We start from the raw sequence: 57,671 nt of genomic DNA on the forward strand, positions 1-57,671 counted from the left end.
AGCAGCCAGAGCATACGAGCGCCATCGTTTTCCTGCGCGATCGGAAATAGTGCGAATGGGAGAAATTATGGTGCGAATCACTTGGTTTAAATCCACACCATCCATGAGATGAGCATTTTCTTCTGAGGCGATTAAATCAAGCATGGCTTTGTAATCGGGTACCAAGGGTAAAAGCTGTTCTATTTCTTTAGATACCGCATCGCTCACGGATGAAAAAAAATCGTCTATAACTCTTACTGGTTTTAGATTGGTTTGTTCAACGTAAGCCAGTCCGGTAACCCACTGCGATTGATGGGTTCCTTTTACGGTACAGCGGCCTTCCCAAAAACAGGGGTAGGCGATCAGTGTAATAAATTCCTGGTCCTCAAATTCTGCGATGATTTCAAGTGTTAATTCCAGCTCAGGTATCTGTAACTTCCAGGAATTCCCATATTCACTGAACGTGCGCATGCTGTTCCATGTGCTTAATACATGAAGTTGAGTCGTGTCATAGAATTTTTGATTTCCTGAGGGATCGATTACGGTACAGAACAGACTGTGAGGTGTTTGAGTGTCTGTATCATAAAGTGAATATAATGAAATGTCATAATTGTTATTTAAATGAATTGACATCCAGGTCCAACTGATTTTAGCGTTTATTTGCTCGGCTGGATTATCGCAGGTTTCAATACCGAATTCGTGATCAAACCAGCCTTCTCCATGAGTTATTTCAAGGCTTTGGTTTGCAAATTGAATCTCTCCTTGCACTGTACATTTAGGAATAAAATAATAAAACATGTGTTCTTTATTTGGGCCGCTTATTACCCCATTTTTTCCCTGACGAACAGCTTCCATTTGAGGTTCGAACAGGAGTGTGCAGCTGATCTGATCTTGTTTGTTATGCGCATTTAAAAGATAAGAGCCATCCATCTGTTTTATTAATGAGAGATCGCCAAAATTCAAGTGAAGAGGATTAGTCGAAACAGTAATGGGTGACGAAATTAATGCATCATCGGTTGGAATTTTTTCTTTATTAAGTACGTCCATCAGAGCCAGTTTAAGACTGGGATCATCCGGATTATAGGTTTCAAGTTTTGCAAGACATATGCTGGGTGTGTCTTTATCAATGAATGAAGCTGTATGGTATTTTTGATTGTTTAAATCACTTAAAGCCCAGAGCGACGAGTAGGTATATTCCTCTATTGAAAACGGATTTCTTTTCATAAAAAAACAGGCAAATATACTGAAATCTTGACCATTTGATGCGGTTATATGGGTGTTAAAATACCACCATTCGGTATCTGATGATTGATGGGGATTATCGTGAGTTAATAAATCAATTGTGCCTTCCAGAGGCCAATCCTTTGGTATTTGATGCATTCATTAACTCCTTATTGTCCTTTCTGTTCATTATTCCATTGCGTTGTATTAAACCCGGTCTCCAGGTTCTGAAGAAGTAACTGACACATTGAATTCGCTAATAAATAAATATAAGGTCTGATTCAACTTATTACCAGTACAATCATTTGATTACTTTAGGTGGTGTTGAGGTAATTTTATAATCAGTCCAGCTCTACTCTTCGAATTTCCACGCCAAGTGTATAGCAGCGGTACATAGGTAACACGTGTAACGGGACATGGGTAACAATTTTAATTATAAAAAAGTGCAGTAAAATTTTCTGCACACTTTCACCTGGTTTAACTTTTTTATTCGTCATCCTCGCGAAGGCGGGGATCCATTTTGAGCATGAGCACAATGCCAGTTATTGCCTGGATCCCCGCCTTCGCGAGGATGACGATCTTATAAAAAATTGGAAATTAAGATTAACTAATGTGCGTTTTAAAAAGTGAGGAGCTCTCAGGGTCTTGCTTCGGGAAGTCGGTTGAAAGGTGATCAAGAGACAGCGCTGTGTTCAAGATGACGAAATTCTCGGGTAATTGAGATGTTATCGTTTGCATGTTAACGTGATTTGGCAGGAATGGTTTTAATCATGTTATACACTACAGGCAATACAAAAAGGGTAAATAAAGTACCAAAACATAAACCACCGATTAACACGGTACCAATTGCATGGCGAGATTCAGATCCGGCATCATGGGACAATACCAGAGGGATTGCGCCAAAAACCATGGCTCCGGTAGTCATTAAAATGGGTCTTAATCGTAAAATGGCTGCTTTTTGAATTGAATCTGCGTATGAATTGCCCTCTTGATGTAGCTTGTTAGCAAATTCCACCATTAAAATTCCGTGCTTACTGATTAATCCAATTAACGTGATCAAGCCTACCTGAGTATAAATATTCAGTGATTGACCAAACAGATAAGTACATAATAAAGCCCCTGAGCAGGCTAAAGGAACAGTAAACAGAATGATCAAAGGGTCGATGAAATTTTGAAATTGAGTCGATAAGATGGCGTAGATAAAGGCCAGGGATAAAAAGAGTAAAAACAGCATGGCATTGGATGACTCAAAAAAGGTCTTGGCAGCTCCTGTCCAGGTGAGCTTGTAATGTTGAGGCAATTGATCTTTGGCTATATGCCATACCTGATTAATACTGTTGGCCATTGAGTCTTTTTTATGTAATTGAATATGCAGGGTTGTTGAGCGCATCTGTTGATAATGATCCAAAGTAGCTGGCTGCGCTTTGGGTTTCATTTGAGTGATAGCGCCAAGAGAAATACGTTTTCCTTCACCAGTAGTCAGATAGAGCTCATTAAGGGTCCAGGGGGAGGAGCTGCCTTTAATCGTCAGATTATAGAGCACCCCATTTTTTTCAAAATTCAAAGATTTGTCGCCACTAAAAAAGACTTCAATAGTTTTGGCAACCTGATTGGGTGTGAGTCCCAGTTTGGCTATTTGATTGTGATCCAATTCAATAGAATACCCCATAGTATCCAGGCGAAGATCATAACGAGTCGATTCAAATTTTTTACTGGCGTCCAACGCTGCTTTCAATTGTTCAACATGGTTAAACAACTCTCTATAACTGTCCTGGCTTGAAATAACCATGGCCAATTCCGTTCCGCTTCCTGCGTTATCAATACCCGGTAAACCGGTATCCCAACTCCATACATGAGGATCGATGGATGGGAAGTGGTTAAAGGCAGGCTTGAGTTCATCAACAATTTGATTTGCGGAACGTTTCCTTTGTGAATGAGGTTTTAACGGAAGGATTACACTGGCTCCCCAATCACCAATAAAGGTCAGTTTGTTATCGGATTCGGGTATTTTATTAATGGTTTTTTCTATGTTGATTATTTTCTTATCCAGTTCATTAATATCTTCTCCGGAGACGGGCGCTGTATAAACACCAATCAGTCCACGATCCTCTTTAGGAGCGGTTTCATGGCTAATGATCTGATACAAACCAATGCTTGCAAGAATAGAGAATAGTGCGGCTGAGAGCGTGAGTTTCTGATGATCAAAAACACACTTAAGTGTTTTGGCATAATTATGAGCCAGTTGTTCAAGAGCATGATCCACTTGGGGAAACCAGTTTTTGGAGTCGCTTTTTAAAAACTGCGCGCACATCAGGGGAGATAGGGTCAGAGCAACGATCCCTGAGATAAATACACTACCTGCCAGAGCTACAGCAAATTCAATAAAAAGTTGTCCCAACATTCCTTGAATAAAAGCAATAGGCAGATACACACTGGCTAAAGTGCAGGTCATTGCAACGATTGCAAATCCTATTTCTTTTGCGCCTTTTAAGGCTGCTTCAACAGGCGATAATCCTTTTTCAATATGTCGCCAGATATTTTCTAAAACGATAATGGCATCATCAACGACCAAACCAATAGCCAGCACCATAGCCAGCAAAGTCATCAGATTAATCGAGAAGCCAAATAGTTTGAGGAAGAGTAACGAACCAAGCAACGAAATCGGAATAGTCACCAGAGGAATAATTGTTGCACGTATATTACGTAAAAATAAAAAGACGATGACCAGCACCAGAATTATTGCTTCAGTGATGGACGAACGGATATTTTTGATTGATGCATTAATAAAATCGGATTGATCAATGATTACATGTACTTTGAGATCATTGGGTAATCCTTGTTGTAATTCGCTAATGGATTGACGAATGTCTTTGGAAACTTCAATAGGGTTTGCATCATTTGCTCTGTTGATGGACAGTACCAAGCCTGTATGTCCATTAACACGAACCCGCATCTGAGTATTATCTGTTTCAAGTGCTACCTTAGCAATGGATTTTAAAAATATGGGGTGTTGATTCGTCGTTTTTATCAGCAGGTTTTCATACTCTTCCTTGCTTTTGGGTTCTGACTGCAAGGTGCTGGGAATTTTATTTTTATAATTTCCTGCAGGCAATGAAATACGACTTTTTGCCAGTGAGTTGACTACTTCATCAACATTGACGCCAAAGGAGTACAGTTTATCGGGTGCCAGGCTAATGTTATAGGTATAAGGTTGTCCCCAGACCTCAACTGATGCGACTCCTGGTACGCTTCGAAATACGTTTTTGAGATTGAGATTTGCATAATGAGTCAGTTCGCCAAATCCGCGGGTGGAGGATTCTAAGGAGATGCCAATAAAAGGTAAACCTGTGGATTTTCTTTGGCGCTCTACATAAGGAGGTTTTACTTCAGAGGGCAATAGCGCTTTAGCGAGGCCTACGGCATCCTGAGTGGCGCTCAAGGCCCTGTCCATAGAGGTTCCTGCTCGGAACATCAAGGTAATCTGAGCACTTCCCGCAAAAGATTGGGATGTGATGGTTTCCAGTCCCTCAATGCCTGCCAGTCTGTCTTCAAGGATATTGGTTACGGAAGTTTCAACCAGATCAGGGCTGGCATTAGGGTATGAAGCATAAACGGTAATTGTTGGAAAACTGATGTCAGGATATTCTCTGATGGATAAATTGAATAAACACAGGATTCCTATAATAACAATCATACTGTTCAGGATGATTGCAGAAACGGGATGTTTTATGAAATAGCCGGTTAATTTCATGGGATTTCAGCCGTTGTGTGCATCAGCAGAGGGATGATGGATCTCTACGGTCATCTCGGGATAGAGACGATCTTGCCCTTTAATAATCAGTTGTTGTCCGGTTTTTAAACCCTCAGTAATTTCAATTTTGTTTTCTTGTTCCAGGCCAGTTTTTACAGGTAACAGGACCACTTTATCTTTTTCTACTATATAGACAAAGGGCTCACTGTTTCTAAGAAACAGTGCTTGAGTTGGGATGACAATGGTGTTGTCTTTTTCTGCTACAATCAAATCAACATTTATTGTGGCGCCTACGAGACAATTGTCACATTGAATATCAACGTCGGCAGGACACATATGCGTGGTTTCATCAACCATTTTTTGGAAGTGGGATAAAGGATATTCTTTGCCCAGTACCCGCACAGGTTGTCCTTCATTAATCTCTGTCAGATTACTGCAGGGGATATCAAAATCCACAATAAGGGAACTGGGATCATAAATTGAAACTACAGCTTCCCCAATAGTGACTTCTGAGCCCTCCCGTTTTTTATATGCACCTATGATGCCATCGAAAGGGGCATAGAAACGCAGATTATCCAGTTCAATTTTAGCTTTGGATAATTCTTTTTGAGCATCCAGCCAGGCCTGTTTTTTTTCTTCAACTTCCTTGGGACTGACAAAACCAGTCTTAAGTAAGGGATTAAACCGATCGAATTGTGTTTTAGCCAAGGTTTCAGTGCTGATTGAAAGTTGTAAATTCTTTTCGACGTCGGGATTATCAATTTTGGCGATTAACGTCCCTTTTTTAATTTTTTGGCCGGTAGGGATAAGCTCATCGAGCATACCGTTGCCCTTTGAAACCAGTACTGTAGTATGTTTGGGATGTATGGTTCCCAATAGACGAATGCTTTGTTGTAGTATTTGTGATGTGACGGTTTCAACTTCAACACGTTTATTCGGGGATTCGGGTATTTGCTCCGCAGAATGAAAGAATATTCTGCCTGTAAAAATAATGGCACAAGAGACAATCAGGGTTACTAATACAATTTTCCAATGATATTTTGATTGCCATTTACTTATATTAAATATGTTGTTCAACACTTTATTTGCCATTAATTGAAAATGAACTTGTTGTGAATTGAGCACAATACCATAAATTTGGTTCTGGATTAACCACTATTTGACGTTTTATGCTAGAAACACAGCCATTTTCTCTGTTGGGTGTAGAGTGTATAATTTTTCTAGTCTTGAGGATTTATATTGGCTGTCATTTATTCAACGGGAATTCCTGGTTACTGGTATATGCAACAGAATGATAATGTGAAACTATATATATTAGTTGGAGATGTGTCATCTCGATCTGGAATCGTCATCCCGAATGTGGCACTTTGCCTATGTCCGGAGATCCTTCACTACGTTCAGGATGACGATTTTCGTTCGAGATGACGATTCTCGTTCGAGATGACGTCTCCAGGAATTATTGAGAAATTACCTGGTTAAGTCAGTTATGTGATCTGATGGGTTCATGGTAAAGGACAGGGAATGCAGATTTTTTTATATGTCATGATGATTTCATTAAGTCTGATGGTTCAGAGCATTCAAGCGAATACGACTTTGACCTTTAAACAAGCATTGACCCTTGCCTATCAAAATAATCCAGAATTACAAGCGGAACTGGATAAAGCCAATGCAATGAAAGGGCGATTTATTCAAAGTAAGCTGTATCCTAATCCGCAATTGGCGTTTACTTCTGAAAATATGGGTGGGTCAGGCCAATATTCAGGTTATGAGTCAGCAGAAACAACATTATCAATAACGCAACCTGTTCCATTAGGTCATCGTTTACAGTACTTGCAAAAACTGACTTATGCGGATTACCTTGCGTCACTTGCACGCATCAAACTCAATAAATCCCAACTTTTTACCGCTGTTGGAAATGCCTACATTGATGCTTTATATGCCGAACAATGGTATTTGGTTACCAAAAAGTTAATCCAGGTGAATGTTGATATTGTATCCGCCATTCAACGACGTGTAGAGGCAGGGGCGGGCGCAGTGCTTGATTTGCGTTTGGCGCAGGTGCGTTTAGGGGAAGCACGTATTCAAAAAATGAAAGCAGGTCGGGATGCATTAATGCAGCGTGCTCGATTGGCTCGGTATTTAGGGAATGAGTTACGAGTGGATAAAAAACTGACGGATGAGGGATTACAACATACTCATTGGACTTGGCCTCAACTGGTAAATAAAATGCCGCAGAGTCCTCAGTTACTTGAAAAGCAACTTCTTCTTAAAGCAAGACGTGCCGCAATTCAATCCGTTAAAAAAGATGTATGGCCTGATCTAAATATTCAATTGGGTGGACGTCATTTTTCAGATGATGGGAGCAACGCCGCCGTTGTTTCAGCGTACTCGCAGCTCCCGATTCATAACCGGAATCAAGGTAAAATTCTTGCTGCTGAAGCCGAATTTACTCAAGCCGTACATGATCTGAAAGGAACACAACTTGAGTTAAGACAAAATGTGTATACAGCCTATTTACGCGCAGAACAGGGGCTTTTTGAGGCCAATCTGGTGACTGATTCACTGTTACCATTGGCTCGAAAATCTCTGCAAGTAGCGAGGGAAGGTTATCAAATGGGACGCTACACCTATATTGAGTTAAGCACGGCACTGAATGCACTGTTTGATGAAGAGCGTCATTACCAACAGGCTCATGCAGACTATCATAAAGCATTATTGACTATAGGCGGCCTTTTAGGCATTGATGGTTACTAAGGAGAACACTTGAACTTATCATCATCCAAAATGCAATGGATTAAATCAGCTATTTTACTATTGACGCTGGTTTTCAGTCCCTCATGGGCTGATGAAGCAGGGCTTCAGACTCAGGATTCGGTCAAGGGTCAGCACGGAGGCCGTTTATTGGAGCACGATCAACTTGCATTGGAGTTAACCCTTTTTGAACAAGGGATGTCGCCACATTTTCGAGCCTATATTTATCAAAATGGAGTCCTTGTTTCTCCAGACCAGAGTCAATTGGAAGTTCAATTGAAACGCTTTAATCATGGATTTGAAACCGTTAGTTTTAAACCGATTGATGATTTTTTACAGAGCGAACAAATTATTCGTGAGCCACATTCATTTGATGTAATGGTCGTTTTGAACTATCAGGGCAAGAAATACAGTTGGCATTATTCCAATTATGAAGGACGAATCAAAATTGTTCCTGCACTACTTAACGCAGCAAAAATTAAAATTGCACAAGCCGCAAGTGTAACCATAGAAAAACAATTGAAGGTTGTTGGTAAAATAATGCCTAATCGCGACACAATGGCGCCTGTATACCCGCGTTATTCAGGCCTTATTAAATTGCTCACGAAAAATCTGGGTGATGAAGTCACTAAAGGTGAATTATTAGTGACCATTGAAAGTAATGAAAGTTTACAAAATTACTCCATTCCCGCTCCAATTTCAGGAACTGTAGTTCAAAAATATGCAACTACAGGTGAATTGGCCAAGGGAGATAAACCCATTTATGAAATTGCTAACTTGGCTAATGTATGGGCTGACTTAACTTTGTACCGAAAAGATGCTCCTTTGGTCAGGCAAGGAATGAGCGTGATTGTTACCGGCGATGAAGGAAAACCACAATCTCGCAGCATCATTAATTACATCTCCCCTTTAGGTATTGAAGACAGTCAAACGATTCTAGCCAGAGCCATATTACCTAACGCAGGGCGTATCTGGTTACCTGGAATGTATGTTAATGCGGTCATCACGATAGAGAAAAAAACAGTTCCGGTTGCCGTACCACATACGGCATTACAACGGATGCAGGATAAAGATGTGGTTTTTGTTCAGCAGGGCGATTTTTTTGAAGCGACTCCAGTAATTCTTGGTGAGGAAGATGCGCAATGGGTAGAAATCAAATCCGGTCTTGAACCCGGAGAATACTATGTCAGTGACAACAGTTTCTTTCTCAAGGCGGAAATCGGAAAAGAAGGCGCTATACACGACCATTAAGGAGCCAGAATGCTTGAACGCATCATTCGTTTTTCCCTGAAGCACCGATGGTTTGTTTTGTTGTTTACTTTAATAATCGCCGGAATGGGAGTGTATAATTTTCAGCATCTTCCCATTGATGCGGTTCCTGATATTACAAACGTTCAGGTACAAATAAATACTGAGGCCATAGGTTTTACCCCAATGGAAGTGGAGCAGCGGATTACTTTTCCTATTGAAATTGCCATGAGCGGAATCCCGAATCTTGATTACACGCGATCTTTATCGCGTTACGGTCTTTCACAAGTCACCGTCGTTTTTAAAGAGGGTACTGATATTTATTTTGCCCGTCAGCTGATCTATGAACGATTACAGGAAGTCAAAAATAAGTTACCCCCTGAAGCAGAAACCAAATTAGGTCCTATTTCTACTGGATTAGGTGAGATTTTCATGTATACCGTGAATAACAAGCCTGGAACGCCAGTCAGTCAACAATACAGTACTACTGAACTGCGAACCATTCAGGATTGGATCATTAAGCCTCAATTGAGAAATGTTCCGGGTGTTGCCGAGGTGAATACAGTCGGTGGTTTTACAAAACAGATTCACATCACTCCTGATCCAGGAAAACTGGTGCGCTATCATTTGAGTTTTAAAGATGTGATTACTGCTTTGGAACGGAATAATGCCAATATTGGCGCAGGGTATATTGAACGAAATGGGGAGCAGTATCTTATTCGAGTCCCTGGTCAGGTTCAAAGTCTCGATGATATAAATAATATAGTGATAGCGAGTTTTGAAGGTACTCCTGTTCGTATATTGAATGTCGCAGAAGTAAAGCCGGGCATGGAACTACGAACCGGGGCTGCAACAGAACATTCTAAAGAGGTGGTTCTCGGTACAGTGTTTATGCTGATGGGGGAAAACAGCAGAACAGTAGCCCAACGTGTGGCAAAGCAATTAGCATTTATTAACATCGCCTTGCCTGATGGAGTAGAAGCCCTCCCTGTTTATAATCGCACGACGCTCGTAAACGCAACGATTAATACAGTTAAAAATAATTTGCTTGAAGGTGCATTGCTGGTTTGTATCGTTTTATTTCTCTTTTTGGGTAATATCCGAGCTGCTTTGATTACGGCGATGGTTATTCCTTTATCCATGTTATTAACCATCAGCGGAATGGTCAGTAGTAAAATCAGCGCCAATTTGATGAGTCTTGGCGCTCTTGATTTTGGTTTGATCGTTGATGGGGCGGTGATTATTGTTGAGAACTGCATCAAGCATTTAGGTCGTGTTCAGGAAGAACTTCAACGGACTCTTAACCTGGAAGAACGCTTAAAAGTGATTTCCGAGGCAACCACTGAAGTCATTCGCCCCAGTATTTTTGGTGTTTTTATTATTACTGTAGTGTACCTGCCTATTCTTACCTTGACTGGTGTTGAAGGTAAAATGTTTTTACCTATGGCTGAAACAGTGATTATCGCGCTTTTGGCTTCAATGCTGTTTGCACTGACTTTTGTTCCAGCAGCTATTGCTATTTTTCTTAGGGGTCGGGTACGGGAAAAAGACAATATTTTGGTACATTATTTAACACTTGGATATGAAAAAATTTTAGCTGTCTGTATTCGTGAACGAGTTAAGGTACTTATTTCAGCGTTCATTTTGGTGATCGTGAGTCTGCTGGTGACCTTTCATTTAGGCGGCGAATTTATTCCAAGCCTGGACGAAGGAGATATTGCAATGCATGCCATGCGTATTCCTGGAACAAGCTTGACACAGGCAATTACCATGCAACATCTTGTTGAAGAGAAAATCAGTCAGTTTCCTGAGGTAAAACGTGTATTCTCCAAGATAGGAACCGCTGAAATCGCTACTGATCCCATGCCGCCCAGTGTTGCGGATACTTTTATCATTATGAAATCTCGTACTCAATGGCCCAACCCTAAAAAAACCAAGCAGCAACTGGTGCATGAAATAGAAGAGGCCGTGAAGCAAATACCGGGTAATAATTATGAGTTTACCCAACCCATCCAAATGCGTTTTAATGAACTGATTTCTGGAGTACGCAGTGATGTTGCGGTAAAGATTTTTGGCGATGATATGAATATTTTAACTGCGATTGCTGATGCCATTAGTGGGCAATTAAAACAAATCCCTGGATCTGCGGATATAAAAGTGGAACAGGTGGAGGGATTGCCTCTTTTTACAGTGGAGATCAATCGAAATGCTTTATCGCGATACGGATTGCAGATTGCTGATGTGCAGGATGCTATTACTATCGCGATTGGGGGTAAAAAAGGCGGTGAACTGTTTGAGGGAGACAAAAGATTTGATTTAATTGTTCGTCTCCCGGAAGAATTACGAACAGATCCTCATGTATTGCGCTGGATACTCATTCCATTGCCTCTTGCCAAGGATGGAGAGCGGCATTTTATTCCGCTTAGCGAAGTGGCTGCATTAATTCGCAGTGAGAGTCCTAATCAGATAAGTCGTGAAAATGGCAAGCGCCGAGTGGTTGTCAGCGTTAATGTGCGGGATAGGGATTTAAGTTCTTTTGTTAATGAGGCTAAATCGAGTGTGGAACAGAACATCAAAATACCGAGTGGTTATTGGGTCGTTTGGGGAGGTCAATTTGAACAGATGAAATCAGCATCTCAACGCCTTGCTCTGGTGATCCCTGTCACTTTGCTGGTCATTTACCTTTTGTTATTTATGAGTTTTGGCAGTGTACGGGATGCTCTATTGGTTTATTCCGGTATTCCTCTGGCACTAACTGGCGGTGTGTTGGCTCTGTTATTAAGAGGAATTCCCTTGTCGATCTCAGCTGGTGTTGGTTTTATTGCTCTTTCAGGTGTGGCGGTATTAAACGGTCAGGTCATGATTGCATTTATTAATAAACTACGTGACCAAAACCATCTGGGTTTGCAGTCTGCAATAATACAAGGTTCAATTGCCCGATTGCGACCTGTATTGATGACAGCTCTGGTTGCTTCTCTAGGATTTGTTCCTATGGCTTTAGCCACTGGAACGGGAGCGGAAGTCCAAAGACCACTGGCAACTGTGGTTATTGGTGGAATTATTTCTTCGACTTTTCTTACTTTGTTGGTTTTACCGGGATTGTATTATTTATTTCATCAATACGATAAAGAATAGGCAGCGTGGTTGCCCTGAGTGAGAGATCTAAGGTTTTGATTCTCTAGGGATAGGTTGTGTTGACCATTCTGATTTCGACGTCCCGCGACTAGTTCGCGGGATCCAGTTTGATCTTGATGAATATATTATGTTCGTTATTGATTCTGAATTTCTGGATCCCGCGAACTAGTCGCGGGACGTTGGGAAACGTATGATGCGATGTTGGGAATCGTATGATGTGACGTTGGGAATATTTTGATGAATTGTCATCACACCCTAATATTTTACTACTATTCATTCGGATAATTGCTCCGTATTGTGATTTAATTGAGCAGCGGGGCGGCTAAGGAAGGATTTATTATTTAATTGCCAATAAAGCCTCTGAGCCTTAAAAGGCATGAGTAGCAAATTAATAATTTTGTTGTCGGATTGCTGCAAGTAAGCAGGGACACCTATAGTAATGGAACTCTGAACTACATTCAGTTTTATTGTCCGATGCAGCTTATCCCAAAATGAAAATACCACACCATAATTTCGATTCGTTTCGTCCATGAAGTTTGAATGATGGATGCCATGCATTCTTGGCGTGACTATTATTTTATTCAGCATTTGTTCTAAACGTAGAGGGAGGCGTATATTGCTGTGTTGAAAAAAGGTACTGGCCTGAAAAATAAATTCATAACAAATGAATATCAAGGGATTGATACCCAATACCGCTAACTGAACCAATCGAAACACACTGGAGTAGGCAATTTCAACTACATGAAAACGCATGGAAGTGGTTACGTCCAAATCGGGATCGGCATGATGAACATTATGAAATCGCCATAAAAGCGGGACTTCATGATTGAGTCTATGCCAATAATAAAACGTTAAATCCATGAGCATGAAACCTGAAAAAAAGTGAACTAGGCTATTCGATTGAACTAGGGACAACAGTCCAACGCCATGAGATTGGGTAAGGTCAACAGTGAATTGGGCTACAGGAACTATAAATATCTTGGCGCTAAAATAAACCAGAATGGTGAAGCTAAGATTAACAATCCATCGTTCCATGAGTTGTCTGACAGGTTTTCTTAATGGTTTTTTATATTCAAGAAATAACAAAGCAAGATAAATAATGGCCAGTGACAGTGCGATAATAAAATGTATTTGGGTAAAGTCACTTGATGTCATTATGTCAAAATCCTAATGCTATTGTAGCGATCGAAGTGTTGTATTATGAGTTATTTAACTCATTTTGTTTATTAGAGAAAAAGCTGGAGACACTAATTCCTTTTCTTTCCCGGTTAAATCGGGAAAAAATTCCAGTTTCCAACCAACCTTGGGGGGTGTTGTTATTAATTGATTGAATGCTTTGATTAATTGTTCATCGGTTTTTTCATGATTATCAATGGTTGGGTAGGACTCCGCGTCTTTACGGTGTGGTTCGAAAGCAATAATCAGTTGTTTAAAATAGGAGACGGTAACGAAATCATCGCGCTGTGCAATTCGTAAACTGGTTTGTTCCTGTTCGCAGCGTACGTAAATAAACTGGAGATCATCGAATTCAGCACGGAACAATTGCCTGTCCGATTCACGTAACATGGCTTGTGAGACTATGATAAACGGGTTATTTTTCTTTAGTTCTTTTATTTTATTAATGATTGTTGAACTCAGTTCAGTTGTCATTTGGCGTGTAAAGGGTCGTTCATCGCGAACGGCCAGCTTCATTTCTTCAGTGAGAGCCTCGTCACCATCCCAATAACAGGCTCCTGACTTTTGTTCCATGAGTCGTCCAATGTAGGTTTTACCGACTCCTGGTAAGCCAAATAAAAAAACTATCATAGACTTCCTTTTTCTAGTCGCATCCATGCCCTACAGTGTAGGGACGCAAGTAAAAATCCTATTCCTCACTCAGGGAAAAGTAAAGAGTGTTCGGTTATAAAAATTACACGGTTATTTTGCAATACCTCTTGAACCTTGGATACATAATAAGTTATTAATCAATCTGAGCTCGAAAGAAGCGAAATACCAAATAAATAGATTGGCGATCAAATAAAGGACTAATGATATGTATAATGACAAACTGATCGAAGGAAATCCAAAGAAACCCCCAACATCCAATGCCTTGCCCAGTCGGGCTTTAGCAACTCACTTTGTAATGGATGCTGAGGCTGATAGAACTTATTACCTCAGAAGTACTGTTCAAGGAATCGGGAATTTTATCTCGACCCGGGCATCAGAACTTTATAATACTCTGGCGATGACTTTTTCGTTAGACTCTATGGATTTCACCAATTTCAAAAAATACATCTGGCCTGTTATTACATCGGGAGCGGCTTTAGCCATAGGCGATTATGTCATGGGAGGAATCAGTGAATTTCAAACTGGTGTTCCTGAATATGATTTTATTTACAAATTCTTTTTTGGTGCAGCAATATTAGGCTATTGCGCGATGCACCGCATTACAGAAACCGAGTTTAAAACAACGGCTGGACTTTCCGCTGCTGTTGCAAGTGAAGTGGTGGCAATTACTTATTTGTACAGTTCGATTTTCAGTGGTACCCGTTTGATGATAGGTGATTCTTTATCCGATGGTTATGCCTTTGTTGCCAGTTTAGGTAGCAGTGCTCTGGTCGTACCAAGCAGTGTTGCTTTTTTAACTCAAAAGTTGCAGGATTTATTGGTCAGATACCAATACAGTAGAGGAGCACAACGATCTGATACTGCAGTGATAAGCAGTGGATTGACGCCATTATCCAATTTGTATTTTCAGTTGAATCATTTTCTTGTCTCTGAATTGATGTCCAGTTCGCGCATGTTTCAGTTAGGATTAATTTCACATAATATTCTTAATGCGGAACGTATAGTTCAGAAATTCAGAAATCTTCCTGCCTTGCTTGCCGATTTAACCCCTGAAACGATTAGAAAACTACTGGATCAGCAAAAAAAACTCAAACAGGATTATGAATATAATAATACCTTGCACAAGGTACTCCGATTTACTCCACAAGGATCGGTATTTGTAGAAATTCCGAGATACCGTCTGCGGACAGGGGATTTAGTCTATTGTGACGAGCGGGTAGATTTGTCTTCAGTCCCTTTATCAGGAGAAATTGTCGCGTTACAGCGAAATAAAGAGGGCCAATTTATAGAAAGTCCAGAGCAACGAAAATTCAGTGTCAATCTGCGCGCTCAAAATGGAGAAGACGTGTGGATAGAACATTTATCCAAACCTGACTTTTCCAGTAAGTACAGTAAGGTTGATTTACATGCCATTCATGATGGAAAGCAGGCTGGTGTACTGGTTGGCGATAAATTGAATCTGTATGGGAACGATAATATGTTCATACAGATTAAGCCGGAAAAAGAGCTATTATTAAGTGGTGGTTATGAGAAAAAATCGGTTATTAATCAGATCGTTGCAGAACGCAAACAAAGAAGTGTTTTGCACTCGATTCTTGCATCCATCATTATGGCTGGTTTTTTACAAAGAGACATCATCACCTTGCCAGCTGAATCTTTACGTTTAATGTTCACTTTATTTCAAACGATGATTCCTTTTTCGGAGGCATTTTTGCGTGATGCAGTAAATAGCCGATTAATGAAAAAACTGAATAAAAACATGGAAGGTAAACCATTTGAAACGATTGATGCGCTAAGAGTTGTGGATTTATGCAATGCCTTGGGAGGTTATTATCATGATCGTTTTCCTAATGGGGTAGCGATAATTTCTGATAAAACCGGAACTTTGACTACTACTAAAATGGATGTTCTCGGTTTGTGGTCCATGGGGATGCCTGAAGACGTTCAACACGTATTAAAAGAAAAAAAGGAATTGCTATTGCCAGATGAGCGTTTGCAAATGGAATCGTTTGAGGTCTTTGCCAGCGCGTATACCAACAATAAAAAAGAGTTGGAACCTGAAGAGCATGCGATTTTGGAATTATTCAAGGCATTAGTAGACAATGAGCACTGCTTGCAGGTCAGTATTCTGGGAAATAACCACTTTAAGAAAACCATTACTGTTGAAGACAAGGCAAAGGAAATTGAAAGCTTTCATTTAGGTTTATACCGTACTTTTGGTGGACGTTTCACTTTGGTAGATGAAGGTAATAATAAATATTTGGTATTTTGTGGTGTGCCGAAGCAAGAGGTATTTAATAACACCACTTTAATGCAACATTATGCCGCAATGCAAAGCAGGAAAGGAGTATTATCTCGAGACTGGTGCATAGCCCGTACACCAATTTCAGAACAGGAATCGATTAGTTTAAAGCAATTATTTGATGAGGATAATAAAAAGGGAATTGAAGCTTTTATTCTGAATCACCCTGAAATGATAAACAACATGCAGCATTATGTTACTTTTATTATTGATAACCCGGTAAAAAAAGGTGCGGAACACTTTATTGGACAATGCCGGGAAATTCATGTTCCTGTTTTCGTTGCTACTGGAGATACGACCAAGGCTGCGGAAAATATAGCCAGAGTTTTATGTCCTGCCTATGCGAAAAATATTCTGTCAATTCGCGCTGATAAAGTGGAGACTCTGGAGCTTGATGCTCTGGATGAAGAGGCTATTCCTTCTGATTCAACGGTTATCTATTCTGGCATCAACTCTGTTGTCCTTTCTCATTTCAAACAGTTGTTAGCCAGAGAGAAAGCGATGCGTCCTGTAATTATTTTTGCTGAAATGAGCACGGAAGGAAAAGGCATATTAGCCCGATTTCTCAAAGACAATCAGTTCTTTGTAGTTGCTAATGGGGATGGTACTAACGATGTCATGATGATGAAAAATTCAGATGTTGTGATTGCTCATTATTCTGATGATAATACGTTTGCACCAGGTGTTGATTCTTTATCCAATATCAGTGACGAACAATTACGTCATCTTTTTGGATCGAAACAATCATTTTATGAATTATTTGATATTCATCTTCCCGATAGCCTGTTCAGGCAGCAATTTACTCCTCTTGCTAATTCTCAGGAAAAACCCAGTCTGGCTTTAGCATTGAAAAGTGGAAAAATGAGTTTTGATTTGGTTCATGCTGTTGGGGTGACCGATGTTAAAGAAATGTATCAGCAACATTGGTTCAGCGTTGCTTTTGATTTGATGTGGTTGTGGATTGCATTCTACGAAATCAATCAAAGTACCGATTTACCTATGGACAATCAAAATATCAGCGCATCTCGTTTCATTACTCAATCGATGGGGATAGTCATGCTGATCGCTGTTTTTCAATCGCTGGCTAATTATGCCCTGGCAGGAGAGTCTACCAATTTGACGACCATGCTTCTTATGTTATCGATGCTACCTATTGTCCTTAAAAGTATATTTTCTGGATTTAGAATGGTGCAGGAGAGGCTATATCCAGCTCCTGAACTGCATGAAAGTGAAGAGGATGAGGAGCCTCAAACTCGTTCACGTGGGGGTATTATGGGTTATCTGGGTACTCTATTCAGATCAGGACGGCAGAGTCCGAGTCAGGTTCAATCCATAAAGGATGCACCGCAGTTAAAAGAGGCGCCAGAATTCAAATAATTACTGTTGGCTTGAAATTAAAGAATTGGACAACGAGCTTATAGCTGTTTATTCAAAGTAATTTCAATAGTTAGCGAGATCTCGATAACTTTTGAATTTAAAAATTGAACATTTTGTCAAGAAAAACTTAAGGCATCATTGGAAGCGGTTCACTCGCGATGACGGTTGTTTTACTCGAGTCTTGTTACGTCATCCTGAACGCAGTGAAGGATCTCCTTCAAAGTGGCGGAATAACTGCCTAGTTGCCACAATCAGGAGATCCCTCGTTTCACTCGGGATGACGGTAAGGCTTCGGAGTCTGATCAAGACAGATTTTGCTTCGCAAAAACGTTCATGGCTTCTATTAAAAATACGGCCAAATCGGGATGATATTGGGTATAAAACTCGCGAAAATCCTGATGCTCAAGATACACCTGACCCAAGCCAATGTAAGTGTCCTGATTGGGGGTCCAAAAAGTTTTTACCCAAGTATAATGTGTTCGAATTAGTTTCTGTACCTCATCGGATTCCGGTTTTAAATGATGGGTTAAGGCGTTGACCAACGCTTTATTTAAGTCATCTCCTGCTTGTTTAAACTGTTCCCAGTCATTCTTTTTCCAATCCTTTACTTTATTCCAACTCTCATCAATCTCTTTTTGCGTTATCGTACCCTTATCCAGCAGGTATTGCTCATGTTCCTTTTGCTTTGCAGGATCAAAGCCATCATACAGTTCTTTATCACGCATGGTTAATTTACCTCTTATATGTGAAATGGTTTTATCAATCGTCCTGATGAGTTTATCTGTTCGTTCAAGACTGGATTGCAGTATGGATTTATGAGTTTTTAATGACTCGATTTTATCGAAATCATCACTACTGATAATCCGTTGTATGTCGTTCAGAGGAAAACCCAATTCACGGAAAAATAATATTTGCTGAAGCATCAACAATTGCTCTTCTTCATAATAACGATACTGATTTTCGCCATAAAAAGCAGGCTTGAGCAGACCAATTTCGTCATAGAACCGAAGAGTGCGCGCGCTAACGCCTGAAAGCTCCGCTAATTTTTTTACTGTGTAGTGCATTTTTAACTCCTCTTACCGACCAGACACACGATAAGGGATTACGTAACGTTAAGGTCAATAGTTAATTTACAGTTCTATTCTAATTTATTTTAGTTTGTTTTTTGCACAATCGCTCTTCAATTTTAAACGGCTTATCAATCGGCCATTTTTTTTAAAAGCGTCTATAATCAGTACGAGTTACAATAATAAATAGGGAATACATCATGTATAAAAAATTTCTATGGATGGCAGCACTTGTTTGTTCTTTGGTACTGAGTCAATCCTCATTTTCAGATTCATGGGGGTGTGGGGAAGGGATGAAATCCATGTTGCAAACTTTGAAGCTTGATGATGAACAAAAGGCTAAAATCAAAACTATATTTGATCAACAACAAGCTTCAATGAAGGATTTTGGGACTCAAATGAGTGTGTTGGATACCCAAATCGATCAACAGATAAATGCAACCAAATTGGATCAGTCTGCACTGGATGATTTGGTTGATAAAAAAGCAAAACTGATTGGTTCTATGATCAAATCTAAAATTATGACCAAAATGCAGATTTATGCCGTTCTTAGTGCCGATCAAAAAACTGATCTTCAAAATATGATGAAAAAGCTGGAAGATAAAATTGCTGCAAAATTTAAAAGTTGTCATCAGAACGATTAATCCGGGCATGCAAGTTCATGGTTTATGTTCAGGCACCTGAATGTTTTTTGGGTGCCGATTTCCTGTAATAATTAATTGATTATTCAGTATATCTCCCAGATAATAAAATTCTTGATAATGTCTCTTGTATAATGTGGAGTATCTATGACTAAAAAATCCCATATTCTTTTAGCCTGGGTGCCGCATTTATTTTTATTTTATAAGGAAAAAGTATTTAAAAAACTAATGCCAATTATGTTGGTGTTGACTGTTTATGCCATTGTAATTGGTATTTGGTTTAGAAACACTTCAGGTTATGATCTGGGACAATTTCATCTTATTTTCAGTTTTATTTTAACGATTATTATTAGTTTTAGAGTAAACAGCAGTTATGGTCGCTGGTGGGAAGGGCGTACTCTTTGGGGCTCCATTGTAAATAACAGCCGTAATCTGGGATTAAAGTTTGATACCTTTTTTGGATTGAATCAGCATCCTGATTTTTACCTCTTGCTGAAGAAGTTGCCTGTTATTATCAAGGCCAATTTGCGCAACAATACTAAACTGTTAAAAGATGAGTTGGGCGAGTTAGGCATAACAGAATTTAAATCCCAACAACCAGTACTTCTGGTAGTCCAACCAATGTATCGTATCATTAATTCTTTACGTAACGGAACTCGGGACAGAGCAGAACAATGTACTCAATTGGAAAATCATTTGGCTGCTTTAATTGACATGTCTGGAGGTTGTGAGCGTATAGCCAATACTCGTGTTCCTCCTGCTTATGCATTTTTTGTGAAGCAGGCATTATTGTTTTATTCGTTAATGTTTCCTTTTGGATGGGTACAAACCTTCGGCGTGTTGATTATTCCCATGATGGTCATGATCGTTTATGTTTTATTAGGTTTGGAAATTCTCTCTGAGGAATTGGAGGATCCATTTAAAGTTTGTGATAATGGACTGAATCTTGATGTGATTTCTCGTAAGATTGAACTGAATATAGTACAAATTGCTGGAAATGAGCATGATTGATGTTCCAAAACCATTAAATTTCATGACCAAAATCAAAGAAAAAAACAGTACAAAAACGCACTCTGATACTCCTGAACTTATCAAAAAGCAATCCAATTTTTATTTATTAACAGGTGGTCCTGGTGCTGGAAAAACCACTGTATTGAACGAATTGGCGCGACAGAGATTTCAAGTAGTGCCCGAGGTTGCCCGCGCTATTATCAAACATCAAAATGCTATAGGGGGAAATGCTACTCATAACGGTGATCGGATTGCCTACTGCAATTTAATGCTTAAAGAATCCATAGATGATTTTATCGCTAAATCTGCCATTCAAGATGTTGTATTTTTTGATAGAGGGATACCTGATTTATACAGTTATTCCAAGCGATTCTGCGGGGGAGTCAATGACACTGTTACACAGTATGTTGATCAATTCCGATATAATGCATTGGCTTTTCTCTTCCCGCCATGGTCCGATATTTATTGCCATGATACAGAAAGAAAGCAGGATTTCCAGGAAGCAATAGATACCTACAATGCTGTAAAAGAAGGATATAGTGCCTGTGGTTATCAATTAGTTGAAGTACCTAAATGCTCCATTGCAGAACGAATCGAATTTATTTTAAATGCTATGAGACAACAGTAATATTTTACAAGCACTTGCATTAAGTGATATTGTTTTAAACCATGATTTATAATCCGAATTGAATGCGCTAAGGAAGGAGGAAATGATGAAGGTAGGATTCAAGTTGATTTCAGCAACGATATTGTTTGCAACCGCATCGGTGACTTTACAGGCCGCATCAGAGCAACCTATACAAACAGATCTATCCACAACACTTGCATCAGAACAAATCAGCAAAGATTCGAAAATTCAACAGTTTTTACAGAAAGAAACGCCTAATTTATCTAAGGATTTCCCCTATCGTATCAATATATTTACCCAAGGCCAGATTGACAAAAATAAAGCCGGGTTAAGGATTGCTGAAACAGCCAATCAATTTCAGAATGATACATCAGGTCTGCTTTTTTATTATGAATTAGTCAATAATGCAATGCGAGTACCTCACTGGCATGCTAATGCTACCGAAATAGGTACGGTATTAAACGGTAAAATGCGGGTGACCATTTGGGAAGGTACTGGTGTGACCAAAGTTTATACGGTTGAAAAACACGGTACCTGGATTATCCCTAAAGCCAAACTTCATGCTCTTGAAAATGTGGGAGACGAGGATATGAAGTTTTTAGTTGCTTATGATTCACCTATTGCAGCTGATCGGGATTTTCTAACCGCCTGGGCCTCATTGCCTGATGCTGTGTTGGCTCGTGCTGTAGGACTCACTGAAAGTGATATAGCAGGTATTAAAAAAACTACGGTAAATAAATTAAGCAGTTATGATCCTTCTGCCGGACCAGAGAAAGTGGATGAGTTCAGCCCTTTATCAAATAATTTCCGCAGAGTAAAACCATTGTATCAGACAGAAACAGGTTCAATTACCCGAATCGATTCCAAAATCAATCCTCATATGTACAGAATGGCTTTACAAAGAACCATTATGAAACCTGGCGCATTACGTATACCTCATTGGTATACATCTGGAGATGTTCTTTTATATGTTCACTCTGGAAATGGCTTTTTTAGCTTGATGAATAATGATGGCAAGGTTTATCATGCCTTGATTAAGCGTGGTGATTTAATTTCAATCCCGGTAGGAAATTTTAATTCCTTTTTGAATATTGGAACGGACGATTTGGAAATTTATGAAGCGTTCAATCGTGCTCATGACATCAATGAAATTACTTTAATGAATGGTGTTCAACATTTCAGTGTAGGAATGATTGAAGGGGCAACCGGTTTGAGTAAGGAAACCGTCAGAACAATTGCCAAACATAAAGAAGAGCCTTATATCGTTCCTTTTTAGGCGAGGCTTATTAATAGAGTCCAGGGAGTCTTAATTGACGTTGTAACCGCAATGAAGACTCCCTGGACTTTGTTCTATAGAGCGAGCCTTTCTCTTGAGTAATCCCATAATCATTTTAACAAAGATAATGATCAACTTTTCAGCTTAAACGTCCGTCTTTGCGAACGAAGAGAAGCAATCCAGAGCACAACTCTAATGAGGCTCTGTAGTGGATTGCTTCGCGATGCTCGCAATGACGGGTATTTCTAGTAGCATTGGGACTTAAGCAAATATATTTTTGGAGTTATATATTATAAGGGGATTCCTCTGCTTCTTTCGCTAATCCAATTGCTCTTGAGTAATCCCATAATCATTTTAACGAAGATAATGATCCACTTTTCAGCTTAAACGTCCGTCTTTGCGAACGAAGTGAAGCAATCCAGAGCATAACTCTAATGAGGCTCTGTAGTGGATTGCTTCGCGATGCTCGCAATGACGGGTATTTCTATTCCATTAATAAATGCTTTATCACTTTCCTGACCACCAGAAAAAGAAAAGGCAATGGTCTTCTCCAAAACCAATTCATCGTTGTTGATTGCGGCTACTCTAGTATGTAAGGTGCTCTGGTAAGGATCTATCCAAAATGTTTTTTCCATATTAAGCTCCAGAAAGAGAGTCCAGATCAACAGATTTGGTGACCATTCGATTTTTAACCTGAACATGAATCAGATAGATTAGCAGGCTGCCAAAGAGTGCGCAGACAGGTATTACAGTTAATGCATGTTGAAAACATTCAACACTGTATTGCCTCATCCCTTCAGGGTTGAAAGAACCTTCCCAGTACCAATCCATTACCTTTCCAATAAGTGTGTGAAAGAAGGAACCGCCTAACATATTGATGCAGTTTAAGAACGCTACGGTGATTCCTAACTGTTTATAGGAAACCAGAGTAGAACCGGCAGCAAATACGATAACCTGATAGCAGCACATAAGACCAATAGTAAAAAATAACAGGCTTAATAACCAACTGTTCATCATGCTATTGGATATCAGCAGCATAAAAGCCAGCGCTAAGCCAACGCCACACATTCCTATAACAGAATAATTACCTATCTTTTTACTCAAAAATGCGAGTACAGGTCCACCAAATATCATGCCTATATAAATAAATGAGACTAATGAGGCCGCTTCCGCTTTATCAAAATTATAGGCTGTCATGAGATAGGGAACCCCCCAAACATCAGCAAAGCCTTCCAGGGCTCCTACCATTAATAAGTTTGCAAACGCTAGAGTCCAGATTATCCAGGAGGAGAATAACGCAGACAGATGACTCAGTTGGAGTTCCTGGGCAGGTTTTTTTGTCTGAACCCTGGGACTACGGACAACCCAATAAGTACAAAGACCTATGGTCATAGCAATCAATGCAAGGGCGAAACCAACCTGTTGACCATTATAAGTCTGTATCCATTGTGTGAGTGGTTTGCCGCCATAGACTGCGCCCATAAGTCCCACACTAAAGGAAAATCCAATCATTTTGGCGTAATTCTCACTACTAAACCATTCTGATACGACTTTGGAAATCCCCAGAAATCCAACAGCTGAACCCGCTCCAATCATCAGTCTGCTTAATAGTGCCAGATAAAAATTGTCGGTATAACTAAACATAAGGGCACCCATGCCGCAGAGCAATGCGAAGGTGAACACTACAGTTCTGGCTCCAAATTTTTCGAGAAGAAAGGCCATAGGAATTTGCATTCCTGCATATCCATAATAATAAAACGCTGCAAGCAGGCCAAAACTGCCTGCGTCGATCGCAAAATGGGTCATTATTTCTTGCATCATCAAACCGGGCCAAAGGCGCAGCATGAATTGAAACGCAAAAAAAGATAAGGGAAAAAACCACATCAGGAACGGTAGGTATTTTTTGGGGGAGTAGATCATTTTAAACCTCTTTTAAAATCAGTTAGTGCACATTTCCGCTCAACCTCCCTAGAGAGGTACGGTAATTGGCAATAGCTGACCGCTCTAGGGTAAAGAGGGCAAGATAATAATTACTGAATGGTTTGTGTTGGATAATACAGCACAGCATGATACGACAAGCGCAGAGGAGCCTGCAGAAAAAATCGTATTTATTTGAGTACTGTACCGATTCATAAGGGTATTAATCTGATTAAATTATTACGTCCGATTAATTAAAATACCAAACTGCGCATTGATTTGTCAATATCACAGTGTGTTTTCATAAAGCTCCAGAAGTCTTTGGGTGAGTACTAAAATCGGGTGAGTTGCTTCTGGCCTGGATGCTTCATTGATAGTGGCTAAATATAGGAATAATTCCCAAATCCCCAGTGTTTTTGCATCCAATGGTCAGTTTTATATCCAATAACTGGCTGATTGTGTTCTGATTATTGATCAAAGCTTTTAGCGTGTGGTCAGTTGCTTGATCAGCCAGTCTCTGAGTATTAATTTAAAGAAAAAATGCATCAAAAAATACGGTTTTTCTCTTGAAAAGTCCTCTTTAACCTATCGTTCATTTTGGGAGATGAATCTATATTAGTCCAGATGAATTTTAAGCGGGTTTTGCAACAAATCCTCCAGGAACAGATTCATCGAATGACTCGTTCATCAGCTGACTTAGATGAGTTAAATCATGTGATATTCCCTCTTTTGATAGTTCATTTTTCGAAACTGGACGAGCGTTCATGGCTCCTGTCGAAAACATACCCAATCCAATTAAGGCCAGTCCAATACCTGGTGCCAGGGAGGTACCACAAGAACTCACAGTAATCAGTATACCCGCGGCACATAATGCGATGCCCAGTAGCATCAGTGATAGATTCAGGGCATGCCACAGTGACGAAGAATTTCCTTTTTCTTTGGTAGCTATATCCATCAGGTTCTCAATATTGCTCTTGGTTGGATTATCTATGATTAACTGGGTTTCTTTAATGTATCTTTGTACTTTAGGTAAGTCTTCTTCAGCCTGGATTAAGTCTGCAAAGTGCGTAAGCACAGTATTCATTTGATTCATTAGCGTATCATTTTTGCGAAACGTATCATTATTCTGAATTGATTTTTTTAGTTGCTTGAGGTACTTATTTGCCATCAGTTTATCAAAGTCAGCTTGCGAGAGTTGGTTTGCCTGTTTATATGTTTTAATAAATCGATTTTTTTCTTGTTCCGTAATAAAGGTGACCTGAACAAATTCCTTGAGTATCTGTGTTAATTTGTTTTCATCAATGACTTCTACAAATTCGACATGAGTATGCCAGTTTTCTCTGGTGAAATTATCCTGGTGTAATTGTCCATGTTTCGGATGATTATGATGAATACAATATTTGCTCCCTAAACGAGGCCATGCTTCATTGAGCTCTCGATTAGCTGTATCCGCGCGAGGATCAAATACTCCAAGAGTAACCCCATTTAATTTAGGGTAGATCGTTAATGTGTTACCGAACAGACTGAAGTTAGCTTTTGCGCATAATTGAGTAAATACTGGAACGGTAGTCCTCTTACTCTTATCAGTTGAATGTGTACCAGACATTATTTCACCTCAGACATATTACTTTAAATCAGTGCATCGCATTGTACATATTAATGTACATGTGGTCAAATTTTACTCGTTACGAGTGTTGGGATTTACCTTATTGAAGGGTGTTTACAGTGATGAGTGTGTCTAATTTACTTCATTATCCATATATGTTAGAACATTGTTGCTCCGGACGAGACGCGCCGTACCCGGTTATGACAAGACGACGCCTTTTTAATGAACTAAAGAGGAGATGAGATGTTATTAGCATGGGTTAACTTATTGATTGCAGGACTTCTTGAGGTCTGTTGGGCTACAGGTTTAAAATATTCGCAGGGGTTTACAAAGTTAGTTCCCAGTCTTTTTACAGTAATCACTCTGGCTGGTAGCATGTTGCTGTTAGCAAAAGCCATACAAATAATTCCAATAGGTACAGGATATGCGATTTGGGTTGGAATTGGTGCTTTGGGAACAGCTGTGCTGGGGATTTTATTATTTCATGAGCCCCTAACCGTGATCAGATTTTTATTTCTCACCTTGTTGCTTGTATCCATCATTGGCTTAAAATATACCGCTTGACGCAGAGCTCGTTCAATTAATTATGGTGCAGTCTCATACTATGCGTTTTCATCAGATGTGCTGTTCTTCATGGGGGTCGATAAATGAAAGTTGTAATTAAAGTAGGTACACAAAGTATATTATCTTCTGATGGAACGCCCAATGAACCGGTTATGTTGCATTTGGTAGAACAAATAGTTAGCTTGCAAAAAGCCGGACACCATATAGTGCTGGTCAGTTCAGGTGCGGTAGGTTTTGGCAGGAAAGCCGCGCATCAACTGCTTGGCCGCGAGTTTGGTACTTCCCTGGGGGAAAAGCAGGTGCTGGCATCTCTTGGCCAGCATGAATTAATTCATGTTTATTCGGCTATGTTTAAAGCCCATAACATCCTTGCTTCACAATTATTATTAACCAAACAGGACTTTCAAACCCGACATCATTATTTAAATATTGCCCGATTGCTCAGGGTCATTCTTGATCATAAAAACATAGTTCCCATTATCAATGAAAATGACAGCGTGGCAGTTGAAGAGCTGATGTTTACCGATAATGATGAGTTGGCTGGTCTAATCGCTGCTCAAATGAACGCGGATAAATTAATTATTTTGAGCAATGTAGAAGGTGTCTATACAGGGCATCCGAATGAACCTGGCTCTGAACTTATTTCTTTGATTAATCCTGAAGAGAGCTGGCCAGAAGTTTCAGCAGAAAAAAGCGCACACGGTCGCGGCGGGATGCTCAGTAAATTGGGAACAGCGCGTAAAATGTCCGTTTTGGGGATCACAACTCATATTGCCAGCATTGATCAAACGAACATAATAAAGCGTATTATGGATAGAGAGTTGGTGGGTACCTGCATTGTACCCAGTAAGAAAAAATCGAATATTAAACGCTGGATGGCTTATAATAGTGATAAAAAAATGGGTTCGATCGAAGTGAATACCTGTTTGCATGACATTTTAAAAGAAGGTAAACGTGCGATCAGTATATTGCCAGTAGGTATTGTTGCCTGTATTGGTGATTTTAAAAAAAGTGATTTGGTCGAAATTATTTCTCCCGATGGTACGAAAATAGGTATTGGTATTGCTAAATATGATGCAAGTAAATTACTGACCTTCCTGGGGCAGAAAGATAAACCGGAATTTATTCATTACGATCATTTGCATCTTTTTTAGGAGTTGCGCCAAATGAACACAGTCATCACGCACATCAAGGCAGCCAAAAAAGCCAGTTATGATTTGGCTTCTTTAAACGATGAACAACGTCAACGTGTATTGTTGAGTCTTGCTGAATTGATACGGCAATCGGTTGTTCAAATAATTCAGGAAAACAGCAAGGATCTCGCCTTGATGGCAAAAGAAGATCCTAAATATGATCGATTGATGCTAACTGAGAAACAAATCAACGCAATTGCAGATGATGTGGCGCTTGTTTCCTCCTTGCCACAACCTGTTGGTCGGATTCTTGAAGAAAAAATACTGCCAAATGGGCTACACATCAATAAACTCTCTGTTCCTCTTGGCGTGGTTGCAGTGATTTATGAGTCAAGACCCAACGTGACCATTGATGTATTTACCTTATGTTTTAAAGCAGGGAATGCATGTATTCTCAAGGGTGGTAAAGAAGCCGAACACAGTAATCGTTTTCTTCTGTCCTTAATCCATCAGGCTTTGAAATTACATGGTATTGATAGCAATTGCGTCTATTTATTGCCCCCTGAACGGGAGGCTACTCATCAATTGCTTGGCGCAGTCAATCTAATTGATGTCTGTATTCCCAGGGGCAGTCAGGACTTAATCAATTTCGTTCGGGAACACGCTAAAATTCCCGTAATTGAAACAGGCGCAGGCATTGTGCATACCTATTTTGATTTAAGCGGATCTTTAGAGAAAGGGCGCTTAATTATTAATAATGCGAAAACCAGACGGGTCAGTGTCTGTAATGCCCTGGATACTTTAATCGTTCATCAACAATGCCTGGATAAACTGTATTTTTTAGTTGAATTATTGGCAGATAATCATGTCGAACTTTTTGCTGATGAGCGAAGTTATCAAGCTCTGAATGGTTCTTATCCGTCTGATTTGTTGCATCAGGCGAAACAGGGTGATTTTGGCATCGAGTTTTTATCCTATAAAATGTCCATCAAAACTGTAGATTCCATTGCTGAAGCGGTTCAGCATATCATGCAGTACACTTCTGGCCATAGTGAAGCAATTATTGCGGAGGATAAGGCAGCCATTCAGTATTTCATGACTCATGTTGATGCAGCAGCGCTTTATGCCAATGCTTCGACCGCATTTACTGATGGCGGGCAGTTTGGTATGGGAGCTGAAATCGGTATCAGTACCCAAAAACTGCATGCCCGTGGCCCTATGGGGCTGGAGGCATTGACGAGTTATAAGTGGATCGTTTATGGTGACGGGCAAATCAGAGGGTGAGTAAGAAGTGAGCAAAATAGTGCAGCAACGTCGTAATATCCTGGCTTGTATTATGGGTAATATTCTTGAGTGGTATGAATTTAGCTTATTTGCTTATTTGTCTCCTGTGATTGCAGAGTTATTTTTTCCAAATGAGAATGAAATAGTCAGTTTATTATCGACTTTACTGGTTTTTGCCGCAGGATTTGTGGTGCGGCCATTAGGTTCTATAATTTTAGGCCATTTAGGAGATAGATTTGGCCGGGCAAAAACGCTTAAAACAACTATTTTTTTGATGTCGATTTCTTCTGTACTCACTGGATTTATCCCGACCTATCAGCACATAGGTGTTGCCGCTCCTGTGTTACTTGTTTTATGCCGTTTATTACAAGGATTTTGTATCGGGGGCGAATTTGCAGGATCAATGATATATCTGTCCGAAACAGCTCATGGATCACATCGTGCCCTGATTAGTAGTATGGCCAATAATGGTTCCAATATTGGTGTATTAATCGCGGTACTGTCATGCACTATGATGAGCAGTGTTCTTGATAGTACAGCGGTATCGGTCTATGGCTGGCGAATATTGTTTATTTCAGGAGGGGTATTAGGGATTATTGGTCTGTGGCTAAGACGGGATCTGGCAGAGTCTGAAACCTTTATCAATCTGCAAAAAAATATCAAGGTACCTTATTTTCCTCTTCAGTATGTGTTTCAACATCAACGGGCACGGATGGTACAGGTCATTCTGCTGTTATTTATCAGTGCTTGCGGCAGTTATACCTTAATGGGTTATATATCCACTTATTTGCATGAATTTTTGGGAGTGCCTCTGAACCAGGCATACCGGATGCAAACTTTATTTATCATTTTATCCCTGCTCATGCTGCCTTTTTTTGCGCATTTATCCGATAAAATCGGCAGAAAAAAAGTATTGTTGTTTTCAACGGCAGGTTATCTAGTGTGTTCCCTTCCCAGCTTTTGGCTGCTTCAATCCATACAAGCATGGTGGGTCTTATTACCCCTGGTTATTTTTTATAGTGCGGAGCAGGCAGTAACTCCTGCCGTAATAGTTGAGATGTTCCCGGGTAAAGGTAGATATACAGGTATTTCAATGGGTTATAATATAAGTATGGCGTTGGTTGGTGGTTTCTCTCCAGCAGTTAATACCTATTTGATACATCATTTTAACAATAATTTGATGGTGGCTTATTATGTTATACTTTGTGCCGCTGTTTCGTTCTATGTTGTGTTAAAAAATGTCCCCCGGGAATATGGATTGCAGAATAGTTTAACTGTTGCCTAACTCATTTCCAGTGTCCATCGGCTGGATTTGCGGCGTGAAAAGTGATTAATTAAAAAATATCATAGTGCTACAGAGGCAATTGCGCAGATAATACTTGATTTATCCATTTTATTTGCTTTCAATGGAAAATGGGGGCTTTAACTATATTTAATACTCCTATAAAGGATAAATAATCATGTACGTTAAATTTTCATTTCTTGAAACAGAAGTCAAAATTCCAGGTTGTTGGGGTGGTTTGATTGTTAACGTTGTGGGTACTCCTTCTATAGTAGTGGATCTTCCCAAGGATGTGAGTGCAAATACTTATATAGTGAATAAACCATGCCCTGAGTCCGAAGTGGATGATCTTATAATAGCAGCAAAGGCTGAACGAGACGCTAAAGCTGTAGATTCAAAACAATCACAGACCTCTGATTATTCGTTTGCTGAAAAAATACGCCAGTCAATAAAGAACGAACAATATTTGCTGAACCAATACATAAAAGCAATGAACAATAAGGAATTAAATGTTGAGTCTGGTGGCTATGTTGGTAAATTCAACAGTTCTAATGAAGACAATGTGCTCATAGTTAAGGATTATTATTATGATTGCGGCTCCGTTTCAAAAAAAGACGTGGAGCGTTCTCTTAATATACTCACTTTGTTATTTAATAATTTTAATGCATCAGAATGCAGTTCTGGAAAGGGAATAGTTATTGTGGCAACTGGTTTATACCCCAAATTTAACCCAATTCTGGAGGTTTTTGATAAAACAATCAGCTGTGTGAACGCCGCGTTACCTGAACATTGTGGGACTATACTTGCCACGATTGGTTTGAATCGTATCCGAGAACGAGTTAGACCACGAGGTATTATCCAGGAATCGCAGGATGAAACATCATTCACTGCACCTATTCCTCCTGTACGAAGAGCTAATTGAAGCAGGGGAGGTGGTTGACTATGATGTATTTAAAATTGAATCATCATTGGAGGTACTTTTGAATATAGTCGTTGTAGGTGGAGGCGCTGGAGGGTTGGAGCTGGTCGTTTCACTTGCCAGTGCCTATCGCCGTAATCACGATATTCATATTACCCTGGTCGATCAATCCCTTACGCATGTATGGAAACCTTTATTTCATGAAGTAGCCAGTGGCAGCCTCAATAATATTTACGATAAAATGAGCTATCTGGCTATAGCTAGAAAGAACAATTTTCATTTCGAACTCGGTCAATTAAAAAAAATTGACCGAACGAATAAAACGATATTAATTCATAATCCCGATGCGATTGAAATTCCGGAAGAACTGATATTGCCGTATGATTTGTTGATCTTGTCTATAGGCAGTGTGACCAATAATTTTAGTACTCCGGGAAGCAACGAATTTTGTTACTATCTGGATTTTGAACAGCAAGCAAAAACAATTCATCGTGTGTTGTTCAAACAATTAATTAAAAATCATTATGAGAACGGTTCAAAACCCATTCAAATAGCCATTGTAGGTGGTGGCGCGACCGGTGTGGAGCTAGCGGCGGAGTTACGAAATTCCTTATCGCAGTTAAGCGCGTTAATTTCTCAGAAATTTGATCCTAAGGAAATTGCGCGGATTCACATTATTGAAGCGGCTTCCAGGATTTTATCACCATTGCCTGAAAACATTTCAGTAGTGACTCAAAAGCAGTTGGCTGAAATGGATATTGATATTTTAACGAATACACGGGTCATTGAGGTTAAGGAAAAGGGAATCATCACTCATGAGAATCAATTCATTCCTGCTGATATGATCATTTGGGTCGCAGGGATTAAAGGGCAGGAAAGCGCAAAAAATCTTGCGGATTTTGAATTCAACAATGCGGGACAAATTAAAGTAAAACCCACCTTGCAAACCACTGTAGATGATTCGATTTTTGCTTTTGGCGATTGTGCCTGTTGTATTCTTTCAGATGGCAAACAAGTTCCTGCCCGAGCTCAGGCCGCTCATCAGCAAGCCAGTTTGTTAGTACATTCCATTCAAAATGTGATAAATAAAGAACCATTAAAGGAATACCGCTATGTGGATCACGGCTCTTTAGTCTCTCTAAGCCAGAAAGGGACTACAGGTGCTTTGATTCTTGGTAACGAAAAAAGTGTATTCATCACCGGTTATTTTGCACGAATGGTTTATTTATTATTGTATAAATCACATCAGATCAAAATTATTGGTTACTGGAAAGTAGGGGTTATGACTGTTGCCAACTTTTTAATGCGGCGCGTCCGTTCAACCCTGAAATTGCATTAATAAGCAAAGCGTCGAATGGTTTAAATAGATTCATTTTTTGAGCACTCAGCGCGATTATCCAGGGTTTGTTGACAGTTCATTTAGTTAATTATCCATAAAGACCCACGTACCGCGGCTTGTACCTGAATGATTCTCCCTTTTTATACGTCATCCTCGCGAATGCGGGGATCCATGCAAAAATGTGGCATTGTGCTAAATTTTAGAATGGATCCCCGCTTTCGCGAGGATGACGACCTTATAAAAGTTGCAAATTAAGAATAATTAATGTGAATTTTTAAAAAGTGAGGAATTCTCACGGTCAAGCCGCGCCAGGAAGTGGTTATTGAGCAATTGCCAACAGACTCTAGAATTTTTGATAAAGCCCAGTTAATTCTGCTTTTCCAATCACATGTCCTGTCATTGCGTTCAATACCTCATCTTTGCTGGCACCGTTTTCAAGATTTAACAGATTATCCAGGGCGTACAAGGTAAATACGTAACGGTGTGCCCCGATAGGCGGACAGGGGCCTTTATAATTCGTTGTACCCCAACTGTTCATTCCATTAGATGCTCCATCAGGAAGAGGGCTGGCTGCATCCAGTTTTGTAACAGTCGGTGGAATATTAAAGATGATCCAATGAATCCATTCTCCACTCTGTGCGTCCGGATCATTAACGACCAATGCCAAAGATTGGGTGTTGGTCGGAATGTTTTGCCAAGTCAACGGAGGTGAGGTATCAACACCAGAGCAGGTATATTGATCCGGAATCATGCTGTTGGGTGTAAACGCGGAACTTTCAAGAGAGAACTCCGCAGCATAAGTATTCCCATGAATTATTCCAAGGAATAAGAACAAAAGCAGAGATAAGTTCTTCATGATAGGTTCACTCCAAAAAGGTTCATGACATTAAGTATATATAAAAATACGATACGTGTAGCGGGCCGAAAATTGATAACTGTGCTGTTGTTCATGGTAACGGTCCCAATGCATGATTATTTTTAACCAGGGTTGTCGCGGTAATCAAACTGATGATTGCCATCAGAATCAAATAATAGGCTGGAGCAATAAGGCTTGTATGTTCAATAAGTAACGTGATTACCAGGGGTGTAGTGCCACCAAACAATGCCATTCCAAGATTATAAGAAAAGGCAATGCCGCTGTATCGCACATTTTCAGGACAATTTTCAACCACTGCAGTTAGGGTGTTTCCTTGATCCAGCGAGCTGATAATGGTTGCTGTACTTAAGGCCAGAAGGGTCAATAAGAGGGAGTTCGTTTGCAGTAAATAAAAACAGGGCAGCACCAGGACAATCACGGACAGGTTGGTGATGATCACCATTTTTTTACGACTAAAATAATCACCGCCCATTCCTGCAAGTGGAACCAAAAAGAGCATGGCAATTAACAAACAGCTTTGGATGGTTAAGGCATCCTTTAACAGGAAACCTATATAGTGTTCAAGATAAGTTGGCATAAAACCAAAAAAAACATAATAAAAAGTTGCGCTCATGCACGTGAGCCCAAAGATTTTCAATAACTGGTAAGGCGCGAATCGGATGGCGGTGAGAAAAGGTCTGGGTTCTAAATGATGGTTTTTTTGCAACAGTGAATAAACCCGTGTTTCTGATAATTTAAAACGATAGTAAATAATTAATGATCCAGGTAAACCAATCAATATGAAGGGCAACCGCCAGGCCCAGGTATTCATTTCTTCAGCAGAGAACAATAAATTAAGTAGCATTAAAGATAAGGTTGCCAACAAAAAGCCTAAATTTGCCCCTGTTGCAGCAAAACTGGTAATAAAACCCCGTTTGTTGTGAGGGGCTGATTCTGCAAGATATATCATGACACCGCTGTACTCTCCACCAATGGACAGACCTTGTATCAAACGCAGTGAGATAAACACTATGGGGGCGATTATTCCTGCCGTTTCATAAGAGGGGATAAGACCAATTAGCAAAGTGGACAGGGTGATAAGAATGATTGATATTCTTAACGTTTTTGCGCGGCCACGAGTGTCACCAAAATAACCAAAGAAAATGCCGCCTAGTGGACGACATAGAAAGCCAACAGCAAACACAATTAATGCGTCAATCGTGGATAGAGTACTTGAGTGTTGGGGGAAAAATTTAGCGCCGATTATGGGAGCCATGAAAATAAACAGTCCAAAATCAAACCATTCTATAGTATTACCTATACTTGAAATGAGTATTTCCCTTTTGTTCAATTGATAAACTTTTATTTGATGAGGGCATCGTTCATTGTGCATTATAATTCATTGAAAAGGGAAGGTATTATACTTATTTCTCTAATGTATTCTTAATCTGTTTGGTCTGGGACATCAGTTCAAGCGAGGATAATTATCTGCTACTCAGTATAACCTTTCGTCTTTGCGAGCGACGCGAAGCAACCCAGAACACGAATCCAATAAAGCTTTGTAGTGGATTGCTTCGCGTCGCTCGCAAAGACGGGAATTTATGCTCGTTTAACAGTGAAATACCGTACGATGAGGAATCCCGAAATGATGCCTGCAAAATTGATCCAGTAAAATGGCCAGGAAAATATACCGAGCCCGACAACATTTGGCCCAGGGCAAATACCAGTAAGTCCCCAGCCGATTCCAAATAACAGGGCGCCAACAATCAGTTTCCAGTCTATAGTGTTCTGCGTAGGGAGATTATAACAGGAGTTCATCAGTGGTTTGGCCAGCCATCTGCGTAATTGAAATAATATAAAAGTCACCAGCAAGGCCGTCACAAAAGTAAGATATAAATTGATGCGGAACGTATTAGCCCCAATTTTCAAGCCAGCTATTATAACATCTGGACTGTACATGCCGGTTAAAATCAAACCAGTTCCGAACATTAATCCGGTAAGTAATGAGATGAGCCCTTTCATATGCTACTCCTTAGTGAGCCAGCCAGGCAGTGATGATAGCGACTGGGAAAAAGATGGCAACTGCAGTGATGGAACGTTTACGTAAAAGTGACATGCCACACAATCCATGCCCGCTAGTGCATCCATTAGCCAGATAAGTTCCTCCGCCTACTAATAATCCACCGGCAAATAACGTCCAGGGATTCATTTTAAATACAGCCAATGGATTAGGGATTTGTTGGCTCATATTAAAAATGACGCCACTGAGTATTAATCCCGCGATAAATAATAAATTGTCGTAATTGGGCTTGAATCCTGAAAAATCCCAGGCGCGAAACAATTTGCCGCTACATCCAAGGATCTGGCCACGAACCAGAAGCATGATTCCTGCTGCCAGACCAAGTAAGACACCACCTAGAATAATTTTACCCTCAATAATCATAATTTATGCCCTCTTTTTTTCTTTGGTATGGGGAGTTCTGCTGCTGAGCGTTTAATGAGCTCGGTGAGCCATTCATGATCATCCCAGACGTCACCTGAGATGAGGAGATAGGGTTTGGCACCAGGATAGGGAGTTCCTTCAATAAATTGACCTATAAAGGCTTTTCCTGCTTCAGTTGGTTTAATGAACAGTTGATCATCACAGACCAGAGCAACAATTTTATCGTTGCAATAAATTCCGTATTCCCCAAACATCTTCTTTGCGTGTACCGACCCTGCATCGGCTATTTGTTCGAGAATATAATCAACTGTGCTTTGTTTTGAGCCCATAAACTATCCTTGCCTATTCAACGTTATTCTTAGGGTATAGTGATTATTCACTAATTCATTTCCAACGCTCCGCGATTTGTACCTGAACACTTTTCACTATTTATAAGGTGGTCATCCTCGCGAAGGCGGGGATCCATCCTAAGATTTAGCTCCATGTCACATAATTGCATGGATCCCCGCTTTCGCGAGGATGCCGTATAATCAGTGAGGAGTATTCAGGAACAAATCATGAAACGTCTAAATCGGAATTTCCTACAAAACTCTAGACTCTCAAAACGTTCTGTACTCATTAAATTATCATGAAAGAATAATTTGTCCATGAGATTGAGCATGGAAATGCAGTTTTTTATCAGAAGGATAAGCAGGAGAGGTATTATAAAAACACTACAAGGGCACATAGCAATGATGCCCCTGTTAATGATTTGATATCAGGATGAACTGGAGTCAGTACTACTCAATCCAGGAGCAAAGCTTGGGTTTGTGGGGACAATGATGTCATGATTTTCATCTGTTGGTCCACCAAAAAACGATATTGAGCTGGATGGAGCGGTTAATGCCTGTTCCGATTTAGATACTGAGATTTGTTGTTTCGCATCAGCTTGGGCAGCAATATAACCTTCGATTTGTTTCTGGAGAAACTCTCTTCTATCCAGTATTTTTAATTCTTCTTCATTGGGTAAAAAGTCGGGATTAGCGGTTTTAATGGAGCTTGTATTTCTTAATTCCTCTAAATAATCCAGCCCCATTCCAATGATGAATGCTTTGGGTGACATAGTAAATCCAATATAATCCGGAGAGCAACCCGCAACTCGTTCCTGGACTTTATCGACCAGTACCATCAGTTTAACGAATTCAGGATATTGAGTTAAAAATAAGTCTTTGATTGCTTTTAATGTTTTTCCCGTGTCACAGACATCGTCAACAACTATAACAGGTTTACCGTATAGTTTTACTTTGGGAAGGGCACCCATTGTTAATTCGCCAGAAACCAGTTTATGGCCATAACTGCTGACTATCATGGTGGTGTAATTAAAATTATAGTTACGTTTATTCAATGCTGTACTGAGTAAGGATGCAAATGGAGTGGCGCCATCCATTAGACCTACAATTACAGGATTTGCATCGGGGAAATCCTTTACGATTTGGTCGGCCAGCTGCTCTACCCGGATAAGAATGTTTTCATTTGTTAAAGGTACGTCATTAAAATCCTTTGCTTCAGGTGAATTTTCCCAGACACGTTGAGCAATGCCAAGAGCAAATTTATCTAATTTTTTTAACTCCGCCAGCCATTCTTCAATCATAGTTAAACTCCGAACTAATTATTTGTATTATTAACGCGCGCATTCTCGTTGAGAACATAAAAAATAACAACTGTTTTTTTTATTGCCTGTCTGGTTTCTTTGCGAAATACTAACTGGCCAGGATTAGCTCACAGTTCATGTTTTGAATACATCGTACTTATACAGGATGAGCAATGTGACACGGTTTTTTAAAATCGTCTGTTATAATGTCTGAACTCAATTAAGCGCATTGTTCGGGTTAAACGATGAAAAAGAGTGGCAATTCATATACTTGCATTACTATTGAAACCTTGATTTTAGTCGCAGTCTGGGAGGGTCCTTTTATTTTTCAAGGATCATTTAATTTATGTGATAAAAACAGGCAAACCGAGCAGCTTTTATTTTATAGATGCGAACGAGATAAGGCTGAAAAAATGGATATTCTTGAGCATGAATTTTCACCCTATGATTATCAGTTCACTCATCTGTATCGTGTTACGGAAACAACGCAACGCGATGTTCTTGATCAATGCACTGAAGATGCCCGGTATCTTTTAAAATATGCATTGCATGTATCTTTGATTCAAATGATAACAAATAACAAACACTCTCTGACTTATATGGATGAAATTGCCTTGATGTCTTTAACCAAAAGAGTTCAGTTAAAATTAAGCAAGGGCACCCACAATAAAGAGGACGACGCGATTGGTTTTGCTGTAGCTATGGATTTTAATCCTTCAGAGCCAACCGGCCAGGCTGCTGTTGTCAATTTGCTTTCTTATGATAGTTAGAGTCTACCAGGTCAAGAATTATTCATAACCCAAGGTGTTTTTTAAAATATTTCGGTGAATTCCTTTCAATCGATCCTGCGAACAAGTGGCACGACGTCGAAATCGGAAATGGCAACAGCCCCTAAAGTAAGGGGATTAAAGTCGGCCATACATTATCCAGAATGAGTGGCTGTGCATTCTCATTCGGATGTAAACCATCATTTTGGATGTAAAGGGTATTGCCGGCAACACCATCAAGAAACATGGGTACCAGGGCAACTTTATAGGTTTTAGCCAAATCCTGGAATACTTGCTTGAATTGATTTGCGTACTTCGGTCCATAATTGGGCGGTAAGTCTATGCCTAATAACATTACTTTGATTCCTGCTTTGTTACTTTTCTTCAGCATGGTTTCAAGATTATTTTTCATCTGGTTTAGGGATAAGCCTCGCAAGCCATCATTGGCGCCTAATTCGATAATCAAAATGTTCGGTTTATATTGTGTCAAGGCGTTATCGAATTTAGCCAAACCGTTACTTGTAGTGTCACCGCTGGTACTGAGATTGATTATTTTATAGTGATCTTCTTTCGCAAGTTTTGACCCTAACAGGTTAACCCATCCTAGTTGTGGATCAATACCATACCCTGCACTTAAACTGTCGCCAATTACTACGATATTTTTGGCCTGCAGTGGTGCTATGATTAGCGAATATATAAATAAAAAGTAATACAGGAATTTCATGGCCATCCAGAATGGGGTTATTAAACTTCAGAATGTAGCGTACCAGGTTCATAGCGCCGATCATACTTTGACAATATTGACAAACATCAATCTTGAAATCAAGGCTGGAGTAACTATTGCCATAACTGGCGCTTCAGGCTCAGGTAAAACGACGTTACTCAATTTAATGGCCGGGCTGGAACTGCCAACCTCAGGTCATATTTTTTATGATAATCAGGACATTACCTTATTAAATGAGGATCAACGTGCGCAGCTCCGTTCAAGAAGAATAGGGTTCATTTTTCAATCGTTTCAGCTTTTACCCAATTTTACTGCTCTTGAAAATGTGGTATTGCCACTTGAAATTATTGGCCGGAAAAACCCTTTGGAACTTGCGGAATTCTGGCTGGATAAAGTCGGATTGTACAATCGAGCCCATCATTATCCTTTACAGTTATCTGGTGGGGAGCAGCAACGCGTGGCGATAGCACGTGCGTTTGCTATTTCACCGCTGGTTTTATTTGCTGATGAACCCACAGGCAATCTGGACAAACAGACTGGAAAAACCATTGCGGATTTACTGTTTGCGCTCAATGAAGATCATCAGACTACTTTGGTGATTGTAACCCATGATGAGGCGCTGGCAATGAGGTGTCAGCAACATTGGCCTCTGGTCGATGGGGAACTGGTATGTTGAATGTTCCTCTATTTGTCAAATCCATCATGAGAGAGTGGCGAAGTGGTGAGTTAACCTTGCTTTTTATCGCGTTGGTTATTGCGATTACCTGTGTCAGCGCTATGAACAATTTTACATCCATGGTACAGAGCCAATTGGAGCAAGGTGCTGTAGATATGTTAGGTGCTGATGCGGTACTGACGAGTAATACACCCATTGACCAGGCATGGATTCGCAGGGCAGATGAGCTGGGAATGACCAGAACAGATACCCTTACCTTTTTAAGCATGGTCGAATGTCAGGAGCAATTGCAACTGTCTCAGATCAAAGCAATCACATCTCCCTACCCACTGCGTGGGGAACTAAAAATCGCATTTCAGCTGCATGATGCAAAGGGCATAGTACAGACTCAGCCTCCTGAACCTGGAATCGTGTGGCTTAACCCGGGTCTTTTGCCTTTATTGTCTACGGACATTGGCAAGCCCATCACTATTGGCGCCGCTGTTTTTAAAATCGGGGGAGTGATTAGAGAAGAACCAGGGCAAATCGGTAATTGGTTTACCCTGTCTCCCCGCATTATTATGAACCGGATTGATGTTGAGAAAACACAAATAATTCAACCGGGAAGTGTACTGACTTACAGTATGTTATTGAATGGAACCCAAGAGCAGTTAAGCGAGATGAAGGACTTTGTAAGTCCTCAATTAAAGGGGCAACAACAATGGCGGGATAGCAGAAACAACATCTTATCTGTTACAAATACCATTAACCGTACTTTAAGCTATTTAAATTTTGGTACTCTGATGAGTCTGGTTTTGGCCGGGGTAGCCATTAGCATGGCATCTCTGCGTTATTGTCAACGTCATCTGAAGCAAGTTGCCTTGCTGCGCTGCTTTGGGGCGACTCAGGCGCAGATCATTCAATTGTATTTGAGCAGTATCGCTTGTTTGGGATTGGTGGCCTGCTTTATTGGTGCTTTTATTGGTTATACTCTTCAACCCTTACTTATTCAATGGCTGGGAGGGCTGCTGCCTCAGGCAAATCAACAATTTGTGTTCGGGCCTTTTGTCTTAAGTGTCGTCACTGGAATGTTGCTTCTGTTCTGTTTTTCAGCGGGTACTGTCTGGCAATTAAGAACAGTGAGTGCAATCGCACTTTTTCGTCAACACCAGTTAATTTGGAACAACAGTGCTTACATCACTTATGGTCTTGCAATCCTGCTTCTGAGCGTCATGGCTTATCATTATACCCAGTCATTGAAATTGACTTTGATTGTCCTGGGAGGCTGTCTGGTATTTATTGGTATCGCGATTGCCGGTCTTTGGATCGTTTTTAGTTCGTTGACCCTGTCCAAAGTGCGTATACCGCTTAACTGGCGTTTTGGCTTTAGTAATATATCCAGGAATATGGAAGACAGTGTTCTACAGGTTATTGGAATTGGATTGGCTTTAACCAGTATAGTGAGTTTAATGCTTTTAAAAAATCATTTGATCTCGGATTGGCAACAAAAACTACCGGCTAAAACAGCAAATTTTTTTGTTTTTAATGTAGAACCGGAGCAAACACCTTCTTTATCCAAAATTTTAGAACATAATGGCATTAATGCTCAGCAGTTTTATCCGGTTGTACGTGGACGATTAACTGAAATTAACCATGAATCGGTAAATAAATTATTTGGTGAGGAGGTAAAAAATATTAATGCCTTGCAAAGGGAACTTAACCTGTCCTGGTCTGATGATTTACCCGATGACAATCAAATTAGTGATGGCACCTGGGACGTTTCAGATCCCCGACTATCCTGGGTATCCGTTGAAAAAGATTTGGCAGAGCGTTTAAAATTAAAATTAGGTGATACTTTAAGTTTTGTAGTGAGTGACAAAAAACTGGATGTTCAGGTAAGCAGTATTCGTCAGCTTGACTGGAGTTCGTTTAAACCTAATTTTTATATGTTAGTAAAACCAGGAATAATGAATGATATTCCCAAAACGATGATTACCAGTTTTTACCTGCCTCCAGATAAAAGAGACGTGTTAATCCAGATTACCCGAACCTATCCTAATGTCTCTCTTATTGATGTTGCCAATACCATCAACAAGGTTCAGACCATACTGACCAGCGCAGCCAATGCCATTACCTTTATTTCTCTTTTTGCATTACTGACCGGACTCATTATCGTTATCCTTGCTATTTTATCACTCAGTAGTACCAAGCAACAGGAAACTTACATTCTGAAAATTCTGGGCATGCGACGAAATGCTTTATTATGGGTTCGCAGCAGTGAGGCGTTTTTGCTTGGCTTATATGCAGGATTTTTAGCTGTACTGACCGCAATAGTGTTCAATGTCTATTTAGCCAAGGGCGTTCTGGATAGCCATTTTTCTATTCCCTGGATGCTTTTTATTCTTGTCCCAATGGGTACCGCGTTTTTTGTGGTACTTATTAATCTGATCATTCAGGCAACGCAATATCAAGGTAGGGCAAGCCAGTCGGCTATTCAGTCATAAATTGAGTTGTTTTCGTGATGTTAATGACTGTTCGAGAACACACTTTTGTGTACTGGCTTATTGCTATCTTCTGAAGTGATATAATCACCCTGACATGATGTGCTGCTGTATTTAAATGATTTGCTGATTATATCAACCCATGGATCCCATTGTTTTTCATCTATTTGGGGATAATAAAGCCATAAATAGAGATGAACGCCACAGTGCGGTACAAAAATCTTTTTAATATAGGCGATCTGTTGGCCATTTGTGCCAGAGATAACGAATACATTGTTTTTTATAAAAGTATAACCGATTTGATAACCTTGTTTTTGTAAGTCTGTTTTTTCAAAATTGAACTCATCACGAATATTAAAATGATCCTCTGATTTTTGTGAGTCAAGATTGGGGAAAAAACTGCCATATACAGTCAGACTTTCATTATTGTTGATGAATTTTCTTCCCGATCCGTTTGCCGGTTCTTCTTGCGCAACCAGGAAACTTGGGTAACTTACCTGAAAATTAAAGCGAGCATTAAGGTAATTGATGAATGATGTTTCTTTTGCATCACTTAATGAGCTTAAACAAAAAAGAAAAAAACCAATTAAGGTATGTTGATAATTCATTGTGTTAATTCTCCGTAAAGGCCCACGTAGGTGCTAAAGAGCAATTGTCAACAGACCCTAGAAAATTCACAGGATTATCCGATAAACAATTGTTAATATTATAAGCATAGCAATAAAAAAATACTCAGGTTGATTTAAGAGCTAATCAATGTAAATCAGTGCAATTATAGTCCTTCATGTTTTGGCATAGCGAAAGATGTTTGGGTTCTGAACCAGATACGCAGACAGATCTCATAATTTTTTTGACAAATGAAATCGACGAGCTATTCTTTATATGGTGCAACGCAACATAAGGACTATCATGCAAACTCCATTCTTTTTAAACACGAATATAAGCCCTATAATCAAGCCAGTTAATGAAATTCTGGCATTGAATGTTAAAACCCTGCAACGCTTAACTTATATAACGCCCGTTGATTTTTTAAGTGTTCGTAAACCGGAAGACGTTCTTCATAAAAATATGAATGCGTTCATTAAAAATACCCAAACTGCTCTGGATTATGTGCAGGATATGTTTCATATTTTTGAAGAAAATTTGTTTAATAAAAATGGTGATGTCTTTGTAAAACCATCACAAGCTGTTTCTTCACCTGTTGTGCGCTCTGAACCATCCAGAACTGCAAAGAAGAGTAAAAGCTCTGTTCGCACTGGGGTTTCAAAATCCAGCGGTTCTGCAAAAACTTCCACTATTAAAGCTAAATCTGCTGTTAAGAAAACTGCTTCGCCAGTTCATTTAAGTAAAGCGAACGTTTCTGGATCAAGTAATGTGCATCCAGTGAATAAAACAGGTGTAATGAAACAGGTTGCTAAAAAGCCAGCCTCTACTTTAAAGGAAGCGGCAAAAAGTACAGTAAAAAAACCTGAGTTGAGCAATGTGAGTTCATCTATCACTAATCCTCTGATTAAGTTAAGCCCAGATTCCAAAAAAGATACTTTAAAATAATTCTTTTATGAGTGAGCGGGAAAGTTGAATATTGAGTTAGAGACAGTTAACAAAAGATGCTTCTAGTCTCGTGTCTTTTCTGCGGGATCCACACCTTCTATACGTCATCCTAGCTTTCGTGAGGATGACAATCTTCTTATAGTATGCGTTGGTCTTCTGGCTCATAGCCATCAGGCTAGCAAGAAAATCAAATGTAGCCTGGATGGAGCAAAGCGCAATCCGGGAAGCCCATGCGCAGCATGGTACCTTTTTAGTCGGTGCCCCATTCGCGGGACTTCCCGGATTACGTGCTCCGATCTCCATCCAGGCTATTTTTTATACGGAAATCCCTTAGCCTGAGGACAAATGGATCCTAGATCCGATCTACATATTTGGAAGATCAGAACTAAAAATGACCATGGGTATTCGAGTTAGAATGAGTATGATCATGATGATGCTGCGTTGGATGGGGATATGGGTATTGATGTCCATGAGCATGATGAGTTGGTTGTTGCTGCATTGGGAAAAAATGATTAGGGTTATATTGTGGCATCGCTCCAGGTACGAAACTTGGGATTGAGGCTGGGTGCGTTACAATAACTGCCTGTTGCTGACCTGGTACAGGATTAGGAACAACAGTTGTAGATGAATGATAGTGAGTTGGCTGGTGGTGATGTACTTTTTTCATAATATTTTATCCTCATTAAAAGAGAATGTAACTCCATTATTTTGACCCTGGAATGAGCAGACCAGGACTCCTTTAAGAATATAGTGATCTACATTCCTGGATGGCGATTATAGTACAGAGTGTATAGTAGGGGAATAATCTGGATATACTTTATTTATATTGGAGCCTGTTATCACAAGCTCCAATAATAGGGTGAAGATTAAGCGAAGAGGCTCATGTTGCTCTCGTCTTCCCAGGATGAATTACATGCATCTGCGAGAACGGCAAGTGGGTAGGTTACAAACATAGAGGCAACGGCAAGTAACATGGCTACTGATGCCATGGCAAAAGTGATTGAAGCAAGTACTGGCAATACAGGAATAACAAAGGTAAGTATTCCCGTAACGACAGAAGCCACCAGAATATTGGTTACAGCGTCATTATCTTTATCGTTGGCTATTGCCATAAATGTATTGGTGTATGGTGAAATAGCGAATTTGGTACATCCCCAGAAAAAGGAACCGTACCCACGGCTTAAGGATAGTGTAGCTGACATTAATATTCTCCTGATCAATTCAAAATGAAAAAGCATAAAAACCCAATTCACTGACTGCTGAATGAGTTTTATTATTCTTTTTCGAACTACTGTTCCTGACGGATTATACAGAACTTTTATTAACGGAATCTTAAGAATAGGGCGTGAATTTTTTAAAATGTGTACGCGAAAAAACGCAAATAGGATAGAGTCATGTAGCCTGGTTGCTTGCAACCAGGTGCTGTAGTCTGAGTGGAGAGGTACCCGGCGTTTTGAGGAAGGAACATTCCCGGAATCCATTCCGCTGCACTGAACAAATACCCACTTAACACTTGTTGATTTTGGGTTTAGTAGAACTGGCACTCAGTGGTGCATTCGATGTGTTGTGGCGAAACATACTAATACCTGATAAGAGTTGGCCAACAGACACAGTGTCGTCCGGGACATAGTCTATTGGTGTAACAACATCATCAATGCTGTCACTTGAACGACGCAATAGGTCTCGATCCGCATCACATGGCAGACGTTGTTGCAGTTCGTTTATTATTCTTTCAATAGATTGTAAGGTTTGGGAAGGGATTTTATGTTCATTTTTACTTATTATGCTTTTTGCTTTCAAGTGCAGTCTTTGAGCATCTCTTGGTTTTTCAGAGTCCAGGAAATTTTGAGCTTGTGCACACAAAGCTCTAATTAAATTATAAATAATTTTTGCTTGCAGCGCGGCAGGTTGATCTTCTGCGGAACAACTGTCAATGACTGACAATGCAGTATTAGCCGCAGAAATTGCTTCAGAATAGAGCTTTTCCTGTATGTATACTACCGTTAAATTTGAATATATGGGTATTTCTTTGACAGCATGTCGGCCAACAAAGCCATCCAGGTTGTAGATACTCATAGCTCTTTTATATGCATCTATCGCTTCAGGCATTCTTCGGCTATTAAATAACGCATTTCCTACCTCCTTCCAGCTGACGGCTAAATGAAGCAGGAGTTCCTGAACCTCTTTGTGTTCAGCAACAAAGGATACAGGTAATTTGGAATACGCTATTATTAAATCATTTTGAATCTGATTCAGTCTCGCGATGACAGTATTGAGATTAGTATGAGTAAGTACAACCTGATGCGCTTTATTATGACATTCAGAAAAGTTTCGACATGCTTTATGATAACTTTGACGTGCGTCTATTTCTATTAACATATCACTGATGATGCTTCTTTCTTCTGGTTCCTTGCTTAATAATAAGGCTTGCCTGAACTTTAATTGTGCTGTTTCAAGTGCATTAATAAAGGATCGCTTTACTATCTCTGCCTCTTCTATAACCTCTGTTTTATGCTTACGTAAAAGATCATTAATCGTTAGCAAATACTCTTCAGAGTCAAAATAATGTATTTCATTTTCAAAAGCTTCCATATGCTGAAATAATGCATCAATACGTTTCATTCCATCTTTAATGCCATGCGCCTGATAATAATCAAAATCAATTTGCGCGTCGCCCAGAGCAATCACCGTGGGTAAATTTTTTCCTTTATAGGAGACATCCTGCAACGCTTGGGCACTGGAAGAAAATGACAAGAACCGTGGCTTGGGCGATGGAGGTAAGTACTTATAACTAATGGGTTTTGTATAACATTCGAGTACTGTTTGCACCCAATCATCATAATGTTCTTTAGGCAGATTATCGGGGGCATGTAAATACAAACACACTTTATCCTTACCAAAATCCATTCCATAACACCGCGGATATTTGAATTCCTTCCAGCCCATTGCTCTGAGTTTTATTATTGATTGAGCAAAAGATAAAGCATCGACCATTTCTGGAAAATACTCAATTTGAGTACTGTCATATTGAAATCGATTCCACTCAGTCTTATCCATTTTTACATAGGCAAGAAAGTGATTGCGCACCGGCAGTTCGGTAATTGTGGTCATTTTTAAGGGTGAATCAGGAATCAGATGATTCATCGCTGCAACTACTTCACGTCGGGTACCGGTACAGTCAAAAACATAATCTGCTTCAACAAATTCTTCCATACCCTTATTGTCAATAATAACACCTGGTTGTGTAGCATGCTCATGTAGGCGTAAAAAGCGTTTATTCTCGATTTTGATGCGCAATTGGGTAGCTTGTTTATAGAGCGCTCTTTCCAGGTCTTTGATGTGTCCGGTTTTATCCCCAGGCCAAAAATTAAAAGATAGTCCTGATTCTGCATTCTGAAAAACGTCTTTATTCAAGTGACCGGGCCGAGTATAATGACCCGCACGAGGATCATAAACCACTATGTCACGAATACCTTCTCTATGTAGTTTAATTGCTGTATATAAACCTGCTGGTCCCGCGCCAATAATTACTTTTTTCATTACATCACCTAACGTCACTGATGGAATAAACCATATGATTATCATTTGAATAAGTTGACGTATTATAATTCGATAAGATTAAGGAATTATTAAATATAACCGAGTACAATGGTTCACTGATTTTGTCCCGTGAGTTGTTCTTTTATACGTTATTTATACGTCATTCTCGCGAAGGCGGGAATCCATGAATCAAATGAGCACCTCACTGGGCTTGCTTAATGGATCCCCGCTTTCGCGAGGATGACGATATTTTAGTTGGTGTGAATCAATCAAGCTCTAAAAATGCTTCAATAAATGCTCAGGATCACTGAACATTTCGTGCGGATGACGTATTAACAGTGAGGCGTTCTCAGGCACACGTTGCGGGGCGTTGAGAATCAATTGATGAATCTCATAAAATTATTATTTTATGAGACTCATTTTTTAAATCCTGCGTCACTTAGGCTGTTTTATTGAAATGATTGGCTGAACTGGAGTTAATCTCTCTTTTATCAAGCAGGTCGATAATATCTGTTTTTTTAAGAGTTTCAGTCACAGTATCCATTTTTTCTTCAGTATTTAACCATTCCAGAAGAGTTTCTAATAGACGTTTTCTTCGTCCCCAGGTTGCAGAAGGGCCAGCGCTGTTTGTAGACTTTAAAACGTCATCACATACAGATTGTACCAAAGTAATGAAATCCGGTTCTTGTTGCGTTATTTTTTGATTGATTTGAGTGATCAGATCATTACAGCTCCATTGCGCCTTTATTCGTTTATAAATTAGAGGCGACATAGTAATTGTATGGGATATAAGAAAGCCTAGAGAGGCGCCGAACGCGAAGGGTAAAAATCCTCCCTGTTCTGATGCGTTCCAGGTTAAAAAACCCATCACTGCAGTGCTGGTAATGACAAAACCACGCTCTATTTTTTCTTGAAGTGAATAACGATGTCTTCCAAAAAATAAACTCCCAGGCCTGTTCCAATCAATCAGATAATTACTCCGTGCCGTTAAAAAATCGCGAAAACTCATATTAATCCTCCTAAAGCTATAAAACGGAGAAGTATAGTTTAATTGTTCTACTAAAAAACAGATCTGAGTATTAAATGAATTATTCCGGGAGAAGCATTATAATTTTGGCAGGATTCTATCTAACCATTTGGGTAAATACCAATTCCAGCTTTTGAATAAAGTCATGGTCGCCGGCACCAGGGCTGTACGTATTAAAAATGCATCGACAAATACTGCCACAGCAATACCAAGACCAAAGGCTTTGACCATTAATACGTGCGCGACCAGGAATGAAATACAAATAAAAATAACGATGATCGCGGCACTGGTGATAATACGACTGCTTTTTTCTATACCAAAAACAATACTTTTTTCATTATCTCCCGTTTCTTCATAGGCTTCTTTTATACGGGATAATAAAAAGACCTCATAATCTATAGAGAAACCAAATAAAGCGCAAAAAATGATAACCAGTAAGCTGATATCCAACATGCCTTGAGGCTGAAAATCCAGCAGTTGATGTAAATAACCGTCCTGAAAAACAAGCACCAACGCTCCATAACAGGCACTAAGGCTTAGAATGTTCATGATAAGTGCTTTTAATGGCAGAAACAAAGAACGAAGTAAAACAAGTAATATAAGGTAGGTCAGTACCATAATCCATAAAATGGCGTAGGGCAGTAATCGAGAAATTGTATTCAGAACATCGATATTTATAACAGGGGTACCGGTTAATTGCATCGTCATTCCATAGCCAACCGGGGTGTTACGTAGTTCTTCAACCAGGGTTTTCGTTTGAGGTGAGTTGATGGAGTACTTGCTGATTATGGTCATGATGGTTAGATATTGGCGTGTCGTTGTATCCAGCATCTTTTTAATGTCCGTGTTCATATCCTGTTTCGGTTGATGATATAACTGATAATATTGATTTTTATTGAGCTTTGAACTGGTTGTAACGATGCTGATTACTTTTTTGATTAAAGAGTTATCATTTAATCTTTGTGCCAAATCATATAAGCGTGCGATATTTTTGGGGGACAGTACAGGGCTGGGTTTCGATTGAATTAAAACGAGAATGGGACTGAGTTCATTAATATTAAATTGTTTTGCATAGGTATCATAAAAATCTCTGTGTTTTGAATGTTCGGGAAGAATATGAAAATCCGAGACTCCAAATTTTGCCGATAAGAAGGGATAACCCAATGATAACAAAAAGATAAGAATAATAATAAAGGTCACATGAGGCCGTCTGACAATTTTTTCCGCGATCCAGTGCCAGAAACTAAAGCGGTGTTCTTTATTTTTTTTCGAGAGTGTTACTGGAATTCGATTGATGTTGGTTTTTAACAGAGAGAGAATTGCGGGTAATATAATAATGGCAGTTAAAGCCGCAATAAAAACGGCAGTAAGCCCTCCGACAGCAACTGAAAAGAGTATATTGACCGGAAATAATAATAAAGCGCTCAGGCTGGCAAAAACTGCCAATCCACTAAAAAATATGGCTTTTCCTGCGGTTGCCTGCGTTACTGCAATGGCTTCGACAACATTCTGATTTTTATCCAGTTCATCACGAAAACGGTAAATTATAAACAATGAATAATCAAGACTAAGGCAAAGCCCCAGTAGTAACGCGATATTTAAGGTGAAAATGGAAAGAGTAAACAGATGGCCAAAAAAATAGAGGGTGGTCAGTATAATCAACGCGCATCCTCCACCCAGGATAATGGGAATCAATGCTGCAACCAGAGAACCAAATACAAGAATCAGAATAACAATCGCTAATGGAGTGGCGATAAAATCAGCTCTATAGAGATCCGATTGGGTTTGTTTATTCACGCTTTCTACAAAGAGTGGTTCACCACCGAGATACATGGTCATTTTAGATGGAGTTTTTATTGATGATTTAAATTGTTCCAGTAAATGATTATTGATGACTTCTTTATTTTTTATGATGACCACAACGTAACAGGTATGTTTGTCTTTTGAAATTTGGTTTTTGTTGTTTTCCGGATAGATTATTTCAAGATCTACGGGAAAATTGTCGAGATCTTCCAATGATGCTTTGATCTTGTTTTTATAGAGCTGACTTGTGGCTAAAAGATTTGTACTGTGATACATGATCAGGAATTTATTTTTATTGTTATAGCCCAGTTTGTCATTCATAAACTGTTCTGTTTTGGCGCTTTCTGAGTGTTCATCAATAAAACCGGTGGTTTTAAAGGGACTGATAATATTGGGCAGAAGGGGAAGACAGGATAAAAAAAGAACCATCCATACTACGACGATCACCCAACGATAGTGATAAATGAATGTTCCTAATCGGTAAAATTTGGTTTCTTGCATGAATAAACCGTCCTGGCTGATTCAGGTGATTAATTATTATTCATTTTAGTATTAAATCGATCAAATTGCTTGGGGTATATGCCGAGGATGATTGGTTTAATGGAGACGTTTCACTCGGGATGACATCAAAACCACTCAGGATGACGTCATAACCTCGGGGAAACGTCATCATAACTCCGGAGAACGTCATTCCAAATGCAATGAGGGACCTCCTGGATGTGGCGCTGTGCCTGCATTTGGATCTCTTTCACTAAGTTTTGAGTAATTTTCTCATCATTGATAAAAGCGAAAATGTATTTATTTAAGTCGTAATGATTCTATAAAATCACGTCTTTGCGAGCAACGCGAAGCAATCCACAACGGAACCTTATTGGAAATGGGTTCTGGATTGCTTCGCGTTGCTCGCAAAGACGAATGTTGATACTGGATAGTAGATAATTATCCCCGCTAGAATGATGAGGGGATACCTCGGCACTGTGTTCAGGATGAGGAAACTCCAGGATATACTGGGGTGTGTTTACAATTCATCAATTTATTCCCAACATTCCGCTGCTTGTTCCTGAATGATCTTTACTTTTTATACGTCATCCTCGCGAAGGCGGGGATCCATGCTACAATGTGGCATTGTGCTAAATTTTAGGGTGGATCCCCGCCTTCGCGAGGATGACGATCTTATAAAAATTGCAAATTAGGATTAACTTATATGCATTTTTAAAAAGAGAGGATCTCTCAGGAAGAAGTCGCAGGACGTCGAAATCGGAATAGTCAACACACCCTAACAAGTTACAAAAAAACTTAGAAACCGGATTTCTTGCTGTCTAAAAAAAATAAGCCATGCGCAGAGTTACGGAATAAAGAAAGGGAATATAAGAACTAGTTGGTTCTAATTGAGACTCACCAAATCCAGCAGTGTAATTTGCTCCCAACTCAGCCATGAAATGCTCCGTTGCACGATAATTTATACCCGCGCCAAATGTAGGACTCAGGAGCCATTGATTAACAAGAAGATCATCTCTATGTACATCGGCAATTCCGGCGCTTGAATAAACTCTAATATTGGAATTGGGGAGGATGAGCATTATTTTCCCCATGAGATTGACGGTTTCTGTTTCAGTAGTAAATTCACGAAGGCCATCATTGTTAAAACTGAATAAACTCATGGCGTCAAAATAGATTTTGGCATCAGGGTAGTGCATATAATTTGCTTCGATTGAAAAATATGGACTCAATTCATAGCCAGCAAGAAGCCCCCATAAATTGCCCCCTTCGCTAACTTCAATTGGTGTGGACAGAATCAGAGCCATGTTTTGATTTTTGGTAGAAGGAACCAATCCCTTCCAGGTAGTGGAGCCGAAGCCTCCTAAGGCGCCAACATAAAATGGATGGTGGTTTTGAACAGTTCCCATTGAGCCAGCATAACAACTTAAAGTTACAAAAATTAACGGTACAATCAGAACAAACGGGAACTGTTTTTTAAACACAATAGAGTACTCTTAGCTAAATGGGTTATTGACAGGCTTTACGAGTAGAGCTGCATAATCTGCCACGTGAATCCACACCACCAAACAGATAACAATTCCAATTATCCATGCAATCCTGGGTGCTGGTATAACGTTGATATTCACAGGCTTTTTGTAATGAACCAAAAGTACTTAACATCCGATTGTATAAAGCGTTCATATCTTGACACATACCTGCAGGAAGACCAGAAGAGGTACAATAACAGGTTGCTACAGATTTGAATGAAGCACAAAAACTTGGATGGTCAGTTGGCAGAGCGTTAGAACAAGTAAATCCGGAAACACTAAATAGACACAGAAGTAGAACAAAAATCTTTTTCATCATTCCTTGACCTTATAGTTAACTAAAAAAGATATGTGACTGTATCAGAAAATATGACATTAAAAAATACACGTGGCATGAAAAAATATTTTTACTTTAATTTCATGAGATTAGGGTTCATTGATAATTTTGATTATGACGTCCCGCGATGTGTTCGCAGGACGTTGGGAATGAATTGTTAACTTACTTTAAAGTATTAATGGAACTATTTTATAGGGAACCAGATCACAATATTTGACCCAATCCTCACCGTATTTTTGGGAACATCGTTTGTCATCGCGAAAGGCTCTGTCTATGAGCAATATCGTTAAGAAGCAAACATAGAAATAGGGTGATAAGTTGGTGAACAGCGCAGGAACAGACCAGAAAAATGCCGCTGCAATTTCAGGCACGTAGTGAAAGTGTCGCGCTATACCCCACCAACCTGAGGCGAGAAGCAAGGTTTTTTCGGCCTTGCCAAGTTCGGTTTTATAATGTGCTTCCAGAGTTTTTGGCTTCCTACCCCAGATTCGACAATTTCCCTGAGTTTCTCTGGCGATAATTCGCTGTTTGTCGGCCAGATAGTTAATCATTATGCAGGTTGTTCCCAGGACAAAAATCAGGCTTGCCCATCCGTAGCTTAAATTAATTGGATGAAGAACGAGGTACATACTGGGTGAGGTGTAAATGCAGGGTACCCAGACCATGCAACCCCAACAAATATAGAAGCCCGCCCGGTCATGCATGATATCCAGCGAACGTAAGTAACCCGTTTCCCATGCGAAAAATTTGGCTATGTATATCAATTGTAATGCGACGGATATTAAAAGCGAATTGGTTAATCCACCCAGTTCAGCCTGTTTTGCGCAGTAAGAAAGCAGTAATATTCCCCAACTCATCATTCCAAATCTGCAGGTGATGAATTTTTTAATACTCCAGCCTAGGAATTGAGGATAGAGTTCTGTGCCCCAATAATAATCAAAAATAAGGTTATTGGTTGTACTGGCATCAGAAGATGAGGGTGCGAATCTTCCTTTGATATACAATAAGACACAAAAAAGCAGACTGAATATATTGAGTGCTGCAAACAGGCTGCCCAGATTATCGTAGAGTATCGTGGCCGGGAATAATTTCAATCCAAAACTGGCAATTGAGAATGTGGCAATGCTGGTAACAAAGGCTAAAACTCCGTTAGCTTTGTAGACTGGAACATTTCCTTTAGGTGTAATGGGCCCATAGAATGTTTTTCCAGGCAGTATGCGCATTAAGACAAGTTCAAATACAACAAAACTTCCAATAATAATCCAGGCTGTACTCGATCCCCAGAAGAGCGGTTGCCAAATGGTGTACACAGTTGAAAGCACACCTGTTTGACTCATCATGCTCCATAAATTGGTAAATGAACCATCCAGTTGAGTATTGGTATACCACATGAGCATAACAAAGGGAGGGCATAAAAGAGTGAGAAGCAGAGGTCCCAGAGTATTACGAATTTTGACCCACATAACAAATCCTTATTTTAGGGGGTTAATAAATTGTCACCGGACAAGAGTCATTGTCATTAAGTTGAGAATTGCTCCACACTTGGCTATCTGATTGAGTGATGATGAGTATCAACTTAAAGACGGTGTGGACTGCAGTGGGTACACACTTGATCCTGTTTACTGATAACGCGAATTTACCTGGGGAGTAATATACCATTTATTGGCAATTGATCCAGGGTCTGTTGACAATTCAGAGTTCGACGCCCCGCGACGTTGGAACAAATTTGATGAATTATCAATAAATCCTAGCACCAAGCCAGTTATGGCCTGGATCCCCGCTTGCGCGAGGATGACGTTTAAAAAGTGCGGATCGTTGAGAAACACGGTGTGCCATTTAGAAGATCCCAGAATACCGTAGACAAGCTCCGAGGGCTCTTTACTATTAAAAAATGCACATTGATTTATCCTAATCGGGACAATTTATCCGATCCTCATCCATCGCTATTCCCCATCCCCCTCCGCTATTCCCCGCCACCCTCCGCTATTCCCCGTCACCCTCCGCGCAGGCGGAGGGTCCATTCTTTATTATTTTTTATAATCACATGATTCGCGTATTCTCTAAGCCCTTTCATGAGATTTAATGTTATACCAGAATATAACATTCACTCTTTTATAAGTTGCGATGTACCCCTATGGATATTTTATCTATGGTTTTCCGGTATCGGACTTACCCTATATGGACCCTCCGCCTGCGCGAAGGGTGGCGGGGAATAGCGAAGGGTGGCGGGGAATAGCGAAGGGTGGCGGGGAATAGCGAAGGGTGGCGGGGAATAGCGGAGGGTGACGGGGAATAGCGAAGGGTGACGGGGAATAGTGGAGGGTGACGGGGAATAGCGAAGGGTGACGGGGAATAGCGGAGGGTGACGGGGAATAGCGGAGGATGACGGGGAATAGCGGAGGGTGATGGGGAATAGCGGAGGGTGACGGGGAATAGCGGAGGGTGACGGGGAATAGTGGAGGGTGTCGGGGAATAGCGGAGGGTGGCGGGGAATAGCGAAGGGTGTCGGGGAATAGCGGAGGGTGACGGGGAATAGCGGAGGGGGATAGGCAATAGCGGAGGGGGATAGGCAATAGCGGAGGGGGATAGGCAATAGCGAAGGATGACGCATCAAATGAGCGACTTGTTCAGTAAAAAGTCGGGTACCTAGGTGGAGATAATATGTTAATGTGCCCTATTTTTTGCTATCAATTAATTGTTGTTGTACCTGCTTGATTTGATCCTGCAGTGTAGTCTGTATTTTTTGCATCTGGTCCTGGGTCTGAGCGTTTACTTTTTGAATTTGATCTTGTAATTGCGTTTGCATTTCTTTGATTTGATTTTGTAATTGAGAGTTCAAAGTATCTATTTGCTGCTTTTGAGTGGTTTGAATTTGCTGTAATTGTGCTTGTAATTGTGAATTTAATTGTTGAATTTGTTCGCTGGGAGTTCCGGTTAGTTGTTTTGGACCGGCATCGTCAGCAAAAGCCAGATTGATAAATGAACCTAACATAAAAACTGAGAGCAGGGATAACATTGCCTTTTTCATTTTGTACTCCGTTGATTTATTGAGTCCTACTCTTTACTGTAGCTAATTTTATGTTGATTGCAACCCGATGTCCTTAAGACGCTGCTTAAACCCGTTGGAATTGGTGAAAAATTGTGACTGCATTCAAGCTTAATTACTGAATTTATTGATAATTGATGTATTGATTTATAGCGAGTTAATATGTATTAATGGTTAATAACATGTCAATTATTTTGAAATGAAAGGTCAGCAAATGAAACTGGGAATTTATAAAAATGGATGTAATGAGACCATAACCTTGGATATAGAGCCAACTGCAAGTGTTTGCGATTTAATCCAGCTTCTGTATGAGGGACGAGATGCGTTATTGGAACAAGTCCCCTTCGAGACTTATCAACAGGTGATTTCATTAAACATTGTTAATCTCTATTCGGAGCATTTTGTTACACAACTGGTTCCAGGGACAATGCTGACTGATTATGATTTAGATGAATCGAGTTATATTACTATGAATAATTTTAGTTCGGATAATTTGTTATACATTATGAGTGGAATTAATTCAAGTTCGAATACTAAGGATTCAGCCATACTTGCAGCGCGAACCCGATCTCACTTTTTTGGAAACGGTACTGCAAGTGACGGCCAGGATTATGAAAAAGAGAGCGCATTATTTGAGATTCGTTCGGGAAGATAAGGCGCTCAAAAAACTGCGGTTTTTGGGGTTTTTGAAATCAACTGCAAAGGCATGTTTGTCAGTCCAGTTTATGCGACTGCACGTGGAATAGTACAATTCTCAATGACATTAAAGTTATTTTTAATTTCATCAATTCTTTTTTGCCTTTGGGTTTGACTAAAAAAAACATGCCCCGTGACTATAAAATTGCCAATTATAAGCAATATACCGATGCCAGTAGCGGCAATGATAAGATTTGATAAAAGTGGTTTCCAAATCTTTCTATGGACATTCATGTCATTGTAACCTTTTTGGATGCTGATTTTAAATGCTATTTGGGCTTGGTGTTCCATGTCTCGATCGGAATTTATTTTCGCTTTAATGAAGTTATTAATTGAACGATTTAAGTGTTCAGCCAAATTGATGGCCTTTATACCTTCTGTACGATCAAGTTCATTATCTGAATAATTAACCAAATGCGTCGCATAATTTTTAAGTTGTCTTATGTGATCGACGCATTGTAAGAGATGCTTGAGAAAAGGCACATTATTTATTGTGAATAGTGTCTCTGTGTCATGAGGTAGATGAGGAGCTATTTCAGGAAATCCTTGTAAAATAATTAACAGCAAGGATGGATGATTCATTGCTCGATCCAAAAGACTTCTACCTTTTTGATCTTCTTCAAGTACTAATGAAAGACGAGAAGATTCTGGTAAAGCGTGTAAAAAAACTTTTAGATTGTGTTGATTGTGGATTGACCATTGCAACTTAGTGTATCCGTATCTGTTCGTTTCATTGATAATGGATAATTTATCCTCATCTGATAGTGAATCAAGAAGAATTTTTAGCGCCTCTGGGCTGCTATTGCATGCCCGATCTAATACATTGTCTTCATTTTTATTTTTTTGCATTAAAGCGCCTAATAATCCTTCTTGAGGATATAAGGGTAACAACATACGGAGAGAGGCAGGATTTGATGTTGCCAGATGCAAAGCAGTATCCCCATCATTATTAACTTCTTGCAAGACTGTAAGACATCGTTCTTTTGGGTAGAGATTTACAATAGCATCCAAAGAGTCAGGGTAGGAGGTAGCCAGGTGCACCACGTTATTACCATGCTCATTTTTTTCTTCTAATGCGTCTAATTGCTGATTGGCTGGATAGAGAGAAAGAGCTATTTTTAATGAAGATACGTTCATCGCAGCAGTATGTAAAAGGGTATTCCCTATTTGATTTTTTTTTGTGATTAAACTGTATTGTTCTGTCGGGGTTAGGTTATTTAGATGGTGTTGCAATACTTCTGGATAATTTGCTGCTTGGTGCAATAGATTTGAACCAAAATTGTTCACTGTTACTGTGGGATGGAGTAATATCTGAGAATGGTTTTTTCTAAGTAATGCGAGAATTTGAGATGAGGGTATCATTTGTTCCCCTTACAACTTTATTGCTTCCTTTGCATTCTTTGAGTTCAAAATTTTAACATAAAGGCTTGATTTGGACAAGCAATTTTGCGCGCTGGAGATTAGACCTGAAAGGACATGGAACAGCTGAGATAGTCTATAATTTAAACAGGAAGCTATTTCTTAGGTTGTTCCATCATGTCTAAACCGGATTATCCCTCTCAGCTCTATAAAAAACAGATCAAAACAAGTGTTCCTTCTTTAGAAGCAAGTGAACTAAGAGAAGACCGAATTCAGGACAGTATAGAAACTACTTATGATCCTAATGACATGCCTCTTGAAATTAAGAAAAATCTTGAAGCTAATTTGGGGCCAATTGATACTGAAGGGGAAATTAAAGCTCATGGCCTGGATAAAAAGCTCGAAGAAGAAGATCCTTATGAGAGTCCGCATCCTTGACGTATTTATCTTT

The 57,671-nt window shown here is 39.8% G+C and carries 47 protein-coding genes and 1 riboswitch (1 of these 48 only partly in view); of the genes, 20 read left to right on the forward strand and 27 right to left on the reverse strand.

Features of this window, described 5'->3' with window-relative positions:
- From Lqua_RS01240 to Lqua_RS01250, 3 genes are all read right to left on the reverse strand, one after another.
- Window positions 1-1,359, reverse strand: partial view of a polyprenyl synthetase family protein gene (locus Lqua_RS01240; RefSeq protein ID WP_058472502.1) — the 5' portion only. Its footprint begins 858 nt before the window's first position; only the first 1,359 of its 2,217 coding nucleotides appear in the window; it begins with the start codon at window positions 1,357-1,359; its stop codon lies off the left edge, out of view.
- A gap of 580 nt (window positions 1,360-1,939) precedes the next feature.
- Entirely contained in the window at window positions 1,940-4,951 is a 3,012-nt protein-coding gene (lpeB, locus tag Lqua_RS01245) for a multidrug efflux RND transporter permease subunit LpeB (RefSeq protein WP_058472503.1), read from the reverse strand.
- A 6-nt stretch (window positions 4,952-4,957) separates the two neighbouring features.
- Window positions 4,958-6,076, reverse strand: coding sequence for an efflux RND transporter periplasmic adaptor subunit (locus Lqua_RS01250; protein ID WP_274519347.1), 1,119 nt, complete (start codon window positions 6,074-6,076; stop codon window positions 4,958-4,960).
- A gap of 396 nt (window positions 6,077-6,472) precedes the next feature.
- Here Lqua_RS01250 and Lqua_RS01255 point away from each other — a divergent pair, with 396 nt between their 5' ends.
- The 3 genes from Lqua_RS01255 to Lqua_RS01265 are packed head-to-tail and all read left to right on the forward strand — an operon-like array spanning window position 6,473 to window position 12,085.
- Window positions 6,473-7,705: a TolC family protein gene (locus Lqua_RS01255; RefSeq protein WP_058472504.1), complete on the forward strand. Its 1,233-nt coding sequence runs from the start codon at window positions 6,473-6,475 to the stop codon at window positions 7,703-7,705.
- A 9-nt stretch (window positions 7,706-7,714) separates the two neighbouring features.
- Window positions 7,715-8,953: an efflux RND transporter periplasmic adaptor subunit gene (locus tag Lqua_RS01260; RefSeq protein WP_420798047.1), complete on the forward strand. Its 1,239-nt coding sequence runs from the start codon at window positions 7,715-7,717 to the stop codon at window positions 8,951-8,953.
- A 9-nt stretch (window positions 8,954-8,962) separates the two neighbouring features.
- Complete coding sequence (locus tag Lqua_RS01265) at window positions 8,963-12,085, forward strand: CusA/CzcA family heavy metal efflux RND transporter (RefSeq protein ID WP_058472506.1); 3,123 nt, start codon at window positions 8,963-8,965, stop codon at window positions 12,083-12,085.
- A gap of 273 nt (window positions 12,086-12,358) precedes the next feature.
- Here Lqua_RS01265 and Lqua_RS01270 read toward each other — a convergent pair whose 3' ends face one another.
- Window positions 12,359-13,240 (reverse strand): sterol desaturase family protein, encoded by an 882-nt coding sequence (locus Lqua_RS01270; protein ID WP_058472507.1) that lies wholly within the window; start codon window positions 13,238-13,240, stop codon window positions 12,359-12,361.
- 54 nt (window positions 13,241-13,294) lie between these two features.
- Window positions 13,295-13,891 carry an AAA family ATPase gene (locus tag Lqua_RS01275; RefSeq protein ID WP_058472508.1) on the reverse strand — a complete coding sequence of 199 codons (597 nt, stop codon included), beginning with the start codon at window positions 13,889-13,891 and terminating at the stop codon, window positions 13,295-13,297.
- A gap of 226 nt (window positions 13,892-14,117) precedes the next feature.
- Here Lqua_RS01275 and Lqua_RS01280 point away from each other — a divergent pair, with 226 nt between their 5' ends.
- Window positions 14,118-17,591 carry an HAD family hydrolase gene (locus Lqua_RS01280; RefSeq protein WP_083501221.1) on the forward strand — a complete coding sequence of 1,158 codons (3,474 nt, stop codon included), beginning with the start codon at window positions 14,118-14,120 and terminating at the stop codon, window positions 17,589-17,591.
- A 302-nt stretch (window positions 17,592-17,893) separates the two neighbouring features.
- On the opposite strand, the gene Lqua_RS01285 is transcribed toward Lqua_RS01280, so the two are convergent.
- A complete protein-coding gene (locus tag Lqua_RS01285) occupies window positions 17,894-18,655 on the reverse strand; it encodes a MerR family transcriptional regulator (RefSeq protein WP_058472509.1) in 762 nt (253 codons plus the stop codon).
- A gap of 203 nt (window positions 18,656-18,858) precedes the next feature.
- Between Lqua_RS01285 and Lqua_RS01290 the strand changes: the two genes are divergently transcribed.
- The 4 genes from Lqua_RS01290 to Lqua_RS01305 all read left to right on the forward strand — a co-directional run bounded on the left by Lqua_RS01290 (window position 18,859) and on the right by Lqua_RS01305 (window position 22,214).
- Window positions 18,859-19,302, forward strand: coding sequence for a Spy/CpxP family protein refolding chaperone (locus Lqua_RS01290; protein ID WP_058472510.1), 444 nt, complete (start codon window positions 18,859-18,861; stop codon window positions 19,300-19,302).
- 144 nt (window positions 19,303-19,446) lie between these two features.
- Window positions 19,447-20,310, forward strand: a complete 864-nt coding sequence (locus Lqua_RS01295) for a bestrophin family protein (RefSeq protein ID WP_058472511.1) — start codon at window positions 19,447-19,449, stop codon at window positions 20,308-20,310.
- Window positions 20,303-20,938, forward strand: a complete 636-nt coding sequence (locus Lqua_RS01300; RefSeq protein WP_238585506.1) for an AAA family ATPase — start codon at window positions 20,303-20,305, stop codon at window positions 20,936-20,938. The genes Lqua_RS01295 and Lqua_RS01300 overlap by 8 nt, the downstream gene beginning before the upstream one ends.
- A gap of 82 nt (window positions 20,939-21,020) precedes the next feature.
- Window positions 21,021-22,214, forward strand: a complete 1,194-nt coding sequence (locus tag Lqua_RS01305) for a cupin domain-containing protein (RefSeq protein ID WP_083501222.1) — start codon at window positions 21,021-21,023, stop codon at window positions 22,212-22,214.
- Window positions 22,215-22,645: 431 nt separating this feature from the next.
- Here Lqua_RS01305 and Lqua_RS01310 read toward each other — a convergent pair whose 3' ends face one another.
- From Lqua_RS01310 to Lqua_RS01320, 3 genes are all read right to left on the reverse strand, one after another.
- Entirely contained in the window at window positions 22,646-22,849 is a 204-nt protein-coding gene (locus Lqua_RS01310; RefSeq protein ID WP_058472513.1) for an alanyl-tRNA editing protein, read from the reverse strand.
- A 1-nt stretch (window position 22,850) separates the two neighbouring features.
- Window positions 22,851-24,134, reverse strand: coding sequence for an MFS transporter (locus Lqua_RS01315; RefSeq protein ID WP_058472514.1), 1,284 nt, complete (start codon window positions 24,132-24,134; stop codon window positions 22,851-22,853).
- A gap of 628 nt (window positions 24,135-24,762) precedes the next feature.
- Window positions 24,763-25,737 carry a hypothetical protein gene (locus Lqua_RS01320; RefSeq protein ID WP_058472515.1) on the reverse strand — a complete coding sequence of 325 codons (975 nt, stop codon included), beginning with the start codon at window positions 25,735-25,737 and terminating at the stop codon, window positions 24,763-24,765.
- Window positions 25,738-25,894: 157 nt separating this feature from the next.
- Window positions 25,895-25,955, forward strand: a riboswitch (guanidine-III (ykkC-III) riboswitch).
- A gap of 25 nt (window positions 25,956-25,980) precedes the next feature.
- Between Lqua_RS01320 and Lqua_RS01325 the strand changes: the two genes are divergently transcribed.
- The 6 genes from Lqua_RS01325 to Lqua_RS01350 all read left to right on the forward strand — a co-directional run bounded on the left by Lqua_RS01325 (window position 25,981) and on the right by Lqua_RS01350 (window position 32,258).
- The gene (locus tag Lqua_RS01325) at window positions 25,981-26,301 is read left to right on the forward strand and encodes a DMT family transporter (protein ID WP_058472516.1); all 321 of its coding nucleotides are present in this window, start codon (window positions 25,981-25,983) and stop codon (window positions 26,299-26,301) included.
- A gap of 83 nt (window positions 26,302-26,384) precedes the next feature.
- The gene (gene proB / locus Lqua_RS01330; RefSeq protein ID WP_058472517.1) at window positions 26,385-27,455 is read left to right on the forward strand and encodes a glutamate 5-kinase; all 1,071 of its coding nucleotides are present in this window, start codon (window positions 26,385-26,387) and stop codon (window positions 27,453-27,455) included.
- A 12-nt stretch (window positions 27,456-27,467) separates the two neighbouring features.
- Entirely contained in the window at window positions 27,468-28,718 is a 1,251-nt protein-coding gene (locus Lqua_RS01335) for a glutamate-5-semialdehyde dehydrogenase (RefSeq protein WP_058472518.1), read from the forward strand.
- A gap of 7 nt (window positions 28,719-28,725) precedes the next feature.
- Window positions 28,726-30,003 (forward strand): MFS transporter, encoded by a 1,278-nt coding sequence (locus tag Lqua_RS01340; protein ID WP_133141088.1) that lies wholly within the window; start codon window positions 28,726-28,728, stop codon window positions 30,001-30,003.
- Between the two features lie 175 nt (window positions 30,004-30,178).
- Window positions 30,179-30,922, forward strand: a complete 744-nt coding sequence (locus Lqua_RS01345) for a hypothetical protein (RefSeq protein ID WP_058472520.1) — start codon at window positions 30,179-30,181, stop codon at window positions 30,920-30,922.
- Window positions 30,873-32,258, forward strand: a complete 1,386-nt coding sequence (locus Lqua_RS01350) for an NAD(P)/FAD-dependent oxidoreductase (RefSeq protein ID WP_058472521.1) — start codon at window positions 30,873-30,875, stop codon at window positions 32,256-32,258. The genes Lqua_RS01345 and Lqua_RS01350 overlap by 50 nt, the downstream gene beginning before the upstream one ends.
- Window positions 32,259-32,601: 343 nt before the next feature.
- Here Lqua_RS01350 and Lqua_RS01355 read toward each other — a convergent pair whose 3' ends face one another.
- The 6 genes from Lqua_RS01355 to Lqua_RS01380 all read right to left on the reverse strand — a co-directional run bounded on the left by Lqua_RS01355 (window position 32,602) and on the right by Lqua_RS01380 (window position 37,187).
- Window positions 32,602-33,114 (reverse strand): YbhB/YbcL family Raf kinase inhibitor-like protein, encoded by a 513-nt coding sequence (locus Lqua_RS01355; RefSeq protein WP_058472522.1) that lies wholly within the window; start codon window positions 33,112-33,114, stop codon window positions 32,602-32,604.
- Between the two features lie 91 nt (window positions 33,115-33,205).
- On the reverse strand, window positions 33,206-34,507 hold the full coding sequence (locus tag Lqua_RS01360) for an MFS transporter (RefSeq protein WP_238585507.1): 1,302 nt from the start codon (window positions 34,505-34,507) through the stop codon (window positions 33,206-33,208).
- 206 nt (window positions 34,508-34,713) lie between these two features.
- Window positions 34,714-35,136 carry a DUF6691 family protein gene (locus Lqua_RS01365; RefSeq protein ID WP_058472523.1) on the reverse strand — a complete coding sequence of 141 codons (423 nt, stop codon included), beginning with the start codon at window positions 35,134-35,136 and terminating at the stop codon, window positions 34,714-34,716.
- A gap of 10 nt (window positions 35,137-35,146) precedes the next feature.
- Entirely contained in the window at window positions 35,147-35,557 is a 411-nt protein-coding gene (locus Lqua_RS01370; RefSeq protein WP_058472524.1) for a YeeE/YedE family protein, read from the reverse strand.
- Complete coding sequence (locus tag Lqua_RS01375; RefSeq protein WP_058472525.1) at window positions 35,554-35,886, reverse strand: TfoX/Sxy family protein; 333 nt, start codon at window positions 35,884-35,886, stop codon at window positions 35,554-35,556. The genes Lqua_RS01370 and Lqua_RS01375 overlap by 4 nt, the downstream gene beginning before the upstream one ends.
- Window positions 35,887-36,314: 428 nt before the next feature.
- Window positions 36,315-37,187, reverse strand: a complete 873-nt coding sequence (locus Lqua_RS01380; protein WP_058472526.1) for a phosphoribosyltransferase — start codon at window positions 37,185-37,187, stop codon at window positions 36,315-36,317.
- A 245-nt stretch (window positions 37,188-37,432) separates the two neighbouring features.
- Between Lqua_RS01380 and Lqua_RS01385 the strand changes: the two genes are divergently transcribed.
- Window positions 37,433-37,957 carry a hypothetical protein gene (locus Lqua_RS01385; protein ID WP_058472527.1) on the forward strand — a complete coding sequence of 175 codons (525 nt, stop codon included), beginning with the start codon at window positions 37,433-37,435 and terminating at the stop codon, window positions 37,955-37,957.
- Window positions 37,958-38,078: 121 nt separating this feature from the next.
- On the opposite strand, the gene Lqua_RS01390 is transcribed toward Lqua_RS01385, so the two are convergent.
- Window positions 38,079-38,678, reverse strand: a complete 600-nt coding sequence (locus tag Lqua_RS01390) for an arylesterase (protein ID WP_058472528.1) — start codon at window positions 38,676-38,678, stop codon at window positions 38,079-38,081.
- On the opposite strand from Lqua_RS01390, the gene Lqua_RS01395 reads away from it, so the two are divergent.
- Window positions 38,677-39,354: an ABC transporter ATP-binding protein gene (locus tag Lqua_RS01395; protein ID WP_058472529.1), complete on the forward strand. Its 678-nt coding sequence runs from the start codon at window positions 38,677-38,679 to the stop codon at window positions 39,352-39,354. The genes Lqua_RS01390 and Lqua_RS01395 overlap by 2 nt on opposite strands.
- On the forward strand, window positions 39,309-41,837 hold the full coding sequence (locus tag Lqua_RS01400) for an ABC transporter permease (RefSeq protein ID WP_147279752.1): 2,529 nt from the start codon (window positions 39,309-39,311) through the stop codon (window positions 41,835-41,837). The genes Lqua_RS01395 and Lqua_RS01400 overlap by 46 nt, the downstream gene beginning before the upstream one ends.
- Before the next feature lie 20 nt (window positions 41,838-41,857).
- Here the strand turns inward: Lqua_RS01400 and Lqua_RS01405 are convergent, their stop codons facing one another.
- Window positions 41,858-42,442, reverse strand: coding sequence for a hypothetical protein (locus Lqua_RS01405; protein ID WP_058472531.1), 585 nt, complete (start codon window positions 42,440-42,442; stop codon window positions 41,858-41,860).
- Between the two features lie 301 nt (window positions 42,443-42,743).
- On the opposite strand from Lqua_RS01405, the gene Lqua_RS01410 reads away from it, so the two are divergent.
- Window positions 42,744-43,385, forward strand: coding sequence for a hypothetical protein (locus tag Lqua_RS01410; RefSeq protein WP_058472532.1), 642 nt, complete (start codon window positions 42,744-42,746; stop codon window positions 43,383-43,385).
- A 385-nt stretch (window positions 43,386-43,770) separates the two neighbouring features.
- On the opposite strand, the gene Lqua_RS01415 is transcribed toward Lqua_RS01410, so the two are convergent.
- The 9 genes from Lqua_RS01415 to Lqua_RS01455 form a co-directional block, all read right to left on the reverse strand.
- Window positions 43,771-44,052 (reverse strand): hypothetical protein, encoded by a 282-nt coding sequence (locus Lqua_RS01415; protein ID WP_058472533.1) that lies wholly within the window; start codon window positions 44,050-44,052, stop codon window positions 43,771-43,773.
- Window positions 44,053-44,251: 199 nt separating this feature from the next.
- Entirely contained in the window at window positions 44,252-44,587 is a 336-nt protein-coding gene (locus tag Lqua_RS01420; protein ID WP_058472534.1) for a hypothetical protein, read from the reverse strand.
- Window positions 44,588-44,891: 304 nt separating this feature from the next.
- On the reverse strand, window positions 44,892-46,925 hold the full coding sequence (locus Lqua_RS01425) for an FAD-dependent oxidoreductase (protein ID WP_058472535.1): 2,034 nt from the start codon (window positions 46,923-46,925) through the stop codon (window positions 44,892-44,894).
- A 439-nt stretch (window positions 46,926-47,364) separates the two neighbouring features.
- A complete protein-coding gene (locus Lqua_RS01430) occupies window positions 47,365-47,934 on the reverse strand; it encodes a hypothetical protein (RefSeq protein WP_058472536.1) in 570 nt (189 codons plus the stop codon).
- A 96-nt stretch (window positions 47,935-48,030) separates the two neighbouring features.
- Complete coding sequence (locus Lqua_RS01435; RefSeq protein ID WP_058472537.1) at window positions 48,031-50,256, reverse strand: MMPL family transporter; 2,226 nt, start codon at window positions 50,254-50,256, stop codon at window positions 48,031-48,033.
- Window positions 50,257-51,074: 818 nt separating this feature from the next.
- Window positions 51,075-51,737: an outer membrane beta-barrel protein gene (locus Lqua_RS01440; RefSeq protein WP_058472538.1), complete on the reverse strand. Its 663-nt coding sequence runs from the start codon at window positions 51,735-51,737 to the stop codon at window positions 51,075-51,077.
- Between the two features lie 25 nt (window positions 51,738-51,762).
- Window positions 51,763-52,101: a hypothetical protein gene (locus Lqua_RS01445; protein ID WP_058472539.1), complete on the reverse strand. Its 339-nt coding sequence runs from the start codon at window positions 52,099-52,101 to the stop codon at window positions 51,763-51,765.
- Window positions 52,102-52,286: 185 nt separating this feature from the next.
- Window positions 52,287-53,582, reverse strand: coding sequence for a phosphatidylethanolamine N-methyltransferase family domain-containing protein (locus Lqua_RS01450; RefSeq protein WP_058472540.1), 1,296 nt, complete (start codon window positions 53,580-53,582; stop codon window positions 52,287-52,289).
- Window positions 53,583-54,793: 1,211 nt separating this feature from the next.
- Entirely contained in the window at window positions 54,794-55,147 is a 354-nt protein-coding gene (locus tag Lqua_RS01455) for a hypothetical protein (RefSeq protein WP_058472541.1), read from the reverse strand.
- A 232-nt stretch (window positions 55,148-55,379) separates the two neighbouring features.
- On the opposite strand from Lqua_RS01455, the gene Lqua_RS01460 reads away from it, so the two are divergent.
- Window positions 55,380-55,820, forward strand: coding sequence for a hypothetical protein (locus Lqua_RS01460; RefSeq protein WP_133141087.1), 441 nt, complete (start codon window positions 55,380-55,382; stop codon window positions 55,818-55,820).
- 68 nt (window positions 55,821-55,888) lie between these two features.
- On the opposite strand, the gene Lqua_RS01465 is transcribed toward Lqua_RS01460, so the two are convergent.
- Window positions 55,889-57,223, reverse strand: a complete 1,335-nt coding sequence (locus Lqua_RS01465; protein ID WP_058472543.1) for an ankyrin repeat domain-containing protein — start codon at window positions 57,221-57,223, stop codon at window positions 55,889-55,891.
- A 174-nt stretch (window positions 57,224-57,397) separates the two neighbouring features.
- On the opposite strand from Lqua_RS01465, the gene Lqua_RS01470 reads away from it, so the two are divergent.
- Entirely contained in the window at window positions 57,398-57,658 is a 261-nt protein-coding gene (locus Lqua_RS01470) for a hypothetical protein (RefSeq protein ID WP_058472544.1), read from the forward strand.
- Window positions 57,659-57,671 lie beyond the last annotated feature (13 nt).

Origin of the sequence: Legionella quateirensis, from assembly GCF_001467955.1 — a bacterium.
Lineage (GTDB): Bacteria > Pseudomonadota > Gammaproteobacteria > Legionellales > Legionellaceae > Legionella > Legionella quateirensis.

Excerpts from the sequence above, each read along its gene's own strand:
- lpeB (WP_058472503.1), bottom strand. The coding sequence starts at position 4,951 with ATGAAATTAACCGGCTATTTCATAAAACATCCCGTTTCTGCAATCATC.
- Lqua_RS01255 (WP_058472504.1), top strand. The coding sequence starts at position 6,473 with ATGCAGATTTTTTTATATGTCATGATGATTTCATTAAGTCTGATGGTT.
- Lqua_RS01265 (WP_058472506.1), top strand. The coding sequence starts at position 8,963 with ATGCTTGAACGCATCATTCGTTTTTCCCTGAAGCACCGATGGTTTGTT.
- Lqua_RS01270 (WP_058472507.1), bottom strand. The coding sequence starts at position 13,240 with ATGACATCAAGTGACTTTACCCAAATACATTTTATTATCGCACTGTCA.
- Lqua_RS01275 (WP_058472508.1), bottom strand. The coding sequence starts at position 13,891 with ATGATAGTTTTTTTATTTGGCTTACCAGGAGTCGGTAAAACCTACATT.
- Lqua_RS01280 (WP_083501221.1), top strand. The coding sequence starts at position 14,118 with ATGTATAATGACAAACTGATCGAAGGAAATCCAAAGAAACCCCCAACA.
- Lqua_RS01285 (WP_058472509.1), bottom strand. The coding sequence starts at position 18,655 with ATGCACTACACAGTAAAAAAATTAGCGGAGCTTTCAGGCGTTAGCGCG.
- Lqua_RS01290 (WP_058472510.1), top strand. The coding sequence starts at position 18,859 with ATGTATAAAAAATTTCTATGGATGGCAGCACTTGTTTGTTCTTTGGTA.
- Lqua_RS01295 (WP_058472511.1), top strand. The coding sequence starts at position 19,447 with ATGACTAAAAAATCCCATATTCTTTTAGCCTGGGTGCCGCATTTATTT.
- Lqua_RS01300 (WP_238585506.1), top strand. The coding sequence starts at position 20,303 with ATGATTGATGTTCCAAAACCATTAAATTTCATGACCAAAATCAAAGAA.
- Lqua_RS01305 (WP_083501222.1), top strand. The coding sequence starts at position 21,021 with ATGATGAAGGTAGGATTCAAGTTGATTTCAGCAACGATATTGTTTGCA.
- Lqua_RS01310 (WP_058472513.1), bottom strand. The coding sequence starts at position 22,849 with ATGGAAAAAACATTTTGGATAGATCCTTACCAGAGCACCTTACATACT.
- Lqua_RS01315 (WP_058472514.1), bottom strand. The coding sequence starts at position 24,134 with ATGATCTACTCCCCCAAAAAATACCTACCGTTCCTGATGTGGTTTTTT.
- Lqua_RS01320 (WP_058472515.1), bottom strand. The coding sequence starts at position 25,737 with ATGTCTGGTACACATTCAACTGATAAGAGTAAGAGGACTACCGTTCCA.
- Lqua_RS01325 (WP_058472516.1), top strand. The coding sequence starts at position 25,981 with ATGTTATTAGCATGGGTTAACTTATTGATTGCAGGACTTCTTGAGGTC.
- proB (WP_058472517.1), top strand. The coding sequence starts at position 26,385 with ATGAAAGTTGTAATTAAAGTAGGTACACAAAGTATATTATCTTCTGAT.
- Lqua_RS01335 (WP_058472518.1), top strand. The coding sequence starts at position 27,468 with ATGAACACAGTCATCACGCACATCAAGGCAGCCAAAAAAGCCAGTTAT.
- Lqua_RS01345 (WP_058472520.1), top strand. The coding sequence starts at position 30,179 with ATGTACGTTAAATTTTCATTTCTTGAAACAGAAGTCAAAATTCCAGGT.
- Lqua_RS01350 (WP_058472521.1), top strand. The coding sequence starts at position 30,873 with ATGAAACATCATTCACTGCACCTATTCCTCCTGTACGAAGAGCTAATT.
- Lqua_RS01355 (WP_058472522.1), bottom strand. The coding sequence starts at position 33,114 with ATGAAGAACTTATCTCTGCTTTTGTTCTTATTCCTTGGAATAATTCAT.
- Lqua_RS01360 (WP_238585507.1), bottom strand. The coding sequence starts at position 34,507 with ATGCACAATGAACGATGCCCTCATCAAATAAAAGTTTATCAATTGAAC.
- Lqua_RS01365 (WP_058472523.1), bottom strand. The coding sequence starts at position 35,136 with ATGAAAGGGCTCATCTCATTACTTACCGGATTAATGTTCGGAACTGGT.
- Lqua_RS01370 (WP_058472524.1), bottom strand. The coding sequence starts at position 35,557 with ATGATTATTGAGGGTAAAATTATTCTAGGTGGTGTCTTACTTGGTCTG.
- Lqua_RS01375 (WP_058472525.1), bottom strand. The coding sequence starts at position 35,886 with ATGGGCTCAAAACAAAGCACAGTTGATTATATTCTCGAACAAATAGCC.
- Lqua_RS01380 (WP_058472526.1), bottom strand. The coding sequence starts at position 37,187 with ATGATTGAAGAATGGCTGGCGGAGTTAAAAAAATTAGATAAATTTGCT.
- Lqua_RS01385 (WP_058472527.1), top strand. The coding sequence starts at position 37,433 with ATGAAAAAGAGTGGCAATTCATATACTTGCATTACTATTGAAACCTTG.
- Lqua_RS01395 (WP_058472529.1), top strand. The coding sequence starts at position 38,677 with ATGGCCATCCAGAATGGGGTTATTAAACTTCAGAATGTAGCGTACCAG.
- Lqua_RS01390 (WP_058472528.1), bottom strand. The coding sequence starts at position 38,678 with ATGAAATTCCTGTATTACTTTTTATTTATATATTCGCTAATCATAGCA.
- Lqua_RS01405 (WP_058472531.1), bottom strand. The coding sequence starts at position 42,442 with ATGAATTATCAACATACCTTAATTGGTTTTTTTCTTTTTTGTTTAAGC.
- Lqua_RS01410 (WP_058472532.1), top strand. The coding sequence starts at position 42,744 with ATGCAAACTCCATTCTTTTTAAACACGAATATAAGCCCTATAATCAAG.
- Lqua_RS01415 (WP_058472533.1), bottom strand. The coding sequence starts at position 44,052 with ATGAAAAAAGTACATCACCACCAGCCAACTCACTATCATTCATCTACA.
- Lqua_RS01420 (WP_058472534.1), bottom strand. The coding sequence starts at position 44,587 with ATGTCAGCTACACTATCCTTAAGCCGTGGGTACGGTTCCTTTTTCTGG.
- Lqua_RS01425 (WP_058472535.1), bottom strand. The coding sequence starts at position 46,925 with ATGAAAAAAGTAATTATTGGCGCGGGACCAGCAGGTTTATATACAGCA.
- Lqua_RS01430 (WP_058472536.1), bottom strand. The coding sequence starts at position 47,934 with ATGAGTTTTCGCGATTTTTTAACGGCACGGAGTAATTATCTGATTGAT.
- Lqua_RS01435 (WP_058472537.1), bottom strand. The coding sequence starts at position 50,256 with ATGCAAGAAACCAAATTTTACCGATTAGGAACATTCATTTATCACTAT.
- Lqua_RS01445 (WP_058472539.1), bottom strand. The coding sequence starts at position 52,101 with ATGATGAAAAAGATTTTTGTTCTACTTCTGTGTCTATTTAGTGTTTCC.
- Lqua_RS01450 (WP_058472540.1), bottom strand. The coding sequence starts at position 53,582 with ATGTGGGTCAAAATTCGTAATACTCTGGGACCTCTGCTTCTCACTCTT.
- Lqua_RS01455 (WP_058472541.1), bottom strand. The coding sequence starts at position 55,147 with ATGAAAAAGGCAATGTTATCCCTGCTCTCAGTTTTTATGTTAGGTTCA.
- Lqua_RS01460 (WP_133141087.1), top strand. The coding sequence starts at position 55,380 with ATGAAACTGGGAATTTATAAAAATGGATGTAATGAGACCATAACCTTG.
- Lqua_RS01465 (WP_058472543.1), bottom strand. The coding sequence starts at position 57,223 with ATGATACCCTCATCTCAAATTCTCGCATTACTTAGAAAAAACCATTCT.
- Lqua_RS01470 (WP_058472544.1), top strand. The coding sequence starts at position 57,398 with ATGTCTAAACCGGATTATCCCTCTCAGCTCTATAAAAAACAGATCAAA.